Annotated in this window: 65 protein-coding genes, 1 tRNA gene and 1 pseudogene (2 of these 67 only partly in view); 29 read left to right on the top strand and 38 right to left on the bottom strand. The window is 51.8% G+C overall.

The annotated features are described in order from the left end of the window. From DDY07_RS07665 to DDY07_RS07625, 9 genes are all read left to right on the top strand, one after another. A protein-coding gene (locus DDY07_RS07665) for a beta-ketoacyl-ACP synthase (RefSeq protein ID WP_171695443.1) crosses the window boundary here: on the top strand, positions 1–973 show its 3' portion. 263 nt of this gene lie to the left of the window's left edge; 973 of the gene's 1,236 nt are visible here — the last part of the coding sequence; its start codon lies off the left edge, out of view; its stop codon occupies positions 971–973. Between the two features lie 40 nt (positions 974–1,013). Continuing rightward, positions 1,014–1,763, top strand: a complete 750-nt coding sequence (locus tag DDY07_RS07660; RefSeq protein WP_253734433.1) for a beta-ketoacyl synthase chain length factor — start codon at positions 1,014–1,016, stop codon at positions 1,761–1,763. A 173-nt stretch (positions 1,764–1,936) separates the two neighbouring features. Next, positions 1,937–2,185, top strand: coding sequence for an acyl carrier protein (locus DDY07_RS07655; protein WP_101052293.1), 249 nt, complete (start codon positions 1,937–1,939; stop codon positions 2,183–2,185). Positions 2,186–2,191: 6 nt separating this feature from the next. After that, positions 2,192–2,839 carry a hypothetical protein gene (locus DDY07_RS07650; protein WP_253734432.1) on the top strand — a complete coding sequence of 216 codons (648 nt, stop codon included), beginning with the start codon at positions 2,192–2,194 and terminating at the stop codon, positions 2,837–2,839. Between the two features lie 2 nt (positions 2,840–2,841). After that, complete coding sequence (locus DDY07_RS07645) at positions 2,842–3,219, top strand: AMP-dependent synthetase (RefSeq protein WP_171697736.1); 378 nt, start codon at positions 2,842–2,844, stop codon at positions 3,217–3,219. Then, positions 3,203–3,946, top strand: coding sequence for a glycosyltransferase family 2 protein (locus DDY07_RS07640; protein WP_171695441.1), 744 nt, complete (start codon positions 3,203–3,205; stop codon positions 3,944–3,946). The genes DDY07_RS07645 and DDY07_RS07640 overlap by 17 nt, the downstream gene beginning before the upstream one ends. Further along, complete coding sequence (locus DDY07_RS07635; protein WP_171695440.1) at positions 3,943–4,920, top strand: lipid A biosynthesis acyltransferase; 978 nt, start codon at positions 3,943–3,945, stop codon at positions 4,918–4,920. Before DDY07_RS07640 ends, DDY07_RS07635 begins: the two co-directional genes overlap by 4 nt. A gap of 1 nt (position 4,921) precedes the next feature. After that, the gene (locus DDY07_RS07630; protein WP_171695439.1) at positions 4,922–5,338 is read left to right on the top strand and encodes an acyl-CoA thioesterase; all 417 of its coding nucleotides are present in this window, start codon (positions 4,922–4,924) and stop codon (positions 5,336–5,338) included. A 123-nt stretch (positions 5,339–5,461) separates the two neighbouring features. Continuing rightward, positions 5,462–6,028 carry a hypothetical protein gene (locus tag DDY07_RS07625; RefSeq protein WP_033156267.1) on the top strand — a complete coding sequence of 189 codons (567 nt, stop codon included), beginning with the start codon at positions 5,462–5,464 and terminating at the stop codon, positions 6,026–6,028. Between the two features lie 64 nt (positions 6,029–6,092). On the opposite strand, the gene DDY07_RS07620 is transcribed toward DDY07_RS07625, so the two are convergent. Genes DDY07_RS07620 through DDY07_RS07610 form a run of 3 tightly spaced genes read right to left on the bottom strand, consistent with a single transcriptional unit; the run spans position 6,093 to position 8,446 of the window. Continuing rightward, on the bottom strand, positions 6,093–6,470 hold the full coding sequence (locus DDY07_RS07620) for a rhodanese-like domain-containing protein (protein WP_033156266.1): 378 nt from the start codon (positions 6,468–6,470) through the stop codon (positions 6,093–6,095). 30 nt (positions 6,471–6,500) lie between these two features. Beyond that, positions 6,501–7,331, bottom strand: coding sequence for a polysaccharide deacetylase family protein (locus DDY07_RS07615; protein ID WP_253734431.1), 831 nt, complete (start codon positions 7,329–7,331; stop codon positions 6,501–6,503). Further along, positions 7,328–8,446: an acyl-CoA dehydrogenase family protein gene (locus DDY07_RS07610; protein WP_171695438.1), complete on the bottom strand. Its 1,119-nt coding sequence runs from the start codon at positions 8,444–8,446 to the stop codon at positions 7,328–7,330. The genes DDY07_RS07615 and DDY07_RS07610 overlap by 4 nt, the downstream gene beginning before the upstream one ends. A 227-nt stretch (positions 8,447–8,673) precedes the next feature. Here DDY07_RS07610 and DDY07_RS07605 point away from each other — a divergent pair, with 227 nt between their 5' ends. Next, positions 8,674–9,417 (top strand): YkgJ family cysteine cluster protein, encoded by a 744-nt coding sequence (locus DDY07_RS07605; protein WP_171695437.1) that lies wholly within the window; start codon positions 8,674–8,676, stop codon positions 9,415–9,417. 132 nt (positions 9,418–9,549) lie between these two features. On the opposite strand, the gene DDY07_RS07600 is transcribed toward DDY07_RS07605, so the two are convergent. From DDY07_RS07600 to DDY07_RS07570, 7 genes are all read right to left on the bottom strand, one after another. Next, a complete protein-coding gene (locus DDY07_RS07600; protein ID WP_171695436.1) occupies positions 9,550–9,984 on the bottom strand; it encodes an N-acetyltransferase in 435 nt (144 codons plus the stop codon). Between the two features lie 91 nt (positions 9,985–10,075). Next, positions 10,076–10,606, bottom strand: a complete 531-nt coding sequence (locus tag DDY07_RS07595; protein ID WP_171695435.1) for a transposase — start codon at positions 10,604–10,606, stop codon at positions 10,076–10,078. A gap of 201 nt (positions 10,607–10,807) precedes the next feature. After that, positions 10,808–11,293, bottom strand: coding sequence for a hypothetical protein (locus tag DDY07_RS07590; protein ID WP_171695434.1), 486 nt, complete (start codon positions 11,291–11,293; stop codon positions 10,808–10,810). Positions 11,294–11,734: 441 nt separating this feature from the next. Further along, the gene (locus tag DDY07_RS07585) at positions 11,735–13,162 is read right to left on the bottom strand and encodes an AMP-binding protein (protein ID WP_171695433.1); all 1,428 of its coding nucleotides are present in this window, start codon (positions 13,160–13,162) and stop codon (positions 11,735–11,737) included. 158 nt (positions 13,163–13,320) lie between these two features. Then, positions 13,321–14,607, bottom strand: a complete 1,287-nt coding sequence (locus tag DDY07_RS07580; RefSeq protein WP_171695432.1) for a hypothetical protein — start codon at positions 14,605–14,607, stop codon at positions 13,321–13,323. Then, entirely contained in the window at positions 14,604–14,846 is a 243-nt protein-coding gene (locus DDY07_RS07575) for an acyl carrier protein (RefSeq protein WP_171695431.1), read from the bottom strand. The genes DDY07_RS07580 and DDY07_RS07575 overlap by 4 nt, the downstream gene beginning before the upstream one ends. 56 nt (positions 14,847–14,902) lie before the next feature. Beyond that, complete coding sequence (locus DDY07_RS07570; RefSeq protein ID WP_367650859.1) at positions 14,903–15,409, bottom strand: isoprenylcysteine carboxylmethyltransferase family protein; 507 nt, start codon at positions 15,407–15,409, stop codon at positions 14,903–14,905. 142 nt (positions 15,410–15,551) lie between these two features. Between DDY07_RS07570 and DDY07_RS07565 the strand changes: the two genes are divergently transcribed. From DDY07_RS07565 to DDY07_RS07510, 12 genes are all read left to right on the top strand, one after another. After that, positions 15,552–15,815, top strand: a complete 264-nt coding sequence (locus DDY07_RS07565; RefSeq protein ID WP_033156258.1) for a phosphopantetheine-binding protein — start codon at positions 15,552–15,554, stop codon at positions 15,813–15,815. Between the two features lie 2 nt (positions 15,816–15,817). Beyond that, a complete protein-coding gene (locus tag DDY07_RS07560; RefSeq protein WP_171695429.1) occupies positions 15,818–16,429 on the top strand; it encodes a hypothetical protein in 612 nt (203 codons plus the stop codon). Beyond that, positions 16,426–17,058 (top strand): outer membrane lipoprotein carrier protein LolA, encoded by a 633-nt coding sequence (locus DDY07_RS07555; protein ID WP_253734430.1) that lies wholly within the window; start codon positions 16,426–16,428, stop codon positions 17,056–17,058. The genes DDY07_RS07560 and DDY07_RS07555 overlap by 4 nt, the downstream gene beginning before the upstream one ends. Before the next feature lie 3 nt (positions 17,059–17,061). Beyond that, positions 17,062–19,392 carry an MMPL family transporter gene (locus DDY07_RS07550; protein WP_171695428.1) on the top strand — a complete coding sequence of 777 codons (2,331 nt, stop codon included), beginning with the start codon at positions 17,062–17,064 and terminating at the stop codon, positions 19,390–19,392. Next, positions 19,392–20,594: a beta-ketoacyl-ACP synthase gene (locus DDY07_RS07545; protein ID WP_171695427.1), complete on the top strand. Its 1,203-nt coding sequence runs from the start codon at positions 19,392–19,394 to the stop codon at positions 20,592–20,594. Before DDY07_RS07550 ends, DDY07_RS07545 begins: the two co-directional genes overlap by 1 nt. Then, on the top strand, positions 20,594–21,379 hold the full coding sequence (locus DDY07_RS07540; protein WP_171695426.1) for a beta-ketoacyl synthase chain length factor: 786 nt from the start codon (positions 20,594–20,596) through the stop codon (positions 21,377–21,379). The genes DDY07_RS07545 and DDY07_RS07540 overlap by 1 nt, the downstream gene beginning before the upstream one ends. Before the next feature lie 46 nt (positions 21,380–21,425). After that, positions 21,426–21,836: an outer membrane protein assembly factor BamE gene (gene bamE, locus DDY07_RS07535; protein WP_171695425.1), complete on the top strand. Its 411-nt coding sequence runs from the start codon at positions 21,426–21,428 to the stop codon at positions 21,834–21,836. An 18-nt stretch (positions 21,837–21,854) separates the two neighbouring features. Beyond that, positions 21,855–23,060, top strand: coding sequence for an NAD(P)/FAD-dependent oxidoreductase (locus DDY07_RS07530; protein WP_171695424.1), 1,206 nt, complete (start codon positions 21,855–21,857; stop codon positions 23,058–23,060). A gap of 128 nt (positions 23,061–23,188) precedes the next feature. Beyond that, the gene (locus DDY07_RS07525; RefSeq protein ID WP_171695423.1) at positions 23,189–24,034 is read left to right on the top strand and encodes a S26 family signal peptidase; all 846 of its coding nucleotides are present in this window, start codon (positions 23,189–23,191) and stop codon (positions 24,032–24,034) included. 92 nt (positions 24,035–24,126) lie between these two features. Then, positions 24,127–25,044: a MoxR family ATPase gene (locus DDY07_RS07520; protein WP_240618004.1), complete on the top strand. Its 918-nt coding sequence runs from the start codon at positions 24,127–24,129 to the stop codon at positions 25,042–25,044. 13 nt (positions 25,045–25,057) lie between these two features. Next, a complete protein-coding gene (locus DDY07_RS07515; protein ID WP_171695422.1) occupies positions 25,058–26,314 on the top strand; it encodes a DUF58 domain-containing protein in 1,257 nt (418 codons plus the stop codon). Continuing rightward, a complete protein-coding gene (locus tag DDY07_RS07510) occupies positions 26,311–27,684 on the top strand; it encodes a DUF4129 domain-containing protein (protein WP_171695421.1) in 1,374 nt (457 codons plus the stop codon). The genes DDY07_RS07515 and DDY07_RS07510 overlap by 4 nt, the downstream gene beginning before the upstream one ends. On the opposite strand, the gene DDY07_RS07505 is transcribed toward DDY07_RS07510, so the two are convergent. Next, a complete protein-coding gene (locus tag DDY07_RS07505) occupies positions 27,681–30,074 on the bottom strand; it encodes a phosphoketolase (protein ID WP_171695420.1) in 2,394 nt (797 codons plus the stop codon). The genes DDY07_RS07510 and DDY07_RS07505 overlap by 4 nt on opposite strands. 331 nt (positions 30,075–30,405) lie before the next feature. Between DDY07_RS07505 and DDY07_RS07500 the strand changes: the two genes are divergently transcribed. The 3 genes from DDY07_RS07500 to DDY07_RS07490 are packed head-to-tail and all read left to right on the top strand — an operon-like array spanning position 30,406 to position 33,169. Continuing rightward, a complete protein-coding gene (locus DDY07_RS07500) occupies positions 30,406–30,639 on the top strand; it encodes a FeoA family protein (RefSeq protein ID WP_033156249.1) in 234 nt (77 codons plus the stop codon). Continuing rightward, complete coding sequence (gene feoB / locus DDY07_RS07495) at positions 30,636–32,951, top strand: Fe(2+) transporter permease subunit FeoB (RefSeq protein WP_171695419.1); 2,316 nt, start codon at positions 30,636–30,638, stop codon at positions 32,949–32,951. The genes DDY07_RS07500 and feoB overlap by 4 nt, the downstream gene beginning before the upstream one ends. After that, positions 32,948–33,169 carry a FeoC-like transcriptional regulator gene (locus DDY07_RS07490; RefSeq protein ID WP_033156247.1) on the top strand — a complete coding sequence of 74 codons (222 nt, stop codon included), beginning with the start codon at positions 32,948–32,950 and terminating at the stop codon, positions 33,167–33,169. Before feoB ends, DDY07_RS07490 begins: the two co-directional genes overlap by 4 nt. A 38-nt stretch (positions 33,170–33,207) precedes the next feature. Here the strand turns inward: DDY07_RS07490 and DDY07_RS07485 are convergent, their stop codons facing one another. From DDY07_RS07485 to DDY07_RS07475, 3 genes are all read right to left on the bottom strand, one after another. Beyond that, positions 33,208–33,498 (bottom strand): hypothetical protein, encoded by a 291-nt coding sequence (locus DDY07_RS07485; RefSeq protein WP_036272448.1) that lies wholly within the window; start codon positions 33,496–33,498, stop codon positions 33,208–33,210. A 71-nt stretch (positions 33,499–33,569) separates the two neighbouring features. Continuing rightward, a complete protein-coding gene (locus tag DDY07_RS07480; protein WP_171695418.1) occupies positions 33,570–34,523 on the bottom strand; it encodes a beta-propeller fold lactonase family protein in 954 nt (317 codons plus the stop codon). A gap of 68 nt (positions 34,524–34,591) precedes the next feature. Next, entirely contained in the window at positions 34,592–35,185 is a 594-nt protein-coding gene (locus tag DDY07_RS07475; RefSeq protein ID WP_033156245.1) for an SRPBCC family protein, read from the bottom strand. Between the two features lie 127 nt (positions 35,186–35,312). On the opposite strand from DDY07_RS07475, the gene sbcB reads away from it, so the two are divergent. The 3 genes from sbcB to DDY07_RS07460 all read left to right on the top strand — a co-directional run bounded on the left by sbcB (position 35,313) and on the right by DDY07_RS07460 (position 38,243). Beyond that, complete coding sequence (gene sbcB, locus DDY07_RS07470; protein WP_171695417.1) at positions 35,313–36,752, top strand: exodeoxyribonuclease I; 1,440 nt, start codon at positions 35,313–35,315, stop codon at positions 36,750–36,752. A gap of 105 nt (positions 36,753–36,857) precedes the next feature. Next, positions 36,858–38,039: a pyridoxal phosphate-dependent aminotransferase gene (locus tag DDY07_RS07465; protein ID WP_171695416.1), complete on the top strand. Its 1,182-nt coding sequence runs from the start codon at positions 36,858–36,860 to the stop codon at positions 38,037–38,039. Between the two features lie 117 nt (positions 38,040–38,156). Then, positions 38,157–38,243, top strand: a tRNA-Leu gene (locus DDY07_RS07460). Positions 38,244–38,663: 420 nt separating this feature from the next. Here the strand turns inward: DDY07_RS07460 and DDY07_RS07455 are convergent. The 19 genes from DDY07_RS07455 to DDY07_RS24420 form a co-directional block, all read right to left on the bottom strand. Next, on the bottom strand, positions 38,664–39,203 hold the full coding sequence (locus DDY07_RS07455; protein ID WP_171695415.1) for a DUF4158 domain-containing protein: 540 nt from the start codon (positions 39,201–39,203) through the stop codon (positions 38,664–38,666). A gap of 5 nt (positions 39,204–39,208) precedes the next feature. Further along, the gene (locus DDY07_RS07450) at positions 39,209–40,504 is read right to left on the bottom strand and encodes a site-specific integrase (RefSeq protein WP_171695414.1); all 1,296 of its coding nucleotides are present in this window, start codon (positions 40,502–40,504) and stop codon (positions 39,209–39,211) included. 375 nt (positions 40,505–40,879) lie between these two features. Next, positions 40,880–41,344 (bottom strand): hypothetical protein, encoded by a 465-nt coding sequence (locus DDY07_RS07445; RefSeq protein ID WP_171695413.1) that lies wholly within the window; start codon positions 41,342–41,344, stop codon positions 40,880–40,882. Between the two features lie 451 nt (positions 41,345–41,795). Further along, positions 41,796–42,200, bottom strand: coding sequence for a hypothetical protein (locus DDY07_RS07440; RefSeq protein WP_171695412.1), 405 nt, complete (start codon positions 42,198–42,200; stop codon positions 41,796–41,798). A gap of 83 nt (positions 42,201–42,283) precedes the next feature. Further along, positions 42,284–42,748 (bottom strand): hypothetical protein, encoded by a 465-nt coding sequence (locus tag DDY07_RS07435; protein WP_171695411.1) that lies wholly within the window; start codon positions 42,746–42,748, stop codon positions 42,284–42,286. 129 nt (positions 42,749–42,877) lie between these two features. Next, on the bottom strand, positions 42,878–43,159 hold the full coding sequence (locus DDY07_RS07430; RefSeq protein WP_171695410.1) for a hypothetical protein: 282 nt from the start codon (positions 43,157–43,159) through the stop codon (positions 42,878–42,880). Positions 43,160–43,258: 99 nt separating this feature from the next. Further along, positions 43,259–43,786: a DMP19 family protein gene (locus DDY07_RS07425; protein WP_171695409.1), complete on the bottom strand. Its 528-nt coding sequence runs from the start codon at positions 43,784–43,786 to the stop codon at positions 43,259–43,261. Positions 43,787–44,257: 471 nt separating this feature from the next. After that, a complete protein-coding gene (locus DDY07_RS07420; protein ID WP_171695408.1) occupies positions 44,258–44,653 on the bottom strand; it encodes an SMI1/KNR4 family protein in 396 nt (131 codons plus the stop codon). A 32-nt stretch (positions 44,654–44,685) separates the two neighbouring features. Beyond that, on the bottom strand, positions 44,686–45,054 hold the full coding sequence (locus DDY07_RS07415) for a DUF2489 domain-containing protein (protein ID WP_171695407.1): 369 nt from the start codon (positions 45,052–45,054) through the stop codon (positions 44,686–44,688). 561 nt (positions 45,055–45,615) lie between these two features. After that, positions 45,616–46,062, bottom strand: a complete 447-nt coding sequence (locus DDY07_RS07410; RefSeq protein WP_171695406.1) for a hypothetical protein — start codon at positions 46,060–46,062, stop codon at positions 45,616–45,618. Between the two features lie 273 nt (positions 46,063–46,335). Next, complete coding sequence (locus tag DDY07_RS07405; protein ID WP_171695405.1) at positions 46,336–46,695, bottom strand: DUF6547 family protein; 360 nt, start codon at positions 46,693–46,695, stop codon at positions 46,336–46,338. A 48-nt stretch (positions 46,696–46,743) separates the two neighbouring features. Beyond that, positions 46,744–47,133 (bottom strand): DUF2750 domain-containing protein, encoded by a 390-nt coding sequence (locus DDY07_RS07400; RefSeq protein WP_171695404.1) that lies wholly within the window; start codon positions 47,131–47,133, stop codon positions 46,744–46,746. Between the two features lie 16 nt (positions 47,134–47,149). Continuing rightward, positions 47,150–47,446 carry a hypothetical protein gene (locus DDY07_RS07395; RefSeq protein ID WP_171695403.1) on the bottom strand — a complete coding sequence of 99 codons (297 nt, stop codon included), beginning with the start codon at positions 47,444–47,446 and terminating at the stop codon, positions 47,150–47,152. A gap of 90 nt (positions 47,447–47,536) precedes the next feature. Next, positions 47,537–48,058 carry a DUF4240 domain-containing protein gene (locus DDY07_RS07390; RefSeq protein ID WP_253734429.1) on the bottom strand — a complete coding sequence of 174 codons (522 nt, stop codon included), beginning with the start codon at positions 48,056–48,058 and terminating at the stop codon, positions 47,537–47,539. A gap of 87 nt (positions 48,059–48,145) precedes the next feature. Further along, the gene (locus tag DDY07_RS07385) at positions 48,146–48,460 is read right to left on the bottom strand and encodes a suppressor of fused domain protein (protein ID WP_367650858.1); all 315 of its coding nucleotides are present in this window, start codon (positions 48,458–48,460) and stop codon (positions 48,146–48,148) included. 127 nt (positions 48,461–48,587) lie between these two features. Next, positions 48,588–49,052, bottom strand: coding sequence for a suppressor of fused domain protein (locus DDY07_RS24035; RefSeq protein WP_171695402.1), 465 nt, complete (start codon positions 49,050–49,052; stop codon positions 48,588–48,590). 51 nt (positions 49,053–49,103) lie between these two features. Further along, the gene (locus tag DDY07_RS07375) at positions 49,104–49,580 is read right to left on the bottom strand and encodes a DUF4262 domain-containing protein (protein ID WP_171695401.1); all 477 of its coding nucleotides are present in this window, start codon (positions 49,578–49,580) and stop codon (positions 49,104–49,106) included. Positions 49,581–49,670: 90 nt separating this feature from the next. Next, the gene (locus DDY07_RS07370) at positions 49,671–50,054 is read right to left on the bottom strand and encodes a DUF4844 domain-containing protein (RefSeq protein ID WP_171695400.1); all 384 of its coding nucleotides are present in this window, start codon (positions 50,052–50,054) and stop codon (positions 49,671–49,673) included. Between the two features lie 250 nt (positions 50,055–50,304). Continuing rightward, positions 50,305–50,535, bottom strand: coding sequence for a hypothetical protein (locus tag DDY07_RS24420; protein WP_367650857.1), 231 nt, complete (start codon positions 50,533–50,535; stop codon positions 50,305–50,307). 572 nt (positions 50,536–51,107) lie between these two features. Here DDY07_RS24420 and DDY07_RS07360 point away from each other — a divergent pair. Then, on the top strand, positions 51,108–52,073 hold the full coding sequence (locus DDY07_RS07360; RefSeq protein WP_171694354.1) for an IS110 family transposase: 966 nt from the start codon (positions 51,108–51,110) through the stop codon (positions 52,071–52,073). Positions 52,074–52,119: 46 nt separating this feature from the next. On the opposite strand, the gene DDY07_RS07355 is transcribed toward DDY07_RS07360, so the two are convergent. The 5 genes and pseudogenes from DDY07_RS07355 to DDY07_RS24025 all read right to left on the bottom strand — a co-directional run. Further along, positions 52,120–52,536 (bottom strand): hypothetical protein, encoded by a 417-nt coding sequence (locus DDY07_RS07355; RefSeq protein ID WP_171695399.1) that lies wholly within the window; start codon positions 52,534–52,536, stop codon positions 52,120–52,122. 119 nt (positions 52,537–52,655) lie between these two features. Further along, a complete protein-coding gene (locus DDY07_RS24030) occupies positions 52,656–54,068 on the bottom strand; it encodes an RHS repeat-associated core domain-containing protein (RefSeq protein ID WP_253734428.1) in 1,413 nt (470 codons plus the stop codon). Positions 54,069–54,110: 42 nt separating this feature from the next. Beyond that, positions 54,111–54,326: pseudogene (locus DDY07_RS24415) on the bottom strand (hypothetical protein); the annotation flags it as partial. Positions 54,327–54,392: 66 nt separating this feature from the next. Next, positions 54,393–54,818, bottom strand: a complete 426-nt coding sequence (locus tag DDY07_RS07345; protein ID WP_171695398.1) for a hypothetical protein — start codon at positions 54,816–54,818, stop codon at positions 54,393–54,395. After that, positions 54,819–55,483: the 3' portion of an RHS repeat-associated core domain-containing protein gene (locus DDY07_RS24025; RefSeq protein ID WP_253734427.1), read on the bottom strand. It continues 316 nt past the right edge of the window; only the last 665 of its 981 coding nucleotides appear in the window; its start codon lies beyond the right edge, outside the window — the gene reads right to left on this strand; it ends in the stop codon at positions 54,819–54,821.

Genomic DNA, 55,483 nt, shown 5'->3' with positions numbered 1-55,483 from the left:
TGATGCCGGTTTGCTGGGTGATCCGATTATCAGCAGCGGCCGCACCGGTGTAGCTTACGGTTCGTCAGTCGGATCGACGCCGGCTATCGCCGATTTCGGCAGAATGCTGATTAATCACGACATTGGCAATCTAAATGCTACCACCTATCTGAAAATGATGGGCCACACCACCTGCGCCAACGTGGCTTTGTTTTTTCAGGTGCGCGGCCGGGTCATACCTTCTGTCAGTGCCTGTACCTCGGGCAGCCAGGGCATCGGTTACGCCTATGAAGCGATCAAATACGGTTTGCAGGACGTAATGCTGGCGGGCGGCGCGGAAGAGCTTTGCCCGACCGAAGCGGCATTATTCGATGCGCTCTACGCCACCAGCACCCGTAACGCTGAACCAAATCTGACGCCGCGGCCTTTCGACCGCGACCGCGACGGCTTGGTAATCGGTGAGGGTGCTTGTACCTTGGTATTGGAAGAACTGGAACGGGCTTTGGCGCGCGGCGCGCGAATTTACGCTGAAATAAGCGGATTTGCGACCAATGCCGACGGCGTACATGCCACGCAACCCAATGCCGACACGATGCAGGTAGTCATGCGTTTGGCCTTACAGGATGCCCAGCTAGAAGCCAATCAAATTGCTTATATCAGCGCACACGGCACCGCCACAGAGCAGGGCGACATTGCCGAAAGCCATGCAACGGCCGCGGTGTTTGGCGGTAATACGCCGATCAGCAGTTTGAAAAGTTTCACCGGCCACACCTTGGGCGCTTGCGGAGCCCTGGAGGCCATGGTGGCAATTCAGATGCAGCGGGAGGGTTGGTTTCATCCCAATTTGAATCTGGATAATCTCGATCCGCGTTGTGCTGAATTGGATTATCTGACCGGCGACGGCCGTCATATCCACGCCGACTACATCGTCAGCAATAATTTTGCGTTTGGCGGTATCAACACATCCTTGGTTTTACAGCGCTGGGATAGCTGAGTTGACCCAGAGCATGGCCGAGTCTGCTAGGGAGAGCCGTTTGGCTTTCACATTAAAACACTGGTGTTTCTGGCAATCGGCCCCGTATCTCCAAACCAAGGCCTGGCCTAACGGTGAAATCTTGCCGCATAACCAAGGTAAGGCCGATGTGGGGTTTTTACCGGCGATGCAAAGGCGCAGATTATCGCCATTAGCCAGAGCCGCCTGTGCTGTGGCTTGGCGCAGTCGCAGTGAAAACGGCGACATGCCCTCGGTATTTTTTTCAAACCATGGCGAAAGTCAGTATTACTTCGAGATGCTTGAAGAGTTGGCAAAGGGCGAGCATGTTTCGCCCAGCCGCTTCAGCCAGTGCGTGCACAATGCCATCGCCGGCTTGTCCAGTTTCCATAGTGCAAGCTATTTACCTTATGTAGCCTTGGCCGGCGGTACGGAAGGGTTGTATGCGGCTTTTCTGGAGGCTGGCGGCATGCTTTTGGATGTGCCTCAGGTTTTGCTTGTCTGCTATGAGCAGCCGTTGCCGGACGCTTATTTACCTTATCTGCCCGGCAGTCAAACCACCTGGGCTTTGGCAATGACGCTGGCGAGGTCCGGCTGCGCCGGACCGCAATTGCAGCTGACGCGCGAGCCGGCAAATGGCCCGGCAATGCCGTCAAAGGGCTTACCCAATTTCGTGCAAGCAGTCCTATCAGGCCGGCAAAGCGGATCTTGTCGGCAGGACAGGGCGATCTGGCATTGGCGTTTGGACGAGTTTCATAACTCGATTGCCAGCGGCCTAAGCGATCTGCCGTAACCCAGGGTATAATCCATACTTGGCGTAGTAATTTATCGCGCGGTTGGCACAGATACTTTGGCGCTTGGAGTGGTGCCAGAGAACTATACAATAGCAAACCGATACTCGCTAAATCGAGGCTTTAGAGCGATTGTAAGGCCGAGTCGAGTATCGCAACAGGAAACAACACCCGTATGAAGACCCAAGAAGACGTATTTGCCACCTTAAGAGAGTTGATGTCGGAAATGTTCGAGTTAACGCCCGAGGACATCACCTTGGAGGCTAACCTGCGGCAGGATTTGGACATCGACAGCATCGATGCGGTGGATTTGATGGTCAGGCTGCGCGAGATTACCGGCAAACGCATCAATCCCGAGGATTTCAAAAATGCCCGCACCATTCAGGACGTGGTGGATACTGTTTACCGGATCAGTGCTGAATAAGCCTGGATGTTTAAAGATTTTTTCACCAATCGGGTCCCGACCAAGATCCAAGCAAATCCCGACACCAGTATTTGCCCAAAACCCAAAGCAGAGTCTCGGCAAATCATTCTGAATGTGATTATCGGGGCTGCGACGGTCAGCTATCCCTTTCTGATTTGGTTTTCCGCCGATTACTTTCAACCCCGTTCCATGGCTTTAGGGTTAGCAGGCTTGTTCTTGCTGCGTTACTGGCTGCAAAAGCAGCGCAAATCTGCAGGAATAGCCGAATCTAGGTTGATATTGGCCTGCGCGCTATTTCTGTTGCTGGGCGCACTGGTCAACGATGCCGGCTGGCTGCTGGCTTATCCGGTGTTCGTCAGCCTGCTGTTTTTTGCGGTATTTGCCTTCAGTTTGATCCATCCGCCGACGGTAGTGGAACGGCTGGCCAGGCTGGAATTTCCGGATCTGCCCGCCCATGGCGTGCTGTATACCCGGAAAGTGACACTAATTTGGAGCGTTTTTTTTCTGGGCAACGCGGCAATTTCCTTGCTGACTATTTGCTATGGCGACCGCTGGTTGTGGAGTCTGTACAACGGTTGTATCTCGTATGTGCTGATGGGTTTGTTAATGGCAGCAGAAATGGCGGTACGCCGCAAGGTGAAGGCCAGCTTTTGAGTATGAAAAATCAGGGAAGCGAAGCAGGCGTTTTGTTTCCGGAAACGCTAACCAAACAAATTCAGGCCGACGGCGTGGTGCTGACCTTGCGCATCCCCAAAGATTTGACTTATTTCAACGGTCATTTCGACGAAATTGCGGTGGTACCCGGCGTCGTGCAAATCCAATGGGCGGTGCATTATGCCCGGCAATACCTGAGTTTAACCCGCGACTTCAGTCATATGGAATCGGTAAAATTCAAAGAGCTATTGTTACCTGGACAAGAGCTGGAATTGGCATTGCACTATCTGCAACAAGCCGGGAAACTCACTTTTTGTTACCGTTCGACAGCCTGCGAATACAGCTCGGGTAGAATTTACTTTCATGACCACGACGTTTAAGCCCTGCATCCTGATTCCGGTTTATAACCACGAAAAGCCGCTCCCCGGCATTGTTGAGCGTTTGGCTGCGCATGAACTGCCTTGTCTGCTGGTGGATGACGGTAGCGATGCGGCCTGCGCCGAGGTGATTCGCAACTTAGCCGAGCAATATGCCGGGGTGCAAAGTATCAGGCTGGAGATTAACCAAGGGAAGGGCGCGGCGGTCAAAGCCGGCATTCTGGCCGCTCAAACCCAAGGGTATTCGCACGGGCTGCAAATCGATGCCGACGGCCAGCACGATTTAAACGATGTGAATAAATTTCTAAACGCCGCCAAACAAGCGCCGGAAGCGGCAGTTATCGGTCGAGCGCTATTCGACGCATCGATTCCTAAACTGCGCTACTACGCCCGCTACCTGACCCATATTTGGGTACATATCAACACACTGTCTTTCGCCATCCCCGACTCGATGTGCGGCTACCGGGTTTACCCGCTGGCGTCTTGCGCAAAGTTGATTCAAAGCCAAGCCATGGAAAATCGCATGGGTTTTGATACGGAGATTTTGGTGCGGCTTTATTGGCAAGGCGTGACAGTCATCTCCATTCCCACTCAGGTGCGCTACCCGCTGGACGGCTTATCGCATTTCCGGGCTTTGGAGGACAATCTGCTGCTCAGTCAGACTCATGCCCGTTTATTTTTCGGTATGTTGTTACGCTGGCCCAAACTGCTACTGAGGCATTTTCAATGAAGCCTGCGAACACCGCCGCCCGGCATTGGGCAGCCGTGGAGGAAAACAGCCTGCTTTGGGGCATACAGGCTCTGGTGTGGGTGTATCGGCTGTTCGGCCGCTGGGTGTTTCGGCTATTTTTGCGGCCGGTGGTAAGTTATTACTTTTTGGCCGGGCGTCTTGCCCGCGAGTCTTCCAGGGAATATTTACGCCATTTGGCTGAGTTTTACCCGGATTTGGGCTTAGGCAGCGGGCTCTGGCAAAGTTACCTGCATTTTTTGAGCTTCGGCGAAACCTTGCTGGATAAAATCGTGGTGTGGACCGGCAACATCACGCCGGAACAAGTGGATTTTCCCAATCGCCAGCTGCTGCTGGATTTGATCGCACAAAAGCGCGGCGCCATGCTGCTGTCCGGACACATCGGTAACCTGGAAATTTGCCAAGCCATCGCCACGATGCGCGGCCACATCCATCTCAACATCTTGGTACATACCAAGCATGCCGAGAAATTCAACCGCCTGCTCGGCAGCCGCGGCAGCGCCACCATCCAATTAATTCAAGTGACGGAGTTAAGTCCCGCCATCGCGATTACCTTGCAGGAAAAGATCGAGCGCGGCGAATTTCTGGTGATGGTTGGCGACCGGATTCCGGTGCAAGGCGGCCGCACGGTGTCGGCCAGCTTTCTGGGAGAGGACGCCGAATTTCCACAAGGTCCGTATCTGCTGGCTTCGCTGTTGCGTTGCCCGGTCTATACCTTGTTTTGCTTTCCGGTGAACGGTCGATTCAAAATCCATCTGGAACACTTCGCGGAATCTATCCGCATCCCGCGCGGTGAACCCAAAAGGCATGACATGCTGAAAAACCTGGCGCGACAATATGCCGAACGACTGGAAGCCTATTGCCGAATAGCGCCGCTACAATGGTTTAATTTTTACCCGTATTGGAGTAAGACAGCTGCGGGCGATACCAGTCAGATAGCCGTCGAGGACAACTAATATGTTGCGCGCCGAAGTGGAATTGACCGTGCCTTTTCATGACATCGATCTATTGAATATTGCCTGGCACGGCCACTATTGCAAATACATCGAAATTGCCCGTTGCGCGATGCTGGATAAAATCGGCTACGGTTATATGGCCATGAAAGAAACCGGTTACGTCTGGCCGATTGTGGATTTGCAATTGCGTTATGTGCGTCCGGCACAGTTCGAACAGCGGATCAAGGTATCAGCGGAGTTGGTGGAATGGGAATACCGGATGAAGATTAAATACCGGGTCGCCGACGCCGAAACCGGCGAAGTGTTGGCCAAGGGCCATACCATCCAGGCCGCTGTGGACGCGGACAGCCGCGAAATGTGTTTCGCTTCGCCGGCGGTGTTTTTGGAAAAGCTCGGGATTAAATCTGATTCGCCCTAGCTAGGTGCTTACTGTAGCGTTTGTGTTTTGGGCTGTTCCGGTTTGTCGTCTTTGTTGTACTGTCGCGTCGCCTGTTGCCTAGCGTCAGCCTGTTCTTAACCTTTTGCTCGAGGGATTTTGATTATGTTCAGAAAAAACTACATTGTGATGTTGCTCTGCTTGGCTGTGTTGGCGGTGGGCTGCAAGAAGGAGCTTAAGCCAGGTGAAGGTGCGGCAGCGGCTGTCCAGCCCGCGCAGGTTTACTATACGCAGTTCAGCCTGTTCCAAGAGCAGAACCGGTTCCGCACCACCAATTACCGTAAAGGCCAGTTGATTCCAATCAATACACCAGTAGCGCTGCTGAAACTGACCTCCGACGAGGCGGTGCTTAGAGTGGAATCCAGCGGCCAACTGATTACCATCGAAAACGTGCAAAAATTTACCAAAGACGATATGCCGATTGCTTTCAGTAAAATTGCCGGCACCAGTAAGGTAGACCTCAATCAATATACTCCCACCGAGCGCGAAAGTATTTTGGCAGGGCAGGTGAAGACAGGCATGAGCAAAAAAGCCGTGCTGGCCGCCATCGGCTACCCGCCGCAGCATGTCACGCCTTCGCTCGATAGCGACGACTGGACTTACTGGTCCAATCTATTCAACCGCTTTTTGGTGAAATTTAAAAACGGCAAAGTCGATAGCATTGTCGAATAAGCCCGGGGCTTTTGATGTACTGGAGCCGGCAGTTGCAGTTCCGGTTCCAGTAGCGATCATTGGACTATTCAAACCCAAATCCGGCTTTAGCCCAGGCTTTGGTTCCCCCTTCCAAATTGCGCAAATGCTCGTAACCTAGTTCGTGTAGCGTTCTAGCTGCGGCATTGCCCATCGGCCCACCTTCGCAATACAGATAAATCGGAGTGGTTTTATCTTGCGGCAGTTTATCCAGGTATTTCTCGACATTGTTGTAAGGAATAAACACATCGGTGCCTTTGATATGCCGCTGCTCCGGGGTATGCACGTCCACCAGAAAAATATCCTGCTGTTGCATCAGCTGATTTAGTTCCGGCGCGGTGACCATTTGTAAATAATCGGGTGCTTGAAACGCGCAGCCGCTCAAGAACAGGCTTAAAGCTGCACTGGCATAGGTTTTTTTCATGGCTTAATTCTCCGAAATCAGACAAATGCGTTAGGGATTTTGGCAACGATCCAAGCTTTCACTCAGCGTGACCGGTTGCAAATTCGCGGCGGCAATGGCCTCCAGCAAGGGAGGAAGCACTTCCAGAATTACCGGCTGATTTTTGCTTGTGCGGGCAACATTACTGTCATGCAACAACAGAATGTCGCCAGCTTTCAGGTCTTTCAACAATTTCGCCAAGACGACTTGCGGATTGTTTTCAATCGTGTCGAAGCCGCGCTTGGTCCAACTAGCCAATTGCAACCCCAGGCGGCTGAGTACCGGGTCGAGCAAAGGATTGCGCAAACCGACCGGCGGCCGAAAAAACCGGGGCCGAATGCCGGTCACCTCAGTCAGAGTATCCTGGGCCGCGTTTAGTTCGGCCATCCAGCCATTTAGCAGCAGAAACGGCAAATGATATTGGTGATGCATGCTGTGATTTTCGACCGCGTGGCCGCGTTTGACGATGTCCCGACACAAATCCGGGTAGCGTTGGGCTTTATCGGCGATGCAGAAAAACGTGGCTTTGGCGCCGAAGCGATCCAGCAGGTCCAGCACGGCGGGGGTGATTTCAGGATCGGGGCCATCGTCTATGGTAATGGCAATGTCGCCCCGCGCGGCGGCGGCAGGCGGCAGCGAGGTCCAGTTCGAGCCTACCCAAGAGCAACGCGGCCAAAGCCCGGCAAAGGTTAAAACCAACTGATCGGCAATAAAAGTCATCAAGACCCAAGGCCAAATGCTTGGTTGAATAACTATCGCCAGCGGAGCGGCTATTGTTATTGCCAATGAAACCTTCATTAGCGGCGTAGGCTGCCAGTTGCGGTAAGCGGAAAAATTCATCATGAATGGGGGTGCGTGTTTAACCGGTAAGCGTCGCCGGTACCGAGCAGGGCGGCGATCAGATTTTTCTGCACTTCCGAGCTGCCAGAAAAAAGCCGCCCGGCTAGCGCATCCTGGACCAATTCAGCCATCGCGCCCCCCGATTCCAAGCCGGCCGCGCCCATGATCTGCACCGCATCCAGGCTGGATTGCAAGAAAGCCTCGGCCGCATACAACTTGGTTTGCGCCGACGCCATCGTCAGGCGTTGGCCGGCGTCGCACAATCGTGCGCATTCCCCCAGCCATAAATTGACGGTGTCCAGCCGTAATTTCATCTCGGCGATGCGATGGCTGACGGCCTGATGCTTACCCAAATGCACGCCGCCGGAGCGCCGTTCCCGGCTGTAAAGAACCACTTCCGCCAGTTGCCAATCCATGATCCCGGCGATGCCGGCGAACACGAAGGCCCGTTCGTATTCCAAAGCCTTTTGAATCATCTGGGTGCCGGCGCCGATTTTTCCGAGCAGGCGGTCTGCACCGAGCCGGCAATCTTGCAAAATCACACTACCGGTGGCGCTGCCCCTGCAGGCATCCAATGCACTTTCATTGCTGAAATGGCAGCCGTCATCTTCACGGGACACCAGGAAAGCGGAAATCTTGCCGTCCAGTTTGGCGTAAATCACCAACCAGTCGGCCAATGGCACGTTAGTGATATAACACTTTTCGCCGTTTAGTAGATAACCGTCGCCCGTTTGTTTGGCATGAGTAGTCATCGCTTGCACGTCGGAGCCGCAAGACGACTCGGTGATGGCATGCCCGCCCAGCCAGTCTCCGCTCAACAAAGCCGGCAGAAATTTTTCTTTTTGCGCCTCGCTACCGTACAACAAGATAGGGAACACCGATCCCCACAGATGGGCGTTGATCGCCAACATCAGACCGGGATCGCGACAAGTTTCGCCAAGGCGGCGATGGGTTTTGACTAACGAGACAAAGTTATCGCCAAAACCGCCGACCGTAGAGGGCAGGGCATGTCTAAACACACCAAGTTCGGCGACGGCACGCAAACGGGCTTTGATTTGGGTTTCATTCGGTCGGCCTGCGTAAGCAAGGATCTCGGAAAAGTCAGCGGCTATAGTCATGGTTTAGGATTTGAGTAAACTCAATGAATTTGCGTTGTATTGTATCGTTCCCAGGCTCCTGCGTGGGAGCGAAGGCATACAGCGTCGAGGCAAGCTTGCAAAGACAAAGTTTCTGTTTTTCGCAAAAGCTTCTATGCTGGTTAGGCTTGGAACGCCAGGTCTCGCCGCTTGCGATTGGTCAACCAGACTAAGCCTGGCTAGCAATTATCAATAACTTAAAAGCACGCATGAGCAAAACCACACCCGCCAACGTCAAACTCACGCTTTACGGTAAGCCTATCGAGCTGAAATTCAGCGCGCCAATGGAAAAAGTGACGCCGGTGGCGATGCTGCCGGCACTGCATCGCATCAACAACACATTTGTCGAAACCGCAGTGGCTACCTTTGTGACGGACCAGGAAACCATCTCCTGCCAAGCCGGTTGCGGCGCTTGCTGCCGACAAGTCGTGCCGTTGGCGGAATTTGAAGCCTATCAAATCGCCGGTGTGGTCGAACAATTGCCCGAGCCCAGGCGTTCCGCGGTCAAGCAACGCTTTGCCGACGCTTGCGAAAAATTGGATGCTATCCAGTGGCTGAGCCGGCTCGAACAGATGCTGGCTGAAGGCACCAGCCACGAAGCGGTAGAGCAACACGCGCTGACTTATTTCCAGCAAGGGGTGCCCTGTCCGTTTCTGGAAGCGGAAAGCTGCTCCATCCACCCGGTCCGACCCTTGGCTTGCCGAGAATATCTGGTGACATCCCCGGCCGAACATTGCCAAAATCCGACGCCGGAACATGTCAGACACATCGAGTTGAAATTTCAGGTGTCCAAAATTGTCCGCAAACTGTGGCGCACCAGCCATATCAAAGACCTGGATTCGGTGCCGATGATTTACGCCTTGCAATGGGTCAAGAAACACCCCAACCAATTTCCAAAAAAGCGTGGCGAGGCTTGGCTGCGGGAATTTTTTGACTATATGGCGAATCCGTGACGTTACTTGATGCCGCTGGAAACGATGGAATTAGCTTATCGTTCCCACGCTCCAGCGTGGGAACGAAGCCCCGGACGCTCCAGCGTCACGACTACCAAAGTGCAACCATCCAGCTCGACACAATTACAAGTATCAGCCTAATTCCATGTGATACAGCGCCCGGTCTTCACCAATAACTCTGAAGCCCATCCGGTCGTAGAGACGCTTTGCCGGGTTTATCTTTATCACGTCCAGTACCAATTTCTTATTCAGGTTTTTGGCCCGCAAAGCTTCTTGTGCCAGCAAAGTGGAGCCTATTCCCCGTCTTTGAAATTTAGGTAGCAGAAACAGGGTGCGAACCCAATGACTTTGCTCGCTCTCCTGCACATAGATAGCGCCGGCAGGTTCTTTGCCGATGCAAATCAGTTTGAAGTTTTGCACCTGTAGGTTTGTCCAGAAACCGGTATGTTGAAACTCGTCGTCCCAGCCCCATGCCCAATCGATGTAATCGCGCATCGATAGCTTGAACGCATTAAATATGAAATGTTTGTCATGCTTTGCTGCGTCGATCAGGCTAAAGGAGGTCATAAACTAAGCCAAATGTTGTGTATCGTATGTATCATCTGTCGTTCCCACGCTCCAGCGTGGGAACGCCGCCCCAGACGCTCCAGCGTCACGGCTACCAAGTATCGATGTCGATCAAGCCGCCCAGCCCTGCGTAATTCGCGGCACTTGAGTAGCGCCAATGCTCAGGCAAATTCACATAACCCCGCTTCACCGGATTGGCATGAATATAATCCAACTTCTCCCGCATCATCGCTTCATTGAGAATCAGCTGCGCATGCACGCCTTCCTGCCAAAACTGAAACTCCCGGTCATGTTTATGCGCGCATTTGGCAAAGCACAATCTCTGCAGTAAATGTTCGGCTCGTTTCGCTTGCAGGTGATCGATAATCCGCCGCGCGGTATAGGCTTTGAAACTGGCAACGCATTTATCCAGCGTGACACTCTGAGCGATGAAATGCAGATGGTTTTCCAGGATCACATAGCCATACAGTTTCAAGCCGACTTGTTGCCGTTGATATTGCCAGCAGTCGAGCAGGATTTTCACGGTTTCCGGCCGGGTAAAGACCGGTAGCCACTCCATGACCGTGCAGATCATGAAATGGGTTTGCTGGGGTTCCGTGATGATGTAGCGGCTTCGGCCCATCGGCTGTTTGTTGGTTTAGGACGCTGGAGCGTCCGGGGCTGCGTTCCCACGCGGAGCGTGGGAACGATGGAAAACGAGATAGGTAGTTTTTGAGATGGAATCCTTCTACTGGTTATTTTGGGATGAATTCGATTTCTCGCAAATTGTATTGATCCAGTGATCTTCTCTCCTTATATGCTCTCCGTGATACCAATTTAGTATTTATGCGCAAAGAATAGCTAACATCCCGAATAGTCCAACGCGCCACTGAGGCACATATAACTGCTGCAGTACGATTAACAACCCTATAGATATAGCGACTGCCATGTTACCCGTTGCTTCTTTTATAACTACAAAGCGTTCGCGTTGAAGTCTATCGGCATGGTTGCGAGTTGAAACAAAAAAAACCGACACCCCTTCATGGTATTCGGAATTCGACACATTCTTTGGGCTCGCTCTAACAACATTAATACGTTCACCAAATCCTTGCACGAAGAATCCAAGTATCCAACAATATCCATAAACAAAGAGCCATAAAAACGAGGGTATTTTTTGTAGTTGTTCAAAATCCGGATTCCCATAGAAAATCGAGAATATCAACGCTGAAAAAACAACGCCTCCCGGCAGTACTTTTGCAAAGAAGTCGCGCGCTACAAAGCTAGAGTATAGTGAGTCGGTTATTTCCTTAACATTGTCGATATCAGCCATTTTGTACCTCAGGGATGCTAAATGATTATTTTGCAGGCTAGCCCGGTGGTTCCGAAAGCGTGTTCTGATTGAGCAGTAAGTCTTCCAGCTTTTCGTTTTTTTATAATTTAGCCAATCGTATTTCTTTGGTCGTCTTGTTCAACGACGATAAACGTTGTTTTAGATATCGATGATGAAATGAAAATGGTCAATCCGTAGATTTTCTGTATATCATCGCCGATAGTTATAACCTTAACAAGTTAGCAACTCCACCTGCTCTTCAGGTAGTCAGCAAAATTCTTAATTGGCCGCAATCCAACTTCCCATTCTATCGTTCCCACGCTTCAGCGTGGGAACGCCGCTCTAGACGCTCCAGCGTCGCGACTATCGTTGGTCCGTCTATCATCAGCAATGGCAATAGCCCTAGTAACAGAAGCAATCCGTTTGATTTACGCCCGAACTTTATGCCGAAAGCATAATTGCTAAGTAGATGTAATCCATCTTCCCATTAGCCAATCGCGGCAATTCCTCCACAACCAGATAACGACAAGGCTGCATGTAAGCCGGCAATTGTTTGCTCAATGTTTTGCGGACTTCAGCGATAGTCAGCTCCGCTGCCAAAACTAATACCAAGGCAGGACGCTGGCCGGCGGAGGGGTCATCCACGCCAATTACCGCGCAGCCTTTGACGCCGGCGATGGCATTGACGACGGCTTCGATTTCTGCCGGCTCAACCCTGTAGCCGGAGCATTTCAGCATGCGTCCCAAGCGACCGTAAAAGCGGTATTCGCCTTGCTCAAAGCTGGCGCGGTCGCCAGTGGGATACCAACCGTCAGCGTTTAGAAAGGACTGCACGCGGCCGTCACGCCAGTAGCCGCTGGCTAATGTCGGTCCGCGAACCCATAACTCGCCGGTGTCGGCGGCTATGTGCAGTTCGCAGCCGGCGGCGGGCAGGCCGATGGGGATGGTTTGCTCGGCGACTAAACGTTCGCGTTGTACCGGCCAATAACAGCAGACATTGGTTTCGGTGGGGCCGAAGAAATTGTAAAAGGCCGTCCGCGGCAAACTGGCGGCCAAATCGATCAGGGCCGGGGTGGGAAATACCTCGCCGGCGAAAATAATAAAGCGCAAAGCCGACAGCGGAGTTTGCGCCAAATTGCCTTTGTAGGTGAGAAAGGCCAGCAAGGAGGGCACGGTGTACCAGCCGCTGATGGCGTGTTCGCTCAGCCAGGCGCTCAAACGAGCCGGGGCCATGCTCAAGCCGGCCGGGATGAAATGCAGGCTGGCGCCGCTCCCTAACACGGCGTAAAGATCGAAGGTGGATAGATCGAAGAAAAACGGCGCGCTACTGGCGATGCGGTCGGCAGGGGTTAAGACCAGCAACTCGGCGGCCCAGGATGTGAACGCCAAAATCGCCCGATGACTAAGCGCCACGCCGCGCGGCTGACCGGTGGAACCGGAGGTATACAAAATCGCCGCCAGCGATTCAGCGGGAATTTCAACTGGAGCTAGCATGCCTCCGTTACAGCTGGCGATGTCCAGCCACAAATTTTCATCTAGCCAGTCAGGCGCCGAATCCAATCCTACTACTGCGCAAACCCGAGCATCGGCGACGATAAAGCTCAGTCTGGGTGCCGGATTCTTCTGATCTAAAGGCACATAGCAGGCTCCCGCCAGCAGCACGCCGAACAGCGCGCAGGCGGCATCGATACCGCGATCTAGATGCACCGCCACTGGCTGGCCGGGGCGGACGCCCCTGGCTTGCAAGGCAGCGGCGATGGCTTGCGCCTGTTGCAGCAATTGCCGATAGCTGATTTGCCGGTCTTGCTCTTGCAAAGCCAGGGCGTCGGGTTGGTGTTGGCATTGGTGTAGAAAAGGATTTAGCAGCATGGATGGCTAATTCAAAAAATAAAGTACTTATCGCTCCCACGCTCCGGCGTGGTAGCTAGACCTGGGACGCTCCAGCGTCCCGAACCGCTGGAGCGGTTCTAGCTGCATTCCCACGCTGGAGCGTGGGAACGATAGATAATCTGGGCGATGGGTGCGCGTTATTGGCTATCCAATAACTCAACATCCATCCGCGCCATCACCGCATCCAGCCAGGCTTCGTCGATTGCCGGCGACAAGTAGCTATAGGACAAAACCAGCTTGCCGTTGAGTTGGCTGGCCAGCAGCGCCAGGCCGGGCGGTAAGGTCATCCAACACATCAGGGATAGATTGCTGACCGGCACGCCGAGAAAGCCTTTCTTACCCCAGGACAGTTCGCCGATGTCGGAAAACCACAGCGAGCTCAATTCGCCGCCGCTGTGTTGTTTACGCAGCACTTTCGCGTATTTTTCGGGCGACAGCCATTGCCCCAGCCACATCAGCGGCAGGTAGGCCAAGTCCAGTTCATCACGCACCACTTGCTGATGTTCGCTGAGTAAGTGTGCAAACAAGCCTGTTCTATCCCGCACTTGCTCGCGCTTCGCTCGGGCAAACAGGCAGCCGATATGGTTACCAAACACCGGTGTCGGCGCATTTTGCCGGCGCAGATTGAAGGCATAGGGGATGCAGTAGCCGTCTTTTGCGGCTGGCGGTCCGACCCATTCCATGGCCCGCATGAAGCAGCCCAGGTAGTACAAAGTGCGCCCGGTCAATCCGGTGGCCTGTTGCGCCAGTTTGGCGATGCGTTGCGACTGGGCGGCATCGAAGCGCTGCACTTTTAAGTGCAGGCGTTGCGGGCCTTGTTCAATTTGCGTGGGTAGGCAACTATCCAAGCTGTTGGCGGCGGTATTGTGGCGTTTGGCTTTGAAAAACAATTGCAGTTTTTTCCAGAAGCTCCATTGCGCCAGTTTGGCTTCGATTAAGGACGAAGATTCCTTGAAACTTTCCGGCCGCTCGGACGACAGAAAGTCCAGCAATATCTTGCAACCGCGCGCGTCCAGCAGAGGATGTAGCCAGATCAGCAGCAAAGTGCCGCCTTCAGCGCCGGCTATCCAGTGCACGGTCAGCGGCCGGGATTCGGGGCGATTGAAAATGTCCAACAGCAAACGCTGCGATTCCTCCACCTCATCCGCACCGGGTTGGCACTGATGTAGTTCCAGCGGTATCGGGTCGCCGGTGGCGACCCAGGCAAAACGCTTGCCGCGCGGCTGAATAACGGCTGAGGATTGAGGAAAGCGCTCCACCAGCAAATCCAGGCGCTTTTGCAGAGCGGACAAGTCCGGCGTTTGGGCCAATTGCAAGGCAAACCCGCAATATCCGCCGGGCATCCCGGCGTTGCGAATTTCTTGATCGAGTACGTAGGTAAAATAATCGCCGGGATTGAAGAGCTGTTCTTGAGAGTTTGTCATCCGGCGTAACCGCTACGGCGGATCCAGCTTTCCAGCGAGTTCAGACTGCCGACGTTATCCGGTTCGATTTCGGTGTCCGGCAGCGTCACGCCAAATTCTTTTTCGGCAAACATGATCAGGCGCATGATGCCCATGCTGTCCAGGCCGGCGTCCAACAGGTTGTCGTCGTCGCCGAATGAGGCCGGGTCTTCGTGATAAATCAGTTCGGCAAAGATGAAATGCTTGAGTATTTCCTTCATGGCAGCAAGAGGTGGGTGAGTTAAAAACAAATCCTAGTCAAAGCGCAGCACTCGCGTTAAATCGGCTCCGGGGAAAAGGCTTTTGACGCAAAACCCCAGCGCGGCACTTGCCGACAATAATGGCTGTAAGACGCGCCAAACCGGCTGGTCAAATCCGGTTCTTCGCGAAACACCACGGTAGTATGAAAAAACAGCGCAATCGAGCCGGCATAGACTATCAGGCCCGGATCGGCGTATAGCAAACATTCCGCTAGCAGCACCAACAATACGCCTTGAAACATCGGATTGCGGGTCCGCCGATACAAGCCGCTCACTACCAGTTTCTGCGGGGGATCGATAGGCGCGGGTGTGCCCAAACCGGTGATAGCAAAATCCCAAGCACAGCGTAGATAACTAGCCAAACCCAGGATAATACAAAAGCCGGCGGGCGGAGCCCAGGCCAGGTTGGCCGGCTGCAAGTTACCGGCTGAGTCGGAAAGTACCCAGTAAGGCATGTAAACCAACACCGCGCCGGGAACGAGCAGCGTGAATAGCAGGATTTTGAAGGCCAGGAAAGGACGCACGTATCGGTCTGTCGGGTTTGGAAGTTCGGATGGGCTAAGCTTGCGGCAATTTTGGCATTCCGCGCGCCGCAATCCAAGTGATTTTGAACCGCTGCGGGAATTTGTGTAGAATCCGGCGTTTGTTAATGGAACTTGAACAGCCATGTCAGAAGACTTGATCAGCCAATTGAAAACCATGCTTATCGAGGGCTTGCTCCTGGAAGACATCGTCCCTGATGACCTGTCACCGGATGATGCTTTGTTCGGCGGTGGATTGGGCTTGGACTCTATCGACGCGCTGGAAATCGGCGTGATGCTGGACCGGCAATACGGCATCAAGATCACCTCCGGCGACGAACGCAATAATCAAATCTTTCTCTCTCTCCGCTCGCTCGCCGAATTCGTCGCCGCTAATCGCACCCGTTAACCATGGGGCAGGTCGTCAAACCGCTGATTATCGCCGGTATCGTCGTCGCTTATCCTTTTCTGAGTGCCTACCTGGCCGGCCTGGGATTTGCCAGCTTTGAACTCATCGTCTTCGCTGCGCTGACCTTGTGGCGCGGTTTTACCTCGTCCGGGCTAATCTCGCGTTTGCTTAGTTTTTTACTGGCTGCGGTGTTGCTAGCCGGCGCTTATTTTGCCACGACCTATTTTGTCTGGCTGGTGCCATCATTTGCCTATTTGTGGCTGACATTTTTGTTCGGGCATACCTTGTGGTCGCCACCTTCTTTTATCGAACGCTTGGTGCGTTTGCAGTTTCCCGAGTTAGTGCCGGGTATAGCCGAATATTGCCGGAACCTGACCTGGGTTTGGACCTTGTTCTTTGCCGTCAACATCGCGATCTGCGCCGCGCTGCCGGCTATCATGGGGCAGACCGCTTGGGCGCTTTATACCGGCGTGGTGGTGTATCTATTGATGGGCCTACTGGGAACCGGCGAATGGTTTTACCGGCATCGACGCTTTCCCGATTTGGAGATTCCGCCAGCGTTGGAAACTTTCAAATGCATCGCCACGAACGGCCATAAGGTATTCAAGGGATGACGATTCAACGCACGCTGTTTTTACTTTTGGCCGTGTTCCCCATGTTTGGATGGGCTGATGACACGGTGCTGAGCGAGTTATTGACTCGAATCCGCCAAACAGGTCAGGCGCAGTTTCAGTATGAGGAAACCCGCGTACTGGAACTGGCAGACGCGCCATGGCACGGACAAGGCTACATGCTGTCCGGCGCCGACGGTAGCCTGGTCAAATTGCAACTGCAACCGGCGCGGGTGATCATGGCGATCACCGAACAGCGCATGCTTTACTGGGACCCGCAGCAAAACCAGCGTCACAGCGCGGCTTTGGATTCGGCGGGGCCGGCGGGTGAGCAAATCAAGGTGTTTCGCAGCATCCTGCAAGGCCGTACCGAAGAATTGCAGCTTAATTATGCCATCGCCGCCGACAAGCAAGGCCCGCAATGGACTTTGCGCTTGACGCCGAAACCCGAGTTGAGCGGTGATGATCTCCCTTCCATTGAATTATCCGGCGATGACCAAGACCAGCAACGGCGCATTTTAATCAAACAGCCGGACGGCGAATCCACCGAATACCGCATGCACAAAGCCACGGCAGCACAACAACAGGACTATTCGCTCCCCAGTTTGTTGCGGGAAGCCAGCGGAGAATAGGGCATGTCTTTTGTCTGGCGAAAGCGCTGGTTCGTGCTGCTGTTTCCCTTATTGTTGGCCATCACGTTCTGGCAGATCAAGGTCGAGACAGACCTGAACGCTTTTTTTACCGCGACCGACGATGAAGACTCCCGGCTGTTGGCCGGCTTGTTGAAGTCAGGCGAACTGTCGCGGCGCTATTTGCTGGTGGTGGAAAAGTCCGATCATGCCCCCGCTGCAGACTCCACAGTTGGAGGTGAAGCCCCGATGTCCGTGGCCACATTCACTGCGAGCTTGCTTAGTCAGTTAGCGAAACTGGATGACGTGGAGCAGGTGTGGCCGGCCGATCAGCCACCCCGCGACTGGGTCGATGCCGTAGCTACTTACGCGCCTTACCACGCCCGGCTGTTCAGTCTAAACCCCGAACAAGACGCGCCTGAATTGTTCGATCCCAGCCTGTTGCCGGCCAAAGCCGCAGGATTGAAGCAAGCCTTGCTGTCGCCGCAAGGCAGCTTTGTAAAAACTATTGCCAAGCAAGATCCGTTGTTGCTGTCTTTAAACGGCTTTAAGGCGTTACAGGGACAGTTTCAGCAGCAAGCCAAACGCAGTCAGGGTGGCGCGTTAATCCTGCAAAGCCGGCCGGCGGCGCTGGATTCGGCAGCGCAGACACGTTTGCAAGGGGCGATACAGGCCAATTTCGTGGCATTAAACGCCGCGGCCGGGGAGGGTTTCAAATTGTCGATGGCTGGGGTGCCGGTGTTCAGCGTCGCCGCGCAAAGCGAAATTAGCCAGGATGTGACCCTGGTGTCGGTGGTGTCCAGTTTGGCGGTGGCGCTGGTATTTTTATTCCTGTTTCATTCGTTTTCGGCTTTGCATTGGGTGATGATGGTGCAAGGCGCGTCGTTTGTAATCGGCACCCTGGCAACGGCGTTAGTCTTTCCGCAAGTCCACAGTCTGACGCTGGCCTTGGGCGCCAGTTTGATCGGCATCTCCTCGGATTATCCGATTCATGTGATGGTGCATTGCGCCAAGCATCGCAACACCCCGCTATCGGCGGCCAAGCTGTTGTGGCCCAGTCTGTTGATGGGCGGCTTAACGACCGTGATCGGCTACGGGGCCTTGGGCTTTACCGGCTTTCCAGGCTTTGAGCAAATTGCCGTGTTTGCCTTGGCCAGCGTCGTTGGCTCGCTGGGCTTGACCCGCTGGGTATTGCCGGCTTTGCTGGTCAATTCATCGCTGCACGCCGCACATTTGCCGGGCATCGGCGCTTGGGTGAATTTTTGCGGCCGGCACCGGAAAATCTTGCTGGGTCTGTTCGCCGCCAGCGTCGTCATGGCTGTGCTGTGTCTGCCGCAGATTCGTTGGATGAGCGATATGCAGCAACTGGCAGTCAATATGGATAGCTTGAAACAGCAGGATGCGGCAGTGCGCGCGCATTTTTCCAGTATCGAACCGGGCCGTTTTGTGTTGATACAAGCCGACGACTGGGAAACTGCGCTGCAACGATCCGAAGCCGCCGAACGCCGGTTGCAGTCTTTAAAGCAAGCGGGAGTCATTAGCGAATATCACGGCCTGTTTCCGTGGTTGGTATCTGCGCAGTTGCAAACCGAAAATAGCCAAGTTTACCAACGTGGCCTGACGCCTGAATTTCAGCAAGCTTGGCAAGCCGGCTTAGCTCAGGCGGGCTTGTCGGTCGAGAAGTTAGGGACGTTAGCGCCTGCGTCACCCGATGCACTGCAAGCTGATTGGGTGATGGATTCGCCTGTCAGACATATTCTGTCCGGGCAAATAGTCAGCGGGCAATCCGGGGTGATGTTATCGCTGTGGTTGGGCGAGCACGATCCCGCCAAATTGACAGCCGGTTTGGCCGGCTTGGAAGGCACGCGGTACTTCAGCCAAAAAGATCAGCTGGATCAGTTGGCGGGGAAATATCGGGATCGGTCTTTAATGATGCTGGGCATAGGCATAGTCGTGATGGCCTGGTTTATTTGGCTGCAACAACGCGACCTGCACAAAGTGTGTTTGACCTTGCTGCCTTCGCTGGCTGGCGTGCTGTTCATTTTTGCCACGTGGGCGCTGCTGGGCGAGGAAGTCAGTTTTCTGCATGTGATTGGCTTGTTGTTATCGGTGTCGTTATGTGTGGATTACGGCATCTTTTTTATCGACAACCGCGGCCAAGATGCCGATGTGACTTACCACGCGATTGCCTCATCCACTCTGACTACGATTGCCTCTTTCGGTGCCATGGGCTTGGGCAAGACGCCCACCTTGCCAATTCTGGCACTGTCGGTAAGCTTGGGCGTGAGCTTGGGTTTTCTGCTTTGTCCCTTACTGATCCAAAAGCCAAAGAATTAATGCCTATTTCCCCGCTGATTTCTCCAGTCGCCGTCACGGCCTACCAGTGCGTCAGCGCCGGCGGTGACGATGTGGACGCTTTGTACAACAGTCTACTAGCCAATCGTCCTTGCCTGAAACCGCTAAGCTTGTTCGATATTCCTTTTGATACGGTAGTGGGTGAAGTAACTTCAGCCTTACCGGACATTCGGCCTGATTTGCAAACCTACAATTCCCGCAATGCCCGCTTGGCATTAAAAGCTTTGGAGCAGGGCGGTTTTCGCGCCGAGGTGGAGAGGGCGGTCGCCCGTTACGGTGCGGCCCGCGTCGGTTTAATACTCGGCACCAGTACCTCCGGTATCTACGACTCAGAGAACGCCTATGCGCGCTTGCAGCAAGACGGCGTGATGCCGGACAACTTTTATTTCACCAAAGTGCAAACCGCCCAAGCCACAGCCGAATTTTTGCAGCTGGAACTGGGTTTGCAAGGGCCGTGCTACGCCATCTCCACAGCCTGCTCGTCCAGCGCCAAAGCCTTGGCCGCCGCGCAAAGAATGATCGTCACAGAGTGCTGTGATGCGGTATTGGTGGCCGGCGTAGACAGTTTGTGCCGCCTGACCCTGCGCGGCTTCAACAGTTTGCAACTGATCTCGGCGGACGCTTGCCGGCCGATGGATGCGGGGCGCCAAGGGATTAACATAGGCGAGGGCGCGGCTTTACTGTTGTTGGAAAAACCCAGCACTGACAATACGGATCGGCCCCGACTGTTGGCGGTGGGGGAATCGTCGGATGCCCACCACATGAGTGCGCCGCACCCGGAGGGGCTTGGGGCTGCTTCGGCAATGGCGCAGGCTTTACGTTTGGCAGGACGCGATGTGCGCGAGGTCGATTACATTAATTTGCATGCCACCGCCAGCACCCTGAACGATCTTGCCGAGGCCAGAGCTGTAGCCAGCGTGTTTGCCAATCCGCCGCCCTGCAGTGGCGTGAAAGGCTTGCTGGGTCATACCTTGGGGGCGGCCGGTGCCGTGGAAGTCGTGGTGAGCCTACTGGCTTTGGAGCGCGGATTTTTGCCCGGCACCTGCGGTTTGCAAATGCCCGACCCCGAATGCCGGTTTCCGCTGGTAACGGCGCCAGAACTGAACATTAGCCCCCGACTGATATTGAGCAATGCGTTTGGCTTCGGTGGCAACAATGCCAGTGTCCTGCTGGAGGCTGCATAATGGAATGCATGAGCCTGCTTGGCGTCGGCGTTTGCGCGCCGGACCCGGCATTTCGAGCTAGCCTGCCGTTTCCGGCTTTTGCTATCAATCGCGAGACCATTCCTCCGCTGTTGCGCCGCCGGAGCAGCCAGGCGATGCAGATGGCCTTCAGCGCGGCCACCGCCGCTTGCGAGCAAGCCCAGCGTTCGCCATCCAGCTTACCGGCGATATTTGCCAGCGTGGCCGGAGAAATAAACACCACCGACCAGATTTGTAACGAACTGGTCAAAGCGGACGGGGTGATGTCGCCCAGCGCTTTTCATAATTCCGTGCAAAATACCGCGGCGGGTTATTGGAGTATCGCTCAGCAATGTACCCAGCCAGCCACCGCTTTGGCGGCGGGATCGGATACCTTGGCAATGGCGTTGTTGGAAGCTTGGTGCCAGTTGGCTTGCCAGGGTGGCGAACTGCTATTGGTTTGTTACGATGAGGCATGGCCGGGCTATCTGGCTCCCGGTTCTGGTAATCCGGCTTTTGCCTATGCCCTGCTATTGGCAGCCGGAACAGTCGATGGACGTCTGATGCAGATTAGCAGACCGCAAGTTGGCGAAAGCATTTTTCCGGCGGACTGGACTGATTCGGTTAATAGCATGCCCATTTTGGCCGCCGTTCCTTTGCTTGAAGCGGCTTTAACCGGAAGAGTGCCGCAAGCCATAGCATTAAGCCCCCATGTGCCGGGTTGGCAAGTTCATGCAGGAGTGGCCTCTGCTTATCCGAAAACGGGCGATGGTGAAAAATGGCGGTAACTGAACTACTATTGACCGCTGACAAAACTAACCGGAAGGTATCTCTGTGAAGCACTATAAAACATTAGCATTCTTCGCCGCTTTAGCGCTGGCCGCCGGCTGCGCATCCAGCAATAAGGCGCCCGCGCAAGCAGGCACGCCGGCGGCTCAATCAAGCACCGCCCCGGAATCGCGGATTGACGGTAATTTTCCGGCCAATAGCCCATTCGCCAAACTCAAGCTGGGGATGACCCAGGGCCAAGTCCACGAAATTCTCGGTCAACCCACCGACACCAAGTCTTACCAAACCGGTAAAGCCTGGATTCCGTTTTATTTCGGCCCGGACGTAATGCGCACCGATGAGTTTTACAAAGGTGTGGGCATCATTACTTACACCGGTGCCGGTATCGGCGGCGTGCATTGGACTGTGTTTCGGGCCATTTACAATGCAGCTGAAGACGGTTATCCGAACGATTAATCAATATAGCTCTGAATGATGCTCGACAATAAGCAAAACGGTTTTGACTATGATGTTGCGGTCGTCGGTGGCGGTCCGGCCGGCTCGACGGCCGCGACCTTGCTGGCGCAATATGGCCACAAGGTTTTGCTGTTGGAGAGCGGCAGGCATCCGCGTTTTCACATTGGCGAATCCATGCTGCCGTTCAGCGAACCGGTCGTCCAACGCTTGGGGATAGATTGGAGCGCTGGCAACCTATCGAAAAGCGGAGCGGTGTTTATCGACGAAGCCACCAAACAGCGCATGTATTTTCCGTTGGCAATCAATCGCAAGACCTACCAGATCGAACGCGCCCCATTCGATCAGATGCTGTTTGAAAACGCCGGCAAACACGGCGTCGATACACATCAGGACGAAAAAGTACTGGACGTTGCCTGCCAACCGGCAGGGGTGGACATCCTGTCCGATAAAGGCCAATACCACTGCCGCTATTTGATCGATGCCACGGGCCGCAGCGCGTTAATGGGCAGGAAAGACAAAGCTATCAGACGTATCGACAATTTGGGCAAATTTGCGGTGTATACCCACTTCGAGGATATTCAACCGGGCGAGGAGGCTGACGAATTGTTCAGTTCCGGCAATATATACGTGCCGGTCGTCGACATTGGCTGGATTTGGATCATTCCGTTGGCTGGACGCCGCTTGAGCGTGGGCTTGGTGGTACAGAAAGAGCGCCCCAAGGACTGCGATGCGGAAGAATTGTTGCGCCGTTATTTGGCGGCATCGCCGCTCCTGAGGCGTTTGACAACAGGAGCGGCGCAATTCGCGCCGGTACGGGTCGAAGCGGATTTCAGTTACACCAACCAAAGCCGCTACGGCGTCCGCTATGCCTGCTGCGGCGATGCGGCCGGCTTCCTCGATCCGGTGTTTTCGTCCGGCGTATTTTTAGCCTTCACCAGCGCCGCCCGCGTTGCCGACCGCGTCCATTTTGGGCTAAGCGACGGGCGGGAAGCCGATCCTGAGCTGCACACCGAGGACGATGATAAGTACTTGCTGGGTTTTAATACGATGCGATTATTCGTCGAGCGCTTTTACCAATCCAATATTGTCCATAACTTGTTTTTCGAAGCCGACCGCGATCCGGATTTGAAAGCCCAGATCGCGCAACTGTTGGCCGGCGATTTATGGGTAGACGACAACAAACTGCAACAAAGCCTGCTGGCTGGTCGCCGCAGTGTAAGTTAGTTTTTCCGGATACTTCCAGCCTTTGCCGGCTAAGCAGCATTACCCGACCATCCATCTATCCGCGTCGCCAACATGCACGGTTTTCAGGCTCTGCTAGTCTTTAGGGCTTTTGACTGGGACGAATCACTATGCGCGTTAATCGATCTTCATTGGGGCCAACGCTGCTCAGCCTGCTGGCGGTGGTCGTTTTCGGCTGTCCGATTATTTACACTGTTATGTACCACCCGATCAGCCGCATGGCATCGGCCAATCCCTTATACAAGGAGTTGTCCAAGAACGCTTTTATGGTAATGTCCGCTAAAGTGGATTTGGCAGCCGGACGCTTGATCAGCTTTGACGATGCGGCCGGCAAACTGCAGATCAGCAGAATCGTCGGTATGCCCGGCGATGAAGTCGGTTTTGCGGCGGGCATATTGTCGGTTAACGGCAAACCGGCCGGTAAATATCCGCAGAGTGCATTGCCCAATTCGACGTTAATCGTGCCGCAACAAGCCGTTTTCTTTTTCCCGGATTTTATTCCCGACACTGCGGAGTCCGCGAATCCCGGGACATTGGCAAACCATCTGCTGGCGCATAGCAACATAAATGCAAGCGTGCTTTATGTATTCGATCAAGCGACGTCGGCGGCCGAGCACCCGGAACTATTCGTTTACGGTTCGGCTTTGATCGTGCTCTATGGCCTGGTATTTTTCGGACTGGGCAAGCGTAAGGAGCGTATCGTTAAACCGGTTTATTACTTGGCGCGAATTAGCGTTGGTTTGAATTTTGCGATCTGGTTATTGCTCGGAGTCATAGGCCTATCGGTTGGTTATAACGCCGTCATGCCGGCCATTTATTATGCGTTTGTTTCCTGGTTGACGTTTTTTGGCTTATCTGTCGCCGCTGCGGGCACGACGCTGGTGGCGATTGTGATATTCGCGGTGTTGGCGCTATTTTCCGATACCGAATTTGCTGCCAAGCGCCTTAACTCGTAGTCCGGAATGACAAACGGCCAGGCTCTGCTAAGCTTGGCTCTCCCATTTCCCGCTCACATCTTTAACAGGACAATCCTCAGCTAATGGATGCCATGCTTTCTTTAATTGAAAACGTCGAAAAAGTCATTATCGGCAAACGGCCGGTCATCGAATTGGCCGTGGTCGCGATGCTGTGCCGCGGCCACGTGTTGCTGGAGGATGTGCCGGGCACGGGCAAGACCATGTTGGCCAGGGCATTGGCCCGTTCGGTGGCGGTGGACATGAAACGCCTGCAATGCACCTCGGATTTATTACCGTCCGACATTACCGGTGTCGCTATCTACAATCAAAAAACCGCCGATTTCGAATTCCGGCCGGGGCCGGTATTTACCCATCTGCTGCTAGCCGACGAAATCAACCGAGCCACACCGCGCGCGCAATCGGCGTTGTTGGAATGCATGGAAGAATTTCATGTCAGCGTGGACGGGTATACACATGAACTGCCCAAGCTGTTTATGGTGCTGGCCACCCAAAACCCAATCGATATGGCCGGCACCCACGCCTTGCCGGAAGCACAGCTGGACCGGTTTTTCATGCGCTTGCGGATGGAGTACCCCAATATCGAACAGGAAATGCGGATACTGGCAGCGCAAACCCAGACTCATCCTATCGACAGCTTGCCGGCTGTGACGTCCGAAGCGGATATTCTAGCGGCGCGGGCTCAGGTCAAGGCGGTGCATATTAGTATGGACGTGGCTAAGTATATGGTCGGTATCAGTGCCGCCAGCCGCCAGCATAGCGATTTGCGCTTGGGTATCAGCCCGCGCGGCACCTTGGCCCTGGCGCGCGGTGCGCAAGGCTTGGCTTATTTACGCGGCCGGGATTTCGTGTCGCCGGATTTAGTGAAAAGCATCGCGCCGGCGATTCTGGAACACCGCCTGATCGTCAAACCGCAGGCCGCGGTATTGGGGCGCAATGCCGGCGAGATTCTCGCGGAAATTCTCGACCGGCTGCCACCGCCGGTAGTTTGATCGCTAGACTGCAATGGCGCTAAGGCTGAAATTTTTAATCTTGTGCGGCTTTACGCTGGCCGCGTATCTGGCGGCGATCAGCCGCGAACAGAGTCTGCCCTGGCTGCTCGCTGCATTGCTCAGTGCCGCCTTATTGACCGGCATGCTCTGGCCGCAATGGTTGCTGCAACGCTTATCGGTGCGGCGGGTCGGACCGCAACGGGCTTTGGAAGGCGAAACCATCGTGTTTCGGGTCCACGTACAAAATCGCGGCTGGCTGCCGCGTTTCATGGTGGAGTTGGTCGACCGCTTGCCGTTTGTGGGTGCCGCAGAACAAGGCGCCAACGACGGTGACAAATTGCTGGGCAGCGTCGCTTACGTGCCGGGCCGCGGCGAGCGTAGTTTCGACGTACCCTTGCTGTGCGAAAAGCGCGGTTTTTATAAACTGGGGCCGATGGGCTTGGCGTCCAGTTTTCCGTTGGGCTTGGCGGAGGCGCGCAGCCGCGCCGACCGTTCCCTGCAAACCCTGACCATTTATCCGAAGGTCTTTCCCATCCTATCACTGCCGCTGTTCGGCGCACCCAGCCAAATTCACCGCGGTGGTTATTGTCTGCCGGAAGGCGCCGGTGCGGCGGAATTTTCCGGCCTACGCGAATACCGGCGCGGCGACAATCCTCGGCATATCCATTGGCCGACTACGGCGCGCTTGAATGAGTTGATGGTCACGGAGTTCGAGCCTTTGGCGTCGGCATGCCTCTGCATCGCCCTGGATTTGGCCAAGGACGCCAATATCGGCCGCGGCAAGCACAGTACCCTGGAATACGCGATACGCATCGCCGCCTCCGTGGCGGCTTATGCCTGTGGCCAGAATATACACAGTCGCGTGTTGGCTGATGCCGCACAGCCTTTGCGGATTTTGTCCGGCAAAGGCGATTTTCATTTTCAAGCCATCCTGGATGCGCTGGCAATCGCGGAGGCCGACGGCGACACGCCGTATGCCAAATTGCTGACCGAGATTGCGTTGAATTGCGTGCGCGGCGAAACGGTCGTGCTGTTATTAGCCGAGCCGCCGCATCGCCATCCCGAAACCCTGCAGGCGCTGGCTTTGCTGCGGGCCAAGGGCGTGTATTTGTTCGCGGTATTGTTTGAACGTGACAGCTTTCTAAACGCAGCCAGTTGGACCCGTCGCGACACTAGCGACCGGACATTGAACGCCGGTTTACTGGAATTGGGCGCGCATTGCGTCACGGTTCGGCGAGGCGACGACTTAACGGCGCTGTTTAACCAATGACCGCCTCTCAGTTGAGTTTTCCAGTCTATGTGGGATTGTTTCTAGCGCAATGGCTAGCCGTTGCCTGCAATGCATTTTTGGATATTCAATACGGCAGCTTTACGCGGGAAATGCTGTTCTGGGCTATCGTATTCGGCGGCACGTCCATTGTCGGCTGGCGGCAAAGCCACTGGCTTTCGGGGGCGGGCAAGGTGTGGCAGAAGGCGGTGTTGTTTATCGGTTTCTTGCTGTTCGTATTGGTATTTATGCCAATTTGGGGTATGCCGCGCGCCGGGTTGTATCTATTGGCGATGTTGCAGGCTTCCTACAATTGCGTCACCACCGGCCGGCGCGAGATGAATCTGGGGTTGTTGGTGTCGTTGGCAATCGTGTTGTTCGCCGCCTCGCATTACCGCGCCGACTGGACCATGTTGTTTTATCTAGCGCCTTATATCGTGACGGTGGTGTTTTGTCTGGTTGCCGAGCAAGTCCAGCGGCGCGGCGCGGACTTGCAGCGTTTGAGTCTGGGTCGGCCCAGCAGCCAAGGCCAGGGCGCCGCTATTTTGGCGGCCACCGCCGCCATCGTGCTGATCGGTGGCGGGCTTTATCTGATAACGCCGCAAATCAACTGGCCTTATCTGGAGTGGCGTTTCGGCCAGGTCAGCTTGCAAAATCCCGGCGGCGAAATCGAACAAGCCGGCAGCGGCGGCCAAACCGGTTCCGGTCAGCCAGCCGAAAAAGCGGGTGGCGAGCAACAACAAGCTGCGGGAGGAGGAGAGGGCACAGGCCAACAATTGCAGGCCGGCAGTCGGTGGCCGAGCCCGGCGGACATGCGTGACGCCGCTAAGCGAGTCAATATGCCTGCCTGGCAGGCGGCGGCGATCAACGGTATTGCCGACCTCAGCGAATCTACGCAACAAGCTTTGGTACCGGCTGTGGCGGTGATTTTCGACTGGTGGGAGTGGTTGAAACAATGGCTGCGCGAACACTGGCTGGCGGCGTTATTGGGTTTGCTGGCATTGATTCTATTGGCTATTTTCCTGGCATTCGGAGCTTTGTTGCGGGAAATCCCTTGGGTAATTTGGCTAATAACCCAGTGGGACTATCTGCGTTTGGGTGTGATCGGCCGCCATGCCGGCGGCGAAACCGCCGCCCGCCAGTATTACCGAGCGATGTCGCACTTGTTTGCATTGCACGACGTGCCGCGCGCCGATACCGCCAACACCCGCGAATATCTGGCGCAAATCAGTCGTCGGCATCGCGATGCGCGGCGCAGTGCGGCGGAAATCACCGGTTTGTTCGAAGCGGCCCGTTACGGCGATAAACCGTTAGCGGACGCGCATATTCGGCGCATGCGGCAGTTGTACCGCACAATTTATCGTCAACTTTAATACGGCCAGTGCCATCGATCGTCTTCCGGTCGGTCTATGCCGTGCTCGTAAGCGTAGTTGCGGCAATCGATTTGCCGGTCACGCAGTCTTTCCTTGACGTGGGCACCGGATACTTGCAAAGCCGGAATCCGATCTATCGCATCGATTGCCAGGCTGAAACGGTCGGTTTCGTTTTGAATGGCTAGTTCCAGCGGGGTGTTAATACTGCCTTTCTCCTTATAGCCACGTACATGCAGATTATTATGGTTATGGCGCCGATAAGCCAGCCTATGAATTAGCCAGGGATAACCGTGGAAGTTGAAGATCACCGGTTTATCGACGGTAAACAAACTGTCGAAATCCCGATCCGACAGACCGTGCGGATGCTCGCTGGCCGGCACTAGCTTGTACAAATCCACCACGTTGATAAAACGAATTTTCAATTGTGGAAAGTGCTCTCGCAACAAAACCACCGCAGCCAAGGCTTCCTTGGTGGGAATGTCGCCGGCGCTGGCCATCACCAGATCGGGCTCGGCACCATCGTCATTACTGGCCCATTCCCAAATACCGATGCCCTTGGTGCAATGTTTGATCGCCGCGTCCATATCCAGGTATTGCAGATGTTTTTGTTTGTCGCAAACGATCACGTTAATGTAGTCGGTACTTTGCAAACAATGGTTGGCAACAGACAGCAGGCAGTTAACATCGGGCGGCAAATAGATGCGCGTTACCGACGGGCTCTTGTTGACGACCAAGTCCAAAAAGCCGGGGTCCTGATGCGTAAAGCCGTTATGATCCTGCCGCCAAACCGTCGAGGTTATCAACAAGTTTAGCGAGGAGACCGGCGCCCGCCAGGATACGGCCTTGGACATCGCCAGCCATTTGGCGTGTTGATTGAACATGGAGTCGATGACATGTACAAAGGCTTCGTACGACGAAAAAAAGCCGTGGCGACCGGTTAATAAATAGCCTTCCAGCCAACCTTCCAGCGTGTGTTCGGAGAGCATTTCCATCACCCGGCCATCGGTCGCCAGTTCGCCGCCGTCGGCATCTTCCGGCAGATAATCCGCCAGCCAGGTTTTCTTACTGGCTTTGTAAACATCATCCAGTTTGTTGGAGCTGTTTTCGTCGGGACCGAATACCCGAAAGTTGTGCATATTGGCGTTCATGATGTCGCGCAAAAACTTGCCCAGCGGCCGGGTATTTTCCGCGGACACTTTGCCGTGGCCGTCCAACGCCAAGGCATAATCTTGAAAATCCGGCATCCGTAAAGCCTTACGCAACAGACCACCGTTGGCATGTGGGTTCGCGCTCATCCGCCGGCTGCCTTGTGGAGCCAGGGCTTTTAATTCGGGAATCAGCTTGCCATTTTCAGCGAACAATTCTTCCGGTTTGTAACTTTGCAGCCAGTCAGACAAGAGTTGCATATGCGCCGGATTGTCTTTCACGCCGGCCAACGGCACCTGGTGAGAACGCCAGAAGGCTTCCACTTTATGCCCATCCACGTCTTTCGGCCCGGTCCAGCCTTTCGGGCTGCGTAAGATAATCATCGGCCAATGCGGCCGGGTAGGGATGCCGCTTGCGCGGGCTTCTTGCTGGATCCGCCGAATCTCCAGCACGCAAGTTTCCAGTACACCAGCCATCAGTTGATGCATGGTGTCCGGATCGCTGCCTTCCACGAAATACGGGTTGTAGCCGTAGCCACGAAACAGTTGTTCCAGCTCTTCATGAGGAATCCGTGATAATAAGGTCGGATTGTTGATCTTGTAGCCGTTTAGATGCAGGATCGGTAGCACCGCGCCATCGCGGATCGGATTCATGAATTTATTGGAATGCCACGATGTAGCGAGCGGCCCGGTTTCGGCTTCGCCGTCGCCGACCACCACCACCGCCAGCAAATCCGGATTGTCGTAAGCGGCGCCATAAGCATGAGAAATGCTGTAACCCAACTCGCCGCCTTCATGGATAGAGCCCGGCGTCTCTGGGGTGCAGTGGCTGCCAATGCCACCAGGGAACGAAAATTCTTTAAAAAACTGCAACAAACCGTCTTGGTCTTCGCCTTTATTCGGATAAATTTCCGCGTAAGTGCCTTCGAGATATACTGGTGCCAACACTCCCGGCGCACCGTGACCAGGGCCAGCCAGAAATATCGCGTTAAGGTCGTATTGTTTGATCAGCCGGTTGAGATGGACGTAGATAAAGCTCAAACCGGGACTCGAACCCCAGTGGCCGAGCAGCCGGTTTTTGATGTGGTCCGGTTTCAGCGGTTCTTTTAATAAAGGGTTATCGCGCAGATAAATCATGCCGGCCGCTAAATAATTGCAGGCTCGCCAATAGGCGTTGATGCCTTTTAGTTCTTCTTGGCTCAGTGGTGAGATAACCGCTGGTAAAGCTGTTTCCAGTGTCGTCATGCGCTAACTCCTTTGTTGACCAAAACGTGTTTCCGCGCTACCAGAACGGCGTGGAAATTCCTGGATTAGTGTAGTGTATGCTTGTGCAATTCAAAAATAGTGAATTACCGATAAAATTTGGCATTGTCGCATTCGTTGGATACAGCACTTAAACCGGAACAATGTTCGCCAATAATCGAAAAAGCGTGTTTTCGCAATCCATATTATTTAACATAATATACATTATGCGAATTTATTGCCATCTGTAGTTATTCGGTAAACTAATATTGTCATCCCTTTGGGATGATGTGCTATATTGTAACTTAATGAGAACAATTATTAATTAGTTTGCATGTCGACATATCTTAAAGCGCTGGCGACTGGCGATACAGGCCGTATAGTTGGATTCGATCAATCGGGTGGCGTTTATCGCAAGAAGTTGTTGGCCATGGGTTTAACACCAGGCACTGAATTTACAATTACGCGATTTGCACCGATGGGCGATCCGGTTGAAATCAAAATTCGCGGCTTTTCGTTGTCGCTGCGTAAAAACGAGGCCTCCGTCTTACTTATAGAAAAAATATGAGTATGGATTTTACTGTTGGCGTAGTTGGTAACCCAAATTGCGGAAAAACCACACTGTTCAATGCACTGACCGGCTCCAGGCAACACGTCGGCAATTGGCCTGGTGTGACTGTTGAACAAAAAACCGGCGAATACGCGCACCAAGGCAAACAGATAAGCCTGGTCGATCTACCCGGCACTTATTCACTAGAAGCCGACGACGACAGTATCTCCCTGGACGAAAAAGTCGCGCGCGATTATGTCGCTTCTCGCCAAGCTGATTTAATCATTAACATCGTCGATGCCTCCAATATAGAACGAAACTTATATCTAACCTCGCAATTGATAGAAATGCGGGTGCCGATGATTTTGGTCCTGAACATGATGGATGCGGTAAAAAAACGCGGCATCAAGATCGATATCGAACTGCTTGCCAAACAAATGGCTTGCCCGGTAGTACCGGTTACCGCCGCTACGGGTTCCGGCATTAAGGAATTACGCGACCTTATCAATAAAGCTAGCCTCAGCAAGCCCATTCCCGCATTACAAGTTAATTACCATCCAGCTATAGAACAAGCTGTCAGTCAATTGCAGGCTCTATTGGCTCAACAATCTGTCGATTTAGTTTGTGACAGCCGCTGGCTTGCCTTGCGCTTACTTGAAAACGATACCTTGGCAAAACAACTTGCCGGCCCTGAACTACAAAAAATTGCCGAACAATTGCGCGCGGATATCGAAGCGCAAACTCAAGATGAAATCGACATACTCGCGGCCGACGCGCGCTACGGTTTGGTTAATCAACTGGTACAAACCAGCGTCTGCAAACTTAACGAGGTTTCCCGCAGCACCACCGATAAAATCGACAGCGTGGTGTTAAATCGATTTTTGGGGATTCCGATTTTCTTGTTGGTCATGTATGCCATGTTCATGTTTACCATCAACATCGGCAGTGCTTTCGTTGACTTTTTCGACAAAGCGGTCGGTGCGTTACTGGTGGACGGTTTAAGCGAACTATTAACTGGCATGAATTGGCCTGCTTGGCTGGTGGTGTTGATCAGCAGCGGCATCGGCGGCGGTATTCAAGTGGTGTCTACCTTTATCCCCATTGTTGGCTTTTTATTCATATTTTTATCGATGCTGGAAGATTCCGGCTACATGTCCAGAGCTGCATTTGTAATGGACCGGTTCATGTGCATCATCGGCCTGCCCGGCAAATCGTTTGTGCCGATGATCGTCGGTTTTGGCTGCAATGTACCGGCCATTATCGCGACCCGGACGCTGGATAATCAGCGTGACCGGGTATTGACCAATTTGATGAATCCGTTCATGTCCTGCGGCGCCCGCCTGCCCGTTTATGCCTTGTTTGCCGCGGCCTTTTTCCCGGTTGGCGGCCAGAATCTGGTGTTTGGTTTGTATTTGTTCGGTATTGTGGTGGCGGTGTTGACCGGTTTAATCATGCGTCACACCTTGCTGCGCGACTCCCCTACTCCTTTTTTGATGGAACTACCCGCTTACCATTTGCCCACTTTGCAAGGTGTCTACACCAAAACCTGGGAACGCTTGAAAACCTTTATCTTCAACGCAGGCAAAGTCATCGTGCCTATGGTACTGGTGTTAAATGTATTAAATTCTTTGGGTACGGACGGTAGTTTCGGACAGGAAAATAGCGATAAATCAGTACTAAGCGAAATCGGCCGCGCATTGACACCTGTATTCCACCCCATGGGTATCGCCCACGATAACTGGCCGGCGACCGTCGGCATCTTTACCGGCGTGTTGGCTAAGGAAGCCGTAGTCGGGACGTTGGATGCGTTGTACAGTCAAATGGCCGTTTCCGATCATACCGAAGAAGAAAAAAGCTTTGATTTACAGCAAGCTCTGTTAGAGGCTTGTCAAACGGTACCGGACAACCTGACGGCCATTGCCGACAAGCTGCTGGACCCATTGGGATTGGGTATCGCCAATATCTCCGATCAGGCTGCGGCAGCGGAACAGCAGCAAGTCAAACTCGATACCTTCGGCGTCATGCAAGCCCATTTTGATGGTCAGATCGGTGCCTTCGCCTATTTGCTGTTTATATTATTGTATGCGCCCTGCGTAGCCGCCACTGCGGCAATATACAAAGAAACCAACGGCAGCTGGGCTTTGTTTGTGGTGTGCTGGACGACTTTTGTGGCTTACTTGACCGCTACCCTCTTCTACCAAGGCATGACTTATGCCCAGCACCCCGATTCAGCTGTCGTCTGGATATTGGCATTAACGCTTATCTTTGCCGGAGTACTATTCCTGTTGCGATTTTACGGCGTGCGCCAAACTAGTGGAGTTCCGCAATGATATTGTCCGACTTACGCAGCTATTTGCAGGAAAAACGCCGGGTAACATTGAGCGATCTTGTGTTACATTTTCATATGGATGCAGACGCCTTGCGCGGCATGCTGGGCAAGTGGATCAACAAAGGCAAAGTACGATTAAGTCCTGTCGGCGCTTCCTGCGGCACTAGTTGCTGCAAATGCGATCCGGCTTTGACAGAGATATATGAATGGGTGGATTAGCGTAGCAAGGCTGTAACGTCTCGCTACGCTTCTGGTTGTTATTGGCCTTCCGCCAACCAACCCTGTAGCGCGTCGATTAACTCTTGCGCTTGTTTTTCGCTGGAAATATTGAATTTAGATTTTTGCTGATATTCGCCGTTACGTTTTTGATAGCGGCGAATGCTAAATCTATCCTGGCTATATTGATTTTTAGCCGGCTCCCAATCCTGATAACGGTAAATAACCGTCGCCCAAGCGCCCTTGCTCAGGACTTTTTTGTCCAGTTCTTTGACAGTTTCAACGCCGCCGTCTTCGTAACTAATGGTTAAATCTTCAACGGTTTCAGCCATATATTTCTCAATGAGGTTAGCAACGGCGCGCAGTCTACCATACATGCGCGACCATCAAAATGCCGAATCACCTAGCGCGCAATGAACTCGCCAAAAGCACGGCTGCCCTCCCCCGTTTTAATCGTGTTCACCACTTTCAGGGTTTTAGCGTCGATGACGGACACATTATTGTCAAACCAGTTGGCAACATAGATGTTCTGGTCGTCCGGATGCGTGCTGATGCCTTCCGGCTTATCGCCGACTGCGACCACGTCAATTTGCTTATATGTGGTGGTATCAACGACCGATACGGTGCTATCGTCCTGATTAGTAACAAACAGCAGACTATCGTTCAACGCCAGTGCAACCGCATACGGCCTGGCGCCAACCTTGATGGTAGCCAAACGCTTTAGACTGCGGGCGTCCAAAACGGTCACATTGTCGCTTTCCACGTTAGCGGAATACAAACGCTTACCCTGACTATCCACCGCTATGCCAAACGGATGCGCGCCGACTTTGGTGGTATTACGGATAGTCAGTTTGCTTAAATCGATTTGCGAAATCGAATCGTCGATACGATTGGCAACATACAGCCAGCGATTATCCGGACTAACGGTCATGCCGGACGGCGATTTGCCGACCGTAAGCGTTTTAATTTTCGCGAAGTTTTTGGTATCAAAAACCGTCACAGAATTTTCATACCAATCAGCGACAAATACCTGCTCGCCCTTTCTGTCCGCGGCGATCCCTAGCGAAGCGCCGCCGACCTTAACCTTGGTCAATTTAGTGAGTTTTTCGCTATCCAAAACCGCAAAACCGCCACCTTCCGGGGTGCTGATATATACCTGTTTCTTCGGTTGATTCAGTGCAACGCCAGCCGGCTTACCTTCCACTTTGATCGTTTCAATGACCTGTTGGCTTTTGGTATCGATAACAGATACCGAATTATCCAACTGATTGGTAATAAAAGCGCGCGAATCAGCGCTAACGCCGGATGCGAATGCACCGAGCAATGAAAAAGCCAACAACGAATATCTGATGCGCATGGTGAGAATGACAGGAATGGGGGGCGAGGGTTCTCGGCGCGAATGACCGAGAACCGAATAACAAAAGCTTAGCGTTTAATATCGATCTCAACTGCGGCGGAACCTGAGCCTACTTTTTTGGCAATCGCTTCCAGACCGGTTTTCAAAACATTGCTAACCGCTTTATCGGCAGTTTCTTCGTTCAATTCGGCTGGTGGGTTGTTGTTGACATAGGCACGGTAGTAAGTGGCCACCCACTCGATTTCGGCTTTTCCGCCTTTATCGTTCACGGACAATTCTGCCGCATAGTTACCCACTGGCAATACTGGCAGCGGCTCGTCTTGACCGGCGTGTTTAATGGTGCCGGTTGAGCTCATATCGGTGATTTTGTATTTGTAAGAGAATTTCGCTGCGTCATAGGCCTTTAATTCTTCTGTGATGGTACCGTTCGCCAAAGTCAACACGCGGATAGCGCCTTTGTTATTGGTGCCGTCGCCTTTCACGCTTTTAATGCCTGGGTGCCAAGACATATCATCGTAGTTCTTGATCAAATCCCACACTTTGGCCGCTGGGGCATCAACAGTGATGGTGGCTGTCATTTTTGCTCTGACCGGACCATGAGCATGGGCAAAACCGGCGAACAAAAATAAAACGGTTGAAACGAGCAACGAGGTTTTTTTCATAACACTTTCCTATGATGGACACATAAAATGGAGCGGGCGATTATAAAATAAAATCCGTCCGCAAGTATTCGCAAAAGCATGTTTGCGGAAATTTTCCCGACTCTGCCATCCTACCCGCACGTATTTAATGACTACAGCTACTTTTTTCTGGCACGATTACGAAACCTTCGGCATCGATCCGCAACGCGACCGGCCTTGTCAGTTTGCCGGCATCCGCACGGATGTGGATTTCAACATCATCGGCCAGCCCGTCATGGCCTACTGCCAGCCCGCCGACGATTACTTGCCACACCCGGAAGCCTGCCTGATAACCGGTATTACCCCGCAATTGGCGGCCGAAAAAGGCGTTTGCGAAGCTGCGTTTGCCGCCATTATCAATCATCAACTCGCCGAACCCGGTACCTGCGGCGTTGGTTACAACAGCATCCGTTTCGACGATGAAGTGACTCGCAATCTGCTTTACCGTAATTTTTATGATCCCTATGCGCGCGAATGGCAAAACGGCAACTCACGCTGGGATATTATCGATGTGGTGCGCGCCGCCAAAGCCTTAAGGCCTGAAGGCATCGAGTGGCCGGTTAACGCCGACGACGTTGCCAGCTTTAAATTGGAAGAACTCACCAAGGCCAACGGTATCGCTCATGAAGCTGCCCATGATGCGTTATCGGATGTGTATGCAACCATCGCAATGGCTAAATTAATCAGGGAGCGGCAGCCAAAACTATTCAACTATTTACTGAACAATCGCTATAAAAACACCGCACTAAACCTGTTGCAACTCGGCAGCTTTAAGCCCTTAATTCATGTCTCCGGCCGTTTTTCGGCCCGGAATAATAGTCTTGCGGTGATTTTGCCCTTAGTGCAGCATCCAAGCAATAACAACGAAGTCATCGTTTACGATCTTTCCGTCGATCCGGCACCTTTGCTTGAGTTAAGTGCGGAAGAGATTCAACAGCGGCTGTTTGTTGCCGCCGAAGCACTACCGGAAGGCATTGCCAGAATTCCCTTAAAAACCGTACATATCAACAAATCGCCGGTGTTGGCGCCATTGTCGGTGATACGCCCGGCCGATGCCGAACGCTTGCAACTCGACTTGGACTTGTGTCTATCCCATTTGCAGCGGATTCAGACTGCGCCATCTCTAGCGGAAAAGCTGTCGCAAGTCTTTACCCGGCAATATCAAGACTCACCTACCGATCCTGATTTGATGATTTACAGTGGCGGTTTTTTCAGCAACAAAGACAAGGCGGCCATCGCCCGGATCAGGCAAGCCAAACCCAGCGAGCTATCCGAATTTGACACCGATTTCGACGATGTCCGTTTGCCGGAAATGCTGTTTCGCTATCGCGCCCGGAATTATCCGCATACCCTATCCATGGAAGACGTCCAACTCTGGAAGCAATATTGCCGGGACAAGCTAAACGGCACACTGGCGACCGGGGGACTGACGCTGGAGCAGTTCAACGCCAAAATTAAACTATTGCGGGACGAGCCAAATGTAAATCAATCGATACTGAACGATTTGGCAGCCTATGCGGAAGATCGACGCCTAAAATTTTCGAATTGATGTTTTTTGCCGATTTAAAAGCCAGTAGATCGTTTCAGGAATAAGGTGCTTTTAGCGTTATGCCGTATAATGACGACCATTTGAGTAAATTTCGACCGAGGCATCATGAGCATTAACCTGTCTAACCGCGTAAAAGCGGTCAAACCCTCCCCTACCCTGGCCATTACCGCCCGTGCTGCCGCGATGCGCGCCGCCGGCAAAGATATTATCGGCCTGGGCGCCGGCGAGCCGGATTTCGACACGCCGGAACATATTAAAACCGCCGCCATTAAAGCCATCAACTCCGGATTTACCAAATACACCGCCGTTGACGGTACGGCCGGCTTGAAAAAAGCCATCATTGCCAAGTTCAAGCGCGATAACGGTTTGGATTATCAGCCCAATCAAATCCTGGTGTCCTGCGGCGGCAAACAAAGCTTTTTCAACTTGGCGCAAGCGCTGCTTAATCCCGGCGACGAAGTCATCATCCCCGCCCCTTACTGGGTATCCTATCCGGATATGGTCCTGCTGGCCGATGGCGTCCCGGTGATTTTAGAAGCCGGACAAGCGCAAAACTTTAAAATCACCCCGGCACAACTGCGCGCCGCGATTACCCCCAAAACCCGCCTATTGGTCATTAATAGTCCTTCCAACCCAACGGGCGCTGCGTATAGCCTGGAAGAATTAAAAGCACTGGGCGACGTGTTATTGGATTTTCCTGAGGTGTTGATCGCAACCGACGACATGTACGAACTGATCCTCTGGAACAAAGGCGAATTCGTCAATATCCTGAATGCCCACCCCGGCTTTTATGACCGCACTATCGTCTTAAACGGTGTATCTAAAGCTTATTCGATGACCGGTTGGCGGATCGGCTATGCTGCCGGCCCGGCACCGTTGATCGAAGCCATGTGCATCATCCAATCGCAGAGCACTTCTAACCCTACATCGATTTCCCAAGTGGCAGCGGAAGAAGCGCTGAACGGCGACCAAGGTTGCATCGACACGATGATGGTGGAATTTAAAAAGCGCCACGATTACGTGGTTGCCGAACTGAACAGCATTGATGGCATTGAATGCTTACCTACCGACGGCACCTTCTACGTGTTCCCGAATGTGGAAAAGCTGCTGAGCAGACTGGACGGTATCAACGACGATCTGGAATTTGCCGAATACTTAATCGAAAAAGCCGGCGTGGCCCTGGTGCCAGGCTCCGCTTTCGGTTGCCCTGGCCACATTAGAATCTCCATTGCCACCAGCATGACCAATCTGGAAAATGCCTTACTCAGAATCAAACAAGCGGTTTAAGGCCTATTAGGATTTGCCATCGCGAACGGATAAACCGACATTAATTTGCCATTTTTCAATTGACAAATTTAATCAATGCTATAGAATTCGCGGCCTTCGCACTTCATCAGTAAGAAGGCCTCGGTGGCGAAATAGGTAGACGCACGAGACTTAAAATCTCGCGACCGAAAGGTCGTACCGGTTCGATTCCGGTCTGAGGCACCATAAAAATTAAGGACTTTGGTTTACACCTGGTCCTTTTTTTATGCCTAATGATTGCCACGTTCCCTTTGAATAACGCCTCGGTAAAACTGGTTGAACATGAAGAAAATATTTCACTTTAAACGCAGAAATCCGCCGCTGCTATGGCGCCTCAAGTGGTTTCTGGTTTTAGTCACTATCGGTTGCTTCGAAATACTCCCGGTCCCGGTCACCGACTCAATCCTGATATTTGTCTTAATCTACAGACCACTGTGGTTCAAAAATGTGGTCAACAAGCTCTATTCTCATCTGCCCTCTGCATCACCAGAGGAAGCCGAGCTATCCTATTTTTCCAAATATCAATTGGATCACCCCAAGCATTTCAATAAGTGACAGTCACCGGCCTTGCTATAGTCTGTGTCGCGTATCCAAGAGCTTTGGAGTTTAATCAAACCCGGCGAACCGCCTGACCGTCAGCGCCGCGCGTTGCTCGATCAGCTGTACGATTTGTTCAACCACTGGATTTCCAGCAAATTCATGATCCGCCGATGTCTGCAACCTGCGAGCAACCACCGGTACATGCCGATTGTCGGCTGCGGTTTCCGCAATATGGCCTAACCAAGCTTGGCCTTGTACGTCCAAGGGACGGACATTGAGGAATCGGCGCAAGTCCGCGATCAGCTTATTGCGGCTGGACGACTTATCGAACTGCTTCAGTTCCTCAAGTCTAGGCGGTCTCTGATACCCAGCTTGGGTGATGATGTACTGGCGGATTAAGGTTGGAATGTCACTGATTTTGACAAAATAGCCCAGCCGCTGGAAGAGTTTCAAATATAAAAAAGCGATAGTACGCGCAGCAGGCCGTTTGGCAATTTGATCGATAAATGTAATTTCCTCGGTTGTCAGACTGTAGACGTTCTGAAGATCATGAGGCGTAGGATCGGCTTTCAGCCGAGGATAGGCCGTTTCGTGGATTAAAGTCATTCAATTCAATCCCAGTGTTTTCCGCTCGCCGGATCGCGGCAAACTGCCTCAAGAACGCATTGGCGAGCATCGGCGATTTGGTGAAGCTCATCAAGCAAGGCATAAAGATGGTCATCAAGAATATCCGTCGAAGACGACGGCACGGAGAGCTGATACAAATACCCGTCACGGTCGATTTGCTGTGCCTGGAATCGCGCAAGACAGCTTGTTGTCATGTCGCGCAAAGCTAGGCGTTTTCGTCGGCTATTGCCAGTGTAAGGCGAAAGTTGTAGCAAAACTTCAATAGTGGTTAACGCGGTTTCAGGTGCGGGCGGCATTTGCGGAACCGATTTTTGTGGCGTAGGATTGTCGGGATGCGGCAATATCCGGTTCATCCCGCGCTCAAAGCGTTCCTTAAGGCTTTCATCGGCGCCATCCAAATAGCGCATGGCTGATTTAACGTCACCCCAGCCCACATAATTCATCAACTCCCGGATATCCCAACCGCTTAGCCGCGCCCAATTGGCGAAACCTCGTCGTAAGGAATGACTGCTGAATTCCTCGGCGTTGGCTATTCCGGCTTGGGCAAGTAACTTACGCAGTAGTGGAATGATACTGCCGGGAGCAAGTCCGGTTTCGGCGAGTTGGCCCCATCGATCAATTTTCCGGTACAGCGGGCCCTCCTTTAATCCCGACAAATCCAGCCAATGCGCCACGGCTTCTACAGCACACAATCGTGAAAGCGCAGGACAAGAATAGTTACGTCCGTCCAATTGCCGATCTCCTTTACTGCGAGGCAGAAAACACGTTAATCCTTCGCCTGGGGTAATTTCGATAAACTCAATGCGCAGACCTGCAAGCTCATCCGCTCGAAATCCCCTCCAAAAACCCAACAGTACTAAGGCCCGGTCTCGGGCGTGCCGAAGAGCACCAGATTTATCGCCTCGGGTGGTTGCAACGGATTCGGCATGCGTTAACCATTCGCAAATTCGTTGCAGAATATCCAGCTCCAGTGGCTTGGCACGCTTCTCCCGCGACGGATGAATAGCCCGGATACCTTTAATGACTTGCCTAATCTTGGGGGCTTTAGTTGGATCAGTAAAACCATGATCTTGATGCCAACGCGATAAGGCTGCTAAGCGATGTTTGAGGGTGTTTAGGGAAAGCGATTCCGCGTGTTCGGCAAGATAACGGGCAACATTATCAACAGACGATGGCAGCAATCCACCCCATTCGATTTCAAAATGTCGAATTGCCGAATCGTAACTACGTCGAGTATTAGCTCGTTCAGCGGCATTTAAATATTGATCGACTCGATTCATTATTAAGTAGGGATTTATGCAGGCAGTCTTGTTATAAACAACATTTGGCAGGCTAAAATGTTTAAGCGAGTCCTTAAGCTCTGAGTCGATGGCTACCGGTTTAACATCCTTTCCCGTATTGACAGACAGTTATTACATTAATGATGAATATTAGAGCCTATCCGAATAGAGCGGTAGTTCCCCAAGTGAGATTACCGCAGGCCAGATAAGACTCGGTCTGATTTCCCAAAGGTTCAGAATCCGGCGGAAGTGGTCGCCCGCTATGTATGCGCTTTAAGGCCCAGCGCCGCAAGCTGAAGCCGGTGGCCTGCGCTTCCTCACCGCGTGCCCGGATATGACCGTATCGCCGCTGAAAGGGGCATGGCTGAGCGCAGGTTAGAAGCGCTCTGTTCTTGCACTTTTGGATTCCTTTCTTGGATTATGCGGCCCGCAGTAGCTGTGTCCGGAAACAGTGTGATTTTTCTGCATATCGTCTGTAATAGTCACCACGAGCTTGAATAGACTACCCCACGTTGCAATTGGAATGTACGTTCCGGAAGGCGGCTCAGGCTTGAAATCAAGCTCGATGGTCACGGAAGCTAACCAGTTGTCCGGAATCCCGTCTGCATAAAGATGCTTTTTCAGGATTGCGTTGTAGCCACAAACAAGCTTTGAAAATTCTAAACTGACTGGAATTATTGATTTCGCAAGAAGATCAAGGCGAACTACCTGCACACCACTTTGTTGCGCAAGAAGACGAAGCTTTCCAATGCCCCAATAGCCGCCTACATCGTTGTTGCGACTTATGAACGATCCATACAACCCGGATGCAATGTTCTTGAGTTGTTTTCGCCGTGCCATGGTTAGACTCTAACGTGGAGGTAACCCGCCGCCCGACAGGGCGGTAGAATCGAGCACAGGGTTATCCGTTATGATCCGTGTAGCCGACGGATTCATAATAAACCGCCACGAGCTGCTCGATCTCTAAGTAAGGCAACCCATTCATTGCTTGAATCAACCAAGCGATCGGCCAATGGCCAGCCTGGCGCGGATTCGATTAGATGAAGTATTGACCACGCCAAACCAAAACAACCATCGGGCCCAAACAGTTTGACCAGAGCTCGAGCCTCTTCATTTGACACCGGCTTGGTTACGGAACGAAGCAATGCCTCCAATTGACGCAGATGCTCTAATGACGCCTCAGGCTCAGGCGGCAGTGGACCTAGTAGAACGAGGCGCTTAATCTCAGGACGCATACCCAGCCCACCCGACGAAAACCACAAAGCGGTTTTTGGACATATGAGACGCTGTGTTATGTGCGTTGCCAAACATTAAACCTGATAACATCGTTATGTATGCCATATACCATAGCGGCTTTTGATTTTTCGTTGAAATAATAGTCCATCCAACCGTTATTCATTCTTAATTCCCAGTCTTCCTTATTGCCATATCTTTCCAAGTAGAGACTGATTTTTCTTTTCTTACCAACTTTCCATATCCTGCCTAGCGGGTCGTCATACCAAACAGACTTAACAAAAGCATTTTCTTCATATATTGCCATGTCAAACTCTGGTGTATTTATACGAAAAGACATATCGTCACCAGTTTTTTCAATTTCCGGCGCACCGAATGTGCTCAATATCTCCAAGCCCTCTTTGATCGAAATACCTAGAGGTATTACAGGAGTGTATAGCTTCTTTGGGAAAATAATGTTCATTTTAATTTATTGCATATAACGTAGAATTCAGTCGATGGTTGGCGCATAGCGGAAAGTAATTAGTTGTAATGTGTAATTATGTTTTATTGACTTTCAAACCATTTTCCAATCAAAAAACCAATTAGCCCCAAAAGCAAGAAAAAACCGATAATACCGTGAAAGATTCTTTTTTGAGACGAAAAATCTTTTTGCAGCAATGCTGCCGACTTTTCCTCTTCAATGTTTCTCAAAACAACATCATCAGGATGATTAAAGGTTTCGTCAGCAGAGGTATAAGTTTCAAACTCATCGCCTCGGACTCTGCCGCCAAGCTGTTTTGCAAAATTGATAACAGGATCGATTTCCCAAATTTCAGGGGTCTTTATCCAGAGTTCGCCATCGTTGTACCAAAGCGTGGACTCTCCATTTTCAGTTAACAACTTAAACGAGTCCGGCGCTTCTGAATATTTCCAACCTCCGATTTTAGTTGCCACAAGCTTCGCTTCTTCAAGAGAAATCGGTAGCTGCTTGCTATTTTCACTGCGTAGTATTGTGAGATGGTAGCTCATAATTATTTTTCTAAACCTAAAATAGAGCCAACCGGGCTCGGCGCGGTAAGCTGAAAAAGCAAAACAGTATTGTAAGCGCGCAACAGTTGAGTACCATATAATACTTTTTATTTATCCTAAAAAATATTATTACCAAGGGGTTATAAAGTGATAAAAATCGCCAAAACTTTGCACGGCTTTAGATGCAGAAATTTTAATTGACCTACCTTTAAACAACCAAAAAGTAAAAATAGGAATAAACAGTCCAACAAAAACCAAGACTTCAATTACATAAAAACCGAAAAAATAAATAAAGGTATTTATCCCACCGAAATATCCTCCAGTCAGAGCAAGAACGAAAACCATGACATTAACTATAAGTAGATATTTAAGCTTTAACTTTGCATTTATAATTATTTCGTTGTCGTCCATTTCTTAACATATCCCTAACTTGCATAATCTAGAAGTATACGGAGGAGGACGCATCGCGTTGAAAAGCGGCACAACGCTTCCACCCGTCCCACTGCCATCTTAAATGTCACGAACTGATTGACCAGCGCCGTGCGGCACAAGGAAAAATTTTTCATGTTTTTGAACATAGCCTCGCTCTAATTTTGCCAGCGGCTCCGGATATGCGAGAAAGGCTTTGTCTAAATTTTCCAGAATATCTTCTTCCTCGGGCCCCCATGACGCCATTTGTTTTTCCCGTTGAGCTTGATCTTTGGGCGGTTGACTATTGGGAAATACCTCAAGTGCTTTTTCAACAATAGATGCGACTTGAGATGCGCCCATGGCACGCAATGCAGAGGGTGTCGCGGTTGCAATATTGCCACTTAAGTTATGGAAGTACTGCTCAAAGCCGCCGTTGTTTATTTCCTGTTCCAGTTTATCGAGACAAAAGACAACTCTTTCTGGTTCATTAAGCGCATCGAAGCCGATCATGGCTTCGCGAGCGTAAACCAGATTGCTCATTGCAATGGCAAAATCGTTGTCGGAAACGTGATTCAGCGCCTCCTGAACAGAATTTGGGATACGCTCGTATACAGGTGGGTTGTTCATTTTTGTGCCATTTTAGGTTGAAAATCACCGGACCAAGGAAAGCACAGCTTGCCATCGGTCCGTTGGATTGCATGGTTAGCCATCAATTTAGGTCATGCCACGGTAGTAGATTTTTCCTGAACGGATAAAAGCCTCGACCTCTCGCCAGGCTCTTAAATCAGTAACTTTCGGAGTTTTGAAGTCGAGTCCCATAAAATGACATTGTCCTCCACAGTTGGGGCATATATAGGCCCGCTCATGGTTGAGCTGCTGTGCCTTGCGTTGCTGGGCTAGACGCTGTTCTTGAGTCATAAACCGACTAAACGCTCCCGACATTTGGGGGCGTTTGAAGCTCTTTCGGCATTTGAAGCATGCATATTGGAGCGGATGGCCGCCGCTACGCATCTTGGTGGCTAATATAAAGCTAACCGACGCTGCGCGGCTTTATCGCGTAGCGTCCAGCGACTGAAGGGAGCGAGATTGAGTGCCATGTTATGCATTCTCACCCTCGATCAGTGCAATGAAGTGCTCAAATCTTGGTGCAATTTGCTCAATGCTGCCATCAGGATCGATTGGATCAAAGCAAACCACCGAGCAGGTGCCAGACTGTCGCATATCAAAGGCCAAGAGTTCCCCGCAACCGTTACTGCCAAAGACAAAGGCCTCTTGTATCGTGTAGGTACCACTTTCCCAGTACGCAAGAGCGTCCTCTGCTGAATCCAAGCACAATCTATAGGGATTGATAGGTAACCCGACTTCTCCACCGTTTCCAAGTCGCAGAAGATCAAGATATGAAGCCGGTAGCCCTACAATTGTGGATTGCAATTCTTTGAGCACTTCCTCGGAAGCACCTTTGGGAAATAACCAGGATGGCTTACTTGAGTTCATGATAAATAACGTTTGAATTAACGGGCCGGTTTTTAGGGTCCCGGTTGAATGAGGGGGGGGTAGGCATTAAACCGCTCCAAAAGGGATTGACATGAAGCGTTGCCAATTTGCTTGGCCCAAGCAGTCGACGCATCAATTCGAGGTTGATGTCTAAGCGATGCCTCTTTAGACCAAAGCTCTCTTGATGGGCCTATGGGGAGATAATCTGTTTCTGATGCAATGACAATAAAAGTCATAAAATCTGGATCGGATTCGCCCACTTCGGCCTCGTGACGTAGCGAAGCCAACACGATTGCGCCCTCAAGAAAATTTACTTCTCCGCTTAGCATCCCATCAGCAATCGCCGCGACGCGGTGCCGAACCGACGCTACATATTGCTCATGTGTTATGCCATTGCTCATGAATGCCTAACGTAAAATTAAGGAGCAGGAGCAGGAGCAGGAGCAGGAGCAGGAGCAGGAGCAGGAGCGACCATTCCGCTTGAATGTTAAGTTATAACACGCTATTGCTTCCATTCGTCACCAGTTGACTTGCTATAAGGCTCTTGTTTGTTATCTGCCGGCATAGCGAATTTGCAGTTACAACAAGAAAGTTTTCTGATATTGATGAAGCAGGACAAAGCCCATAAGCTAAAAAACCTTTTATTGCAGTTTGGGCATTTCGCGGAAATAACATGGAATGCTACTAAAGCCCACGTCGAATAAGTCCCTATGATAAATATCGGATCATTATTATTAATGCCTAGACCGACAATTTTAGATATGCCAACGCCTAGAAAGGCTAATATCACAGGGAGGCCACAATATTGCAACTTCCGCTTAATTTTGTGTAACTCAATTAGTTTTTGATCTTTGTGCACGATTATCCCAAAGACTTTTAACGATATGGGTAAGTTGACCACAAAAGCGTAACTACAGTAGCCGCCTAGCTTTTACTGGTCAAGTTTATCTGTTGGTTGGGGTTTACCAAAATCTCCACCAAGACTTCCTTTTCCGCGTAGCGACTTTCAGGTTTCCATTTTTAAACTCGTTGAATTTGGCATCCAGAAAACTTGCGAGCCGGTCGAAGTCGATACTTTCCCATTCTCCGTAAACAACATTTGGAAAAAAGATGCCAAGATCAGCAAGATAACTGTCGTAGTATGCTGATGTGAATTGGTTGCCGACATCATTTAAGTTCCATTCGCCAAATTTCCAATCCATATACTCATCGAAGTACTTCGCGGCGGACAGCTCTCCCTTCCGAACCTGGTCCAGAGCCTCTGAATCTTCTCTCGCAAATTCTTCGGCGATCAGGTTTCGTTGAATACACCAACGAACGTAAGCGGCAATATGGGTAGCTGCATTTTCCTCAGGCAGACCTTTTTCAGCGCACGTATCGGTATGCCAATCAGCTCGATCATAAGACATTTTTTAAACCCTATATATTAAGTTAGCACACTGGTTAGACGTTAGCCGATTGCATGTATGTTTCCCAATTTTTTTCAATAGTAGCTATTCATCGTACTCCACGAGAAAAGGTTCCGTTTTTTAATTCCTGATGAAAAGTTGCAACCTCAATCTCAGGCTTGGTGTAATAAACACCCAAGCATTATGTATTTTCCTTTTTGGCACTTGATTACTACCACTGAGCCCACCCGACGAAAACTACATAGTGAATCTCCTCATTGGACAAATACATTGTCAATTTTCCGGCCATTCCCAGTCTGAAAGGCGACCAATAAAATCTTCGTAGGGACTGCCTTCATAGCCCCCATTGAAAGGTTCGACACCAAACCGCTCTAGCGCTTTTAGGGTTTCGAACACTCCGATTTCAAACTCATACGCCAACATGTGAGCCAGGACCTCACGATCCTCCTTGGTCAGCTTTACGAGCAGCACATTGATCGCGTGTTGCTCTGGAATAGACTCTTCTGTTGCATTTTGATTCCAGAGCCCTGTTCTGGCCCGATTTGATCCAATCTGACCTTGGCCCTGTTGGCACTCGCGAACCAATTCGTCAATAATCTGGCGATAAACTCTAGGTTTCGATATTCTGCTCATTCAGTCCATCCAATATCTGAATTCACCGATGATACGTGGCTTCATCGCTTAGCATCCAGCGGAATGAATAGCTTGGGCAACAGCTTGATTAAGTACTGCGAGAACGTTGCGCTCAATATCTGTTGGTTCAACATCGTAGCCTGTTGCATTTGGGCCGCTCCAGTTTAAGCCAGCAAGGATTCCGTCCTTCATTAGCCCAGGAATCCAACGCTGGGCAAATACGTCCCAAGAAATTGGCTCTGTCCTGAAATCTCGATAATCCTCCACGTTTGCGATAATCTCCATGGCTCTGGATTCTGACGACCAGAATGGCATCGCGCGTTTTTTATCTCCGTTGATTGGCGTAGGAAATCCCTCGCTATCTCGAATAGCCCTAACGACGCGAGAGGCAGCAACCTCGCGGTAAAAACACGCGGCATTTGGGGCTGCGATGCTCATGGTTTGCAACCTGAGGTTAAGCGGCCGACAGGGCGGTCTGCTGGAGCGCCGGGTTAGGGTTGCTTTGATAATTCATCCAATTTCTCGCCAATATCCGTTCGATTTGGGTTTTCTCGTTGAGCCTTTTTGAGTAATTCAATTGCTTTTTCTTCCGTCCGTAAGCTATGTAGACTTCTGCTTCCGCAATAGGGTCAGATTTTTGATTCTGACGCTTAGGGTATTTTATCCGTTGCCAAATCGTCAGACCCAGTAGCGCAATGGCGAAGATCCCCGCAAGTATCAGCCCGGCTAGCTGTGAGTTCTGAACGGCCATCGTCAACCTACAGTAGAGTTAACCGGACGCCGGAGCCAATGCGGAGGGGACTGCAAGCCTAGGCTGCAGTCGGTCCGGTTGAGCGCCAAGTTATGCGAACTTTTCCGCGAGCTGTGGATAGAGTTCATAGACTTTGTCTTCTTCCCATTCTTGACCAAACGGTTCATCGGGATGGGGACTTTCGCGATTGACGACCGTTCCCACGGCGGCCTTGACACCATCTGTCACGGCATACTGATATCCCTCGTAGAACCATGAGTCTTCATCAAAGTCTTCCGCGGCCAATGAATCCGGATCTGCGAGCGCGCGTTCAAACGCGGCACGACCACGTGAAATAAGTGAGGCTCTAAAATCAGAAAAGGAATCGTCCCCGCAGCCACCGTTAATGACATATGCCGCACCCCACAACGGCCACGAATAGGCTCGATCCATCATTACACGGAAAAGAGCGGAAAACGCTCTCGCATCATCTTGGGGTAGCTTGGAGAGCGCTGTGCGAATCAACTCGCATTTCTGATCCATATCACCATTTGATTGCTCGTGTGCAGAGCCGATGATCATCCAGAAATTCATTTCATCCATAAACACCTCATTGAGTGCCATGTTGTACATTTGTGATTTACTGCTGAATAGCTTTGTTGCAAATTGCGCCTCCGGGCCCTGTAAATTAGTAGTCGTGTGAAACCCGTATTATGAGATTTAGACAACACTTACTCTGTCTTTACTGGTGAAAAGCCCACCTGCATTACTCACAATTAATTCCTTTAACTCATCTGACGACGCTTTCTTGGCGAATTCCAGTTCTGCTGAAGTAATGCCTACCACCTGTAGTAAATCAACTCGTCCTGATTTAATAGAAAATCCTCCCGGAAAATTACTGGGTTGTGTAAACATCATTGTATTTATGCTATCTGATAAATTCAGAGGAACACGATGCCCATAATAAAGAGGCGGATAGTCCCCCATCTTCCCGGCAACAAGCAGCAAGTTATACGCCATTAAAGTTTGTAACACCTCAACCGCTGAAAATCTTGGAAACGGAGCGGGAGCGAAGTGAAGATTTTTAGTCCCCGATAGCCGTAGCGCCGGGCGGGTTTTCGCAGCGAAGCGGAGAAAACCTGCAAGGCATCGCGAAACGGCGTCAAGTCATGCGAGAGCCTAAGTTTCGACCCCATGCTGGGTCGGAACGAGGTGACGCGGACGAATCGGGGCGCCGAAGGCATAAGCGGTCGCGTAGTTTTTGCCGATTTTTTCCTGCTGGGAAGCTCGAAAAAATCTTTCGGCAAAAATAGCGACTCCCCGGTGCCCAGATTGCTTCTGTATTAGCTTCCATCAGAAACTCTACACCCAGACCTGAATACTCTTCTGGAGATTCAGCTTCCCATGGATTTGACATACCAGATGTAATATATGCCCATGTTTTTCTATTTTCAGCTGGAGGGCATTTGAATACACTATGCGTCAACCAGCGAGGATCAACAGTATCTGCACTCATCCGGTTAAATACTTCGGTTGATAACGGGTAAATTCCTGGCCCAATATCACCAAATATTTGTTTGTATGTTTTTTCTTCCCGTTCTTCCCAGCATTCTTCAAGAAAACTCACGGCTTCTCCTTAGCATAACACTGCGCTAAGCTGACCACTGAAGCATGTAACTTAGGTGCCATGACGTGACGCCCCTAATACGGGTTGTATTGACCGAAACGATTCGGATACCGCAGAGTGCCAAGGGAAGTGGCCTTCGCGAGACGGCCAAACGACTTGGTATAGAGGGAAGGCGTCACCCTCATAAAACCACCTGCAAAAGCCCACGTTTTCGCGATAATGGGAAACAGGAACCTCGACAAAACAGCATGAATAACCCTCCAACAGCTCTTCTGTGGGGAGAGCGAGATCAATGGGATTGCCGTCTTTTATGGCTTCTGCCGCGATATGCAGTATTTGATGCGCTACGTTAGCAGGCAACCCGAAAATGATCAGTTCCGGATGCTGATAAGAATGAAATAGCCCCACAGTGAACGAGTAAGAGGGGAACTCGCCCTCCCCCAAAATATTGAGGCAATGCCAACCAAACTTCTCAACATCTTCGAGAAGCTTGGTTTCACCGGGATCTGTGCCGACAGTACGAACCATGTTTTTGGCACCTAACGCCTGGCTAACAGGCGCAGCGCTGCTTTATCGCGCAGCATCCGGCGACCAAAGGGAACGAGGTTGATCGCCGGATTAACCACGGCTGAAGAACCGCAACAGAGTTGATAACCAATATCCATAGAGCCACCGATTTAACAATGACCCGACTTTGACGCCCGCACATTGTCCCAATTGGCTGTAGTAAAAGCAGAGATACTCACGGTCTTCGGTATCAAACGGTTTTTCGACGGCGCGAAGTGAGGCAGCAATACACGCTTTGAGCTGAGCCTGCGGTGCACCTCGCTGCACTAGCGACGATAGGTCTGTGGCGCACTGATCAAGTGCGACCTCCATCGGTTGTGTTATCGATGCGGGCGACGGGTTGATAAGACGAAACTCTGACTCGGTGCATTGAAACTTTTTGGTGTCTCGAAAAGCAGCTAGAGCAGCGAGAATATTGTTGGCGTCGGCGTTCATTGAGTCGCTAGCTATTGATTATCCGACAAATCTGCCTGACAAGTTGATATTACCGGTCCATTTGAGCCTGATAACGGCCAAACCGCGCAAATGTGCATTGATAACCTGATATTCGCCATGGATTCGGACACAGTTGTCTCTATAATTGATATAGCGCCTCACTATAGTTGCTAATCATTTGGTGTCAAGCAGGAAATCGCCTTCCATGCTGGAAGATGTTCGTCGCATCATGCGGCACATGCATTATTCGCTACATACCGGTCGCACCTATTGCGAGTGGATCAATCGATTCGTGAAGTGTCTCGGCTGAGCCGAAAGGGCAGACCGCGTCGCCACCCAGGTTGCCGTCGTAGCTTAAGGTGCTGCCGGCGGCCGTGGCGTATTGGTTCAGGCCGTTAGCGGTGTAGCTGCGGGTGCCGTTGGTGTAGCCGGTCCATTGGTAGCTGTCGTTAGTCCAGCTGGCCGCTTTGATGTCTTGCACCTGGTTGCGGGTGTAGCTCCAGGTGTAGTCCTGGGCGGTGCCGGCCAGGTTTTGGGTCAGGCTGGCCAGCGCCGATTGGGTGTCGTAACCGTAGCCGGTGGTACGCCGCGACAGGTCGTCGTAGGCATAGCTGGCCAGGCTGACGGTGCCATTCTCCAGCAGGGCGGTCGGCCGGTTCAGGGCATCGTAGCTGGCGGTAATGTAGAACGCGGTGGCTTCCGGCCAGGTGGTGCGGGTGCGGGTGCCGGCCGGGTCGTACTGGTAGGCCAGGGTTTTGCCGCCGGCCGTGGTGCTGGTCAGGCGGCATTTTAATTACATGCGTCCGAATACGCTCCGCTATTCGGACCTTGTATTATCCACCCGTGTTTTTCAGGAGATAATGAAATCTCGCAAAACATGCCTGAGGGGCACCTCAGGTTTGGGTCACTGGATGCCGTATCGGACCTTGGACTATTGAAGCCCGAGACGTAGACCCCTGCAGCAGTGACCCACCCTCGATCAACGATCGGACAGTCTCTTCGGCCCGGATTCCGGCAGCCTGCATTCACAAGGTAGATCATTTGAGGTTTTCAATGTCCCATTTTTATCTCGGTATCGATGTTTCAAAAGCCAAGCTGGATTGCTCATTACGCTTGTCCAACGGTAAGTTTCGCGCCAAAGTGGTTCCCAATTCGCTTGAAGGCTTTACAGCTTTGTTGACGTGGCTAAACGCCCAAAAAGCTGAATCCGTGCAGGTCTGCATGGAAGCGACCGGCATTTATTGGGAAGACGTTGCTCAGCATCTGGCAACCAACGGCTTAACTGTCAGCGTCGTCAATCCGGCACAAATCAAAGCTTATGGCGCTTCACGGCTCACCCGCAGCAAGACCGATACGGTCGATGCTAAACTCATTGCCGATTTCTGCGCCGAACGCAAACCATCCGCTTGGCAACCCCGTTGCGAGGCGGAAGTCACGTTACGCGCACTAGTGCTGCGCCTGGACGCCCTGCAAACCATGCGCACCCAAGAAAGCAACCGTTTGCAGGTGGCTCGCGAAGCGGTGCGCGAGGACATTCAGCAGCATCTGAATTGGCTGGATACCGCTATCCAACAATTGATCGACGCCATCAATGATCACATTGATCGCCATCCCGATCTCAAGCAACAGCGCGAATTACTCGACAGCATCCCCGGCATTGGCGAGCGCACCAGCGCTATTATCCTAGCGTTCTACGCCGATACCTCGCGCTTCGCCAATAGCCGACAAGCCGCAGCCTTTGCCGGACTCGATCCTAGGCAATACGAATCGGGTAGTAGTATTAAGGGCAAACCCAGACTCTCCAAAATAGGCCACTCGTTCTTGCGAAAAGCCATGTATATGCCAGCCATGGTCACATTGTATAAAACCGCCTGGGGGAAACAATTCAGGAACCGATTAGCCTGCGCCGGTAAGCCCAATAAACTCATTATCGGCGCCATGATGCGAAAATTGATTCATGTGGCGTTCGGCGTCTTAAAATCCGCCAAACCCTTCGATTCGGCTATTCATTTGGCTTGACTTGGATAACAGTATCTACGCGGGCTACCAATTGTGGCTTACGGGTTCAGAGACTAGCGTTATGCTTAACCACCTCTTCATCTTTAGGATCGACATAATAATCATCAGATGAGCGATAGGTTCTGCTTCGATTATCTTTGACCCGTCCGTTCAGCTGTTTCGCGATATCGATCATCCAATTTAATGTGTTCTCATCGGGATTCTTTGTCATAAGATGACTTTTTGACAAATAGAGCTTACCGGAAATATTCCCGGTCGGATCTAATACTAAGGTGTCTCTCTCTGCTCTACTGCCTGTGTCACTTTCTTTAAGGACAATATCACTACGTTGATTTGCTAATGCCTGAAGCTGTTCAAGTGATGGCGGTAAATAATAGTAAACCTTCTTGCTACCTAACCACCATGGCCCTTGTTTTGTCTCTAAACCTAGGACTATGAAGAATAAACCTTTAATTACCGCCATAAATTATTCGCTAGTTAGAGGAAAAATCCGGAAACTTTTTTTCGACCGAGAAACCACGGAGAATAACGGGTTTCTCGACCAACGATAATTCAATAAAGACCTTTGCTTACTGACACTTATTATTTTCTACCAGAAATAGATGACGCTCCTAATTGTATCCCTGCCAAACCTACACTCGCACCACTGTAAAGCCTATTGACATTGGTTAAACCAACGCCCCGCTCATAAAATAATGGGATTCCTAAACCATAATCGCCTGTATATTTGTTGACATGCTTCGTCCACTCCCCTTTCGTCGTTAAATCTGCCCAAAGATTAGAACCACCCCATGATATATCTGGCCCACCTTTAGCGCGATTTGCCCCTGTAAAAGCATTGGCCGCTCCGGAACTCAATATGTTTCCGTCGTTCAAGATATTCCCAACCGTATCGTGATAGCGCGATCCTTGCACCGCCGCATTTGAAGTTGTCGGTGCCATCCGCGTGACTTGATGCGCTACGTCGGCAACTTGAGACACATCGTATCCGATTTGAGCGGATGTTCGAATTGAATTCCCAGCTTCCAAGGATTTCAAGCCTGCACTGACGCCTGCCGGCAAGAACGGTATGGCGGTTGCCACTCCGTCATAGATAAGACCAGCAGCATCCAAAGTGGCCCAGCCCCAATTGCCTTGGCTAACATTCGCGGCAAGCGATGTGGCCCCCAAAGCGATATTCGCAACATCCCAGGCAGTTTCGAGAAATAAACCGCTTGGATCGCGACGGTTAAACGGATTATTCCCCACATAGGCATACAGGTTCAAGCCGTCCTGGTAGCCAATCGGATCAGTCTGCAAGAATCGGCCGATGGCAGGCGAGTACATCCGCGCTTTGTAGTAGTACAGGTTGAGCGGTCCCAGCAGCTGCTGACCGGTGTAGCGGAAGCGGACGCCGGTGGTGGCATTGGGTTCGCCATAGGGGCCGTAGCTTAAGATCGCCGTACTGGTGCCGGCACTGTTGGCGGTGGCGACGATGCTGCCTTGGTGGTCGCTGTACAGCCAGGTTTTGTTGGTGGTGACGGCGCCTTCGTACCAGACCAGGGGTTGGTCGACGCCGGGGCCGTGTACGTAGCGTCTCAGCAAGGTGCCGGTACTGTTGTATTCAGCCACCAAGTCGCTGCCGTCGTAGCTCAGGTTGGTGACGACGCCGGCCAGGGTGGTTTGGCTCAAGCGGCCGGCGCCGTCGTAGGCCAGGCTGTTGGCCGAGCCGGTTTTGTTGGCGCTGGTCAGTTGGTTGTCGAGGTTGTAAGCGTAGGTCCACACGCCGTCGCCGCCGAGGTTGCCGTTGGCGTCGTAGCTTAAGGTGCTGCCGGCGGCCGTGGCGTATTGGTTCAGGCCGTTGGCGGTGTAGCTGCGGGTGCCGTTGGTGTAGCCGGTCCATTGGTAGCTGTTGTTGCTCCAGCTGGCCGCTTTGATGTCTTGCACCTGGTTGCGGGTGTAGCTCCAGGTGTTGTCCTGGGCGGTGCCGGCCAGGTTTTGGGTCAGGCTGGCCAACGCCGATTGCGCGTCGTAGCCGGTGACGGTGGTGGTGCCGTTACCCAGGGTGACGGTGGTGCGCCGCGACAGGTCGTCGTAGGCATAGCTGGCCAGGCTGACGGTGCCGTTCTCCAGCAGGGCGGTCGGCCGGTTGAGGGCGTCGTAGCTGGCCGTGATGTAGAACGCGGTGGCTTCCGGCCAGGTGGTGCGGGTGCGGGTGCCGGCCGGGTCGTATTGGTAGGCCAGGGTTTTGCCGCCGGCGGTGGTGCTGGTCAGGCGGCGTTTTTTTTAATCACATGCGTCCGAATACGCTTCGCTATTCGGACCTACGCTGATTTTAAGTTACTGATTCAGTATGCATTTAATAGAAATTTCTGGCATTGGATCCATTGCAATAACTTCTTCAAAATAATCTGCACAGCTTGTGTATTCAATTGAAAAAATCAAACCTTTAACACACCATACAGAAGCTACATTCTCAATCGAACTATTTTCTATCCGAAGATATACTTTCGCTATTTCATATTCATCTGATTTATTAGGAAATGCAATATTGCCATCAAAATTCGGCTTCCCATTTTTCATTCTATAAAAATTTACCTCAACGCCACCAGGAAGACGCTGAATTTTATTTATCGCTTGCAGCTGTCTATCCCATAAGTTAATCATAGAAGGATCAATATTGTTGCGCACAGTATCTAGAATCAATACTTCCAATTTAGATAATCCGCAATTTATCCCAAGCATGTTCTTAAAAAAATCTAGCATTTATTTTTTAGCGGCACTAAGGTTTACACTATCAAACATAGAATTATTATATGAACTATTCCCCGACATAGCGGCACCTAACGTTCCATATAAACCGCCTGACACAGCCCCTTTGTAAACATTTGGTAGTCGTGTCCACTGCTGAGAAATAACACTAGGCATTGGATTTTCCGCTTTCCACGATCTGGACATGAATCGATAACGATATGGATCAGACAATGCGTGAGTTTCTTTTGAAACAAAGTTTCCATTAAAAATAGAACGGGGGCCTCCAGATCTAGCAGGGATCCAATGAGAAAACTCCAAACCAGCGCCTCGTGTACCAGCAGCTCTTACTCCACCGGCTACTCCTGTAGCAAAGCTTGTCGCAATACCGGCATACTCACCAGCAGAATATTCTTGTGAGTTGTAGTTTATACCACCATCAATATCAAGAACATTACGAAGATCGTCACCAAATCCCAACAAAATCGTGTCTCCAAATCCAGCAAAGAAATCAACCGTTCCTTGAGACAATTTCCCACTGGGATCATTCCGATTAAACGGATTATTCCCCACATAGGCATACAGATTCAAGCCATCCTGGTAGCCAATCGGATCAGTTTGCAGGAAGCGGCCAATCGCCGGCGAGTACATCCGCGCTTTGTAGTAGTACAGGTTCAGCG

The sequence above is a fragment of the Methylomonas sp. ZR1 genome, from assembly GCF_013141865.1.
Taxonomy (GTDB): Bacteria; Pseudomonadota; Gammaproteobacteria; order Methylococcales; family Methylomonadaceae; genus Methylomonas.
Note: the sequence above shows the minus strand (reverse complement) of the source record. Positions and strands in the feature narration are given on the sequence as shown.

Coding starts and splice junctions, on each gene's coding strand:
- DDY07_RS07655 (WP_101052293.1), top strand. CDS start 1,937: ATGAAGACCCAAGAAGACGTATTTGCCACCTTAAGAGAGTTGATGTCG.
- DDY07_RS07650 (WP_253734432.1), top strand. CDS start 2,192: ATGTTTAAAGATTTTTTCACCAATCGGGTCCCGACCAAGATCCAAGCA.
- DDY07_RS07645 (WP_171697736.1), top strand. CDS start 2,842: ATGAAAAATCAGGGAAGCGAAGCAGGCGTTTTGTTTCCGGAAACGCTA.
- DDY07_RS07640 (WP_171695441.1), top strand. CDS start 3,203: ATGACCACGACGTTTAAGCCCTGCATCCTGATTCCGGTTTATAACCAC.
- DDY07_RS07635 (WP_171695440.1), top strand. CDS start 3,943: ATGAAGCCTGCGAACACCGCCGCCCGGCATTGGGCAGCCGTGGAGGAA.
- DDY07_RS07630 (WP_171695439.1), top strand. CDS start 4,922: ATGTTGCGCGCCGAAGTGGAATTGACCGTGCCTTTTCATGACATCGAT.
- DDY07_RS07625 (WP_033156267.1), top strand. CDS start 5,462: ATGTTCAGAAAAAACTACATTGTGATGTTGCTCTGCTTGGCTGTGTTG.
- DDY07_RS07620 (WP_033156266.1), bottom strand. CDS start 6,470: ATGAAAAAAACCTATGCCAGTGCAGCTTTAAGCCTGTTCTTGAGCGGC.
- DDY07_RS07615 (WP_253734431.1), bottom strand. CDS start 7,331: ATGATGAATTTTTCCGCTTACCGCAACTGGCAGCCTACGCCGCTAATG.
- DDY07_RS07610 (WP_171695438.1), bottom strand. CDS start 8,446: ATGACTATAGCCGCTGACTTTTCCGAGATCCTTGCTTACGCAGGCCGA.
- DDY07_RS07605 (WP_171695437.1), top strand. CDS start 8,674: ATGAGCAAAACCACACCCGCCAACGTCAAACTCACGCTTTACGGTAAG.
- DDY07_RS07600 (WP_171695436.1), bottom strand. CDS start 9,984: ATGACCTCCTTTAGCCTGATCGACGCAGCAAAGCATGACAAACATTTC.
- DDY07_RS07595 (WP_171695435.1), bottom strand. CDS start 10,606: ATGGGCCGAAGCCGCTACATCATCACGGAACCCCAGCAAACCCATTTC.
- DDY07_RS07590 (WP_171695434.1), bottom strand. CDS start 11,293: ATGGCTGATATCGACAATGTTAAGGAAATAACCGACTCACTATACTCT.
- DDY07_RS07585 (WP_171695433.1), bottom strand. CDS start 13,162: ATGCTGCTAAATCCTTTTCTACACCAATGCCAACACCAACCCGACGCC.
- DDY07_RS07580 (WP_171695432.1), bottom strand. CDS start 14,607: ATGACAAACTCTCAAGAACAGCTCTTCAATCCCGGCGATTATTTTACC.
- DDY07_RS07575 (WP_171695431.1), bottom strand. CDS start 14,846: ATGAAGGAAATACTCAAGCATTTCATCTTTGCCGAACTGATTTATCAC.
- DDY07_RS07565 (WP_033156258.1), top strand. CDS start 15,552: ATGTCAGAAGACTTGATCAGCCAATTGAAAACCATGCTTATCGAGGGC.
- DDY07_RS07560 (WP_171695429.1), top strand. CDS start 15,818: ATGGGGCAGGTCGTCAAACCGCTGATTATCGCCGGTATCGTCGTCGCT.
- DDY07_RS07555 (WP_253734430.1), top strand. CDS start 16,426: ATGACGATTCAACGCACGCTGTTTTTACTTTTGGCCGTGTTCCCCATG.
- DDY07_RS07550 (WP_171695428.1), top strand. CDS start 17,062: ATGTCTTTTGTCTGGCGAAAGCGCTGGTTCGTGCTGCTGTTTCCCTTA.
- DDY07_RS07545 (WP_171695427.1), top strand. CDS start 19,392: ATGCCTATTTCCCCGCTGATTTCTCCAGTCGCCGTCACGGCCTACCAG.
- DDY07_RS07540 (WP_171695426.1), top strand. CDS start 20,594: ATGGAATGCATGAGCCTGCTTGGCGTCGGCGTTTGCGCGCCGGACCCG.
- DDY07_RS07530 (WP_171695424.1), top strand. CDS start 21,855: ATGCTCGACAATAAGCAAAACGGTTTTGACTATGATGTTGCGGTCGTC.
- DDY07_RS07525 (WP_171695423.1), top strand. CDS start 23,189: ATGCGCGTTAATCGATCTTCATTGGGGCCAACGCTGCTCAGCCTGCTG.
- DDY07_RS07520 (WP_240618004.1), top strand. CDS start 24,127: ATGCTTTCTTTAATTGAAAACGTCGAAAAAGTCATTATCGGCAAACGG.
- DDY07_RS07515 (WP_171695422.1), top strand. CDS start 25,058: ATGGCGCTAAGGCTGAAATTTTTAATCTTGTGCGGCTTTACGCTGGCC.
- DDY07_RS07510 (WP_171695421.1), top strand. CDS start 26,311: ATGACCGCCTCTCAGTTGAGTTTTCCAGTCTATGTGGGATTGTTTCTA.
- DDY07_RS07505 (WP_171695420.1), bottom strand. CDS start 30,074: ATGACGACACTGGAAACAGCTTTACCAGCGGTTATCTCACCACTGAGC.
- DDY07_RS07500 (WP_033156249.1), top strand. CDS start 30,406: ATGTCGACATATCTTAAAGCGCTGGCGACTGGCGATACAGGCCGTATA.
- feoB (WP_171695419.1), top strand. CDS start 30,636: ATGAGTATGGATTTTACTGTTGGCGTAGTTGGTAACCCAAATTGCGGA.
- DDY07_RS07490 (WP_033156247.1), top strand. CDS start 32,948: ATGATATTGTCCGACTTACGCAGCTATTTGCAGGAAAAACGCCGGGTA.
- DDY07_RS07485 (WP_036272448.1), bottom strand. CDS start 33,498: ATGGCTGAAACCGTTGAAGATTTAACCATTAGTTACGAAGACGGCGGC.
- DDY07_RS07480 (WP_171695418.1), bottom strand. CDS start 34,523: ATGCGCATCAGATATTCGTTGTTGGCTTTTTCATTGCTCGGTGCATTC.
- DDY07_RS07475 (WP_033156245.1), bottom strand. CDS start 35,185: ATGAAAAAAACCTCGTTGCTCGTTTCAACCGTTTTATTTTTGTTCGCC.
- sbcB (WP_171695417.1), top strand. CDS start 35,313: ATGACTACAGCTACTTTTTTCTGGCACGATTACGAAACCTTCGGCATC.
- DDY07_RS07465 (WP_171695416.1), top strand. CDS start 36,858: ATGAGCATTAACCTGTCTAACCGCGTAAAAGCGGTCAAACCCTCCCCT.
- DDY07_RS07455 (WP_171695415.1), bottom strand. CDS start 39,203: ATGACTTTAATCCACGAAACGGCCTATCCTCGGCTGAAAGCCGATCCT.
- DDY07_RS07450 (WP_171695414.1), bottom strand. CDS start 40,504: ATGAATCGAGTCGATCAATATTTAAATGCCGCTGAACGAGCTAATACT.
- DDY07_RS07445 (WP_171695413.1), bottom strand. CDS start 41,344: ATGGCACGGCGAAAACAACTCAAGAACATTGCATCCGGGTTGTATGGA.
- DDY07_RS07440 (WP_171695412.1), bottom strand. CDS start 42,200: ATGAACATTATTTTCCCAAAGAAGCTATACACTCCTGTAATACCTCTA.
- DDY07_RS07435 (WP_171695411.1), bottom strand. CDS start 42,748: ATGAGCTACCATCTCACAATACTACGCAGTGAAAATAGCAAGCAGCTA.
- DDY07_RS07430 (WP_171695410.1), bottom strand. CDS start 43,159: ATGGACGACAACGAAATAATTATAAATGCAAAGTTAAAGCTTAAATAT.
- DDY07_RS07425 (WP_171695409.1), bottom strand. CDS start 43,786: ATGAACAACCCACCTGTATACGAGCGTATCCCAAATTCTGTTCAGGAG.
- DDY07_RS07420 (WP_171695408.1), bottom strand. CDS start 44,653: ATGAACTCAAGTAAGCCATCCTGGTTATTTCCCAAAGGTGCTTCCGAG.
- DDY07_RS07415 (WP_171695407.1), bottom strand. CDS start 45,054: ATGAGCAATGGCATAACACATGAGCAATATGTAGCGTCGGTTCGGCAC.
- DDY07_RS07410 (WP_171695406.1), bottom strand. CDS start 46,062: ATGTCTTATGATCGAGCTGATTGGCATACCGATACGTGCGCTGAAAAA.
- DDY07_RS07405 (WP_171695405.1), bottom strand. CDS start 46,695: ATGAGCAGAATATCGAAACCTAGAGTTTATCGCCAGATTATTGACGAA.
- DDY07_RS07400 (WP_171695404.1), bottom strand. CDS start 47,133: ATGAGCATCGCAGCCCCAAATGCCGCGTGTTTTTACCGCGAGGTTGCT.
- DDY07_RS07395 (WP_171695403.1), bottom strand. CDS start 47,446: ATGGCCGTTCAGAACTCACAGCTAGCCGGGCTGATACTTGCGGGGATC.
- DDY07_RS07390 (WP_253734429.1), bottom strand. CDS start 48,058: ATGTACAACATGGCACTCAATGAGGTGTTTATGGATGAAATGAATTTC.
- DDY07_RS07375 (WP_171695401.1), bottom strand. CDS start 49,580: ATGGTTCGTACTGTCGGCACAGATCCCGGTGAAACCAAGCTTCTCGAA.
- DDY07_RS07370 (WP_171695400.1), bottom strand. CDS start 50,054: ATGAACGCCGACGCCAACAATATTCTCGCTGCTCTAGCTGCTTTTCGA.
- DDY07_RS07360 (WP_171694354.1), top strand. CDS start 51,108: ATGTCCCATTTTTATCTCGGTATCGATGTTTCAAAAGCCAAGCTGGAT.
- DDY07_RS07355 (WP_171695399.1), bottom strand. CDS start 52,536: ATGGCGGTAATTAAAGGTTTATTCTTCATAGTCCTAGGTTTAGAGACA.
- DDY07_RS07345 (WP_171695398.1), bottom strand. CDS start 54,818: ATGCTAGATTTTTTTAAGAACATGCTTGGGATAAATTGCGGATTATCT.